Annotated in this window: 46 protein-coding genes (2 of these 46 cut by a window edge); 36 read left to right on the forward strand and 10 right to left on the reverse strand. The window is 34.5% G+C overall.

Annotated features, from left to right (window positions below; genetic code table 11):
- The 18 genes from CDIMF43_RS03440 to CDIMF43_RS03525 form a co-directional block, all read left to right on the forward strand.
- Positions 1-1,530, forward strand: the 3' portion of a protein-coding gene (locus tag CDIMF43_RS03440) for a pectate lyase-like adhesive domain-containing protein (protein WP_109841186.1). It extends 1,353 nt beyond the left edge of the window; the window shows 1,530 of its 2,883 coding nt (coding positions 1,354-2,883); its start codon lies off the left edge, out of view; the stop codon is at positions 1,528-1,530.
- A gap of 11 nt (positions 1,531-1,541) precedes the next feature.
- Positions 1,542-1,883 (forward strand): LPXTG cell wall anchor domain-containing protein, encoded by a 342-nt coding sequence (locus tag CDIMF43_RS03445; protein ID WP_074402228.1) that lies wholly within the window; start codon positions 1,542-1,544, stop codon positions 1,881-1,883.
- Between the two features lie 2 nt (positions 1,884-1,885).
- Positions 1,886-2,653 (forward strand): WxL domain-containing protein, encoded by a 768-nt coding sequence (locus tag CDIMF43_RS03450; protein ID WP_074402229.1) that lies wholly within the window; start codon positions 1,886-1,888, stop codon positions 2,651-2,653.
- A gap of 51 nt (positions 2,654-2,704) precedes the next feature.
- Entirely contained in the window at positions 2,705-3,445 is a 741-nt protein-coding gene (locus CDIMF43_RS03455; protein ID WP_109841187.1) for a WxL domain-containing protein, read from the forward strand.
- Between the two features lie 78 nt (positions 3,446-3,523).
- Positions 3,524-4,636 (forward strand): DUF916 and DUF3324 domain-containing protein, encoded by a 1,113-nt coding sequence (locus CDIMF43_RS03460; protein ID WP_109842327.1) that lies wholly within the window; start codon positions 3,524-3,526, stop codon positions 4,634-4,636.
- A gap of 85 nt (positions 4,637-4,721) precedes the next feature.
- Positions 4,722-6,191: a helix-turn-helix domain-containing protein gene (locus CDIMF43_RS03465; RefSeq protein ID WP_074402231.1), complete on the forward strand. Its 1,470-nt coding sequence runs from the start codon at positions 4,722-4,724 to the stop codon at positions 6,189-6,191.
- Positions 6,178-6,687 (forward strand): hypothetical protein, encoded by a 510-nt coding sequence (locus tag CDIMF43_RS03470; RefSeq protein WP_074402232.1) that lies wholly within the window; start codon positions 6,178-6,180, stop codon positions 6,685-6,687. The genes CDIMF43_RS03465 and CDIMF43_RS03470 overlap by 14 nt, the downstream gene beginning before the upstream one ends.
- Entirely contained in the window at positions 6,684-6,917 is a 234-nt protein-coding gene (locus CDIMF43_RS03475) for a hypothetical protein (protein ID WP_034571952.1), read from the forward strand. The genes CDIMF43_RS03470 and CDIMF43_RS03475 overlap by 4 nt, the downstream gene beginning before the upstream one ends.
- Positions 6,918-7,215: 298 nt before the next feature.
- Positions 7,216-7,971: an acyl-[acyl-carrier-protein] thioesterase gene (locus tag CDIMF43_RS03480; RefSeq protein ID WP_074402234.1), complete on the forward strand. Its 756-nt coding sequence runs from the start codon at positions 7,216-7,218 to the stop codon at positions 7,969-7,971.
- Positions 7,972-7,992: 21 nt separating this feature from the next.
- Positions 7,993-8,922: an ROK family protein gene (locus tag CDIMF43_RS03485; RefSeq protein WP_109841188.1), complete on the forward strand. Its 930-nt coding sequence runs from the start codon at positions 7,993-7,995 to the stop codon at positions 8,920-8,922.
- A 223-nt stretch (positions 8,923-9,145) separates the two neighbouring features.
- A complete protein-coding gene (locus CDIMF43_RS03490) occupies positions 9,146-11,170 on the forward strand; it encodes a hypothetical protein (RefSeq protein WP_109841189.1) in 2,025 nt (674 codons plus the stop codon).
- Between the two features lies 1 nt (position 11,171).
- Entirely contained in the window at positions 11,172-11,816 is a 645-nt protein-coding gene (locus tag CDIMF43_RS03495) for an ATP-binding cassette domain-containing protein (protein ID WP_109841190.1), read from the forward strand.
- Positions 11,817-11,880: 64 nt separating this feature from the next.
- Positions 11,881-12,309 (forward strand): hypothetical protein, encoded by a 429-nt coding sequence (locus CDIMF43_RS03500; protein WP_109841191.1) that lies wholly within the window; start codon positions 11,881-11,883, stop codon positions 12,307-12,309.
- Between the two features lie 329 nt (positions 12,310-12,638).
- Complete coding sequence (locus CDIMF43_RS03505; RefSeq protein ID WP_109841192.1) at positions 12,639-12,944, forward strand: PTS sugar transporter subunit IIB; 306 nt, start codon at positions 12,639-12,641, stop codon at positions 12,942-12,944.
- 12 nt (positions 12,945-12,956) lie between these two features.
- Positions 12,957-14,198, forward strand: coding sequence for a PTS sugar transporter subunit IIC (locus tag CDIMF43_RS03510; protein ID WP_109841193.1), 1,242 nt, complete (start codon positions 12,957-12,959; stop codon positions 14,196-14,198).
- 28 nt (positions 14,199-14,226) lie between these two features.
- Complete coding sequence (locus tag CDIMF43_RS03515) at positions 14,227-14,544, forward strand: PTS lactose/cellobiose transporter subunit IIA (RefSeq protein WP_109841194.1); 318 nt, start codon at positions 14,227-14,229, stop codon at positions 14,542-14,544.
- A gap of 13 nt (positions 14,545-14,557) precedes the next feature.
- Complete coding sequence (locus tag CDIMF43_RS03520) at positions 14,558-16,000, forward strand: glycoside hydrolase family 1 protein (protein WP_109841195.1); 1,443 nt, start codon at positions 14,558-14,560, stop codon at positions 15,998-16,000.
- A gap of 160 nt (positions 16,001-16,160) precedes the next feature.
- The gene (locus tag CDIMF43_RS03525) at positions 16,161-18,014 is read left to right on the forward strand and encodes a BglG family transcription antiterminator (RefSeq protein WP_233218287.1); all 1,854 of its coding nucleotides are present in this window, start codon (positions 16,161-16,163) and stop codon (positions 18,012-18,014) included.
- Positions 18,015-18,067: 53 nt separating this feature from the next.
- Here CDIMF43_RS03525 and CDIMF43_RS03530 read toward each other — a convergent pair whose 3' ends face one another.
- On the reverse strand, positions 18,068-18,523 hold the full coding sequence (locus CDIMF43_RS03530) for a MarR family winged helix-turn-helix transcriptional regulator (RefSeq protein ID WP_074402236.1): 456 nt from the start codon (positions 18,521-18,523) through the stop codon (positions 18,068-18,070).
- 181 nt (positions 18,524-18,704) lie between these two features.
- On the opposite strand from CDIMF43_RS03530, the gene CDIMF43_RS03535 reads away from it, so the two are divergent.
- Together CDIMF43_RS03535 and CDIMF43_RS03540 are read left to right on the forward strand one after the other, a co-directional pair.
- Entirely contained in the window at positions 18,705-20,351 is a 1,647-nt protein-coding gene (locus CDIMF43_RS03535) for an alpha-keto acid decarboxylase family protein (RefSeq protein ID WP_109841197.1), read from the forward strand.
- A gap of 91 nt (positions 20,352-20,442) precedes the next feature.
- A complete protein-coding gene (locus tag CDIMF43_RS03540; RefSeq protein ID WP_109841198.1) occupies positions 20,443-20,829 on the forward strand; it encodes an MmcQ/YjbR family DNA-binding protein in 387 nt (128 codons plus the stop codon).
- 93 nt (positions 20,830-20,922) lie between these two features.
- On the opposite strand, the gene CDIMF43_RS03545 is transcribed toward CDIMF43_RS03540, so the two are convergent.
- Together CDIMF43_RS03545 and CDIMF43_RS03550 are read right to left on the reverse strand one after the other, a co-directional pair.
- Entirely contained in the window at positions 20,923-21,888 is a 966-nt protein-coding gene (locus tag CDIMF43_RS03545) for an asparaginase (protein ID WP_074402238.1), read from the reverse strand.
- A gap of 144 nt (positions 21,889-22,032) precedes the next feature.
- The gene (locus tag CDIMF43_RS03550) at positions 22,033-23,709 is read right to left on the reverse strand and encodes a glycosyltransferase family protein (protein ID WP_109841199.1); all 1,677 of its coding nucleotides are present in this window, start codon (positions 23,707-23,709) and stop codon (positions 22,033-22,035) included.
- A 331-nt stretch (positions 23,710-24,040) separates the two neighbouring features.
- Here CDIMF43_RS03550 and CDIMF43_RS03555 point away from each other — a divergent pair, with 331 nt between their 5' ends.
- From CDIMF43_RS03555 to CDIMF43_RS03575, 5 genes are all read left to right on the forward strand, one after another.
- Complete coding sequence (locus CDIMF43_RS03555; protein ID WP_109841200.1) at positions 24,041-24,961, forward strand: TDT family transporter; 921 nt, start codon at positions 24,041-24,043, stop codon at positions 24,959-24,961.
- Positions 24,962-24,985: 24 nt separating this feature from the next.
- Complete coding sequence (locus CDIMF43_RS03560; protein WP_109841201.1) at positions 24,986-25,870, forward strand: LysR family transcriptional regulator; 885 nt, start codon at positions 24,986-24,988, stop codon at positions 25,868-25,870.
- Positions 25,871-25,939: 69 nt separating this feature from the next.
- Positions 25,940-27,391 (forward strand): DEAD/DEAH box helicase, encoded by a 1,452-nt coding sequence (locus tag CDIMF43_RS03565; RefSeq protein WP_074402242.1) that lies wholly within the window; start codon positions 25,940-25,942, stop codon positions 27,389-27,391.
- 144 nt (positions 27,392-27,535) lie between these two features.
- Entirely contained in the window at positions 27,536-29,350 is a 1,815-nt protein-coding gene (locus tag CDIMF43_RS03570; RefSeq protein WP_109841202.1) for a glycerophosphoryl diester phosphodiesterase membrane domain-containing protein, read from the forward strand.
- Positions 29,351-29,691: 341 nt separating this feature from the next.
- Positions 29,692-34,218 (forward strand): Cna B-type domain-containing protein, encoded by a 4,527-nt coding sequence (locus CDIMF43_RS03575; protein ID WP_109841203.1) that lies wholly within the window; start codon positions 29,692-29,694, stop codon positions 34,216-34,218.
- 194 nt (positions 34,219-34,412) lie between these two features.
- Here CDIMF43_RS03575 and CDIMF43_RS03580 read toward each other — a convergent pair whose 3' ends face one another.
- Positions 34,413-36,041, reverse strand: a complete 1,629-nt coding sequence (locus CDIMF43_RS03580; protein ID WP_034571860.1) for an ABC-F family ATP-binding cassette domain-containing protein — start codon at positions 36,039-36,041, stop codon at positions 34,413-34,415.
- Between the two features lie 223 nt (positions 36,042-36,264).
- Between CDIMF43_RS03580 and CDIMF43_RS03585 the strand changes: the two genes are divergently transcribed.
- The 3 genes from CDIMF43_RS03585 to arsC are packed head-to-tail and all read left to right on the forward strand — an operon-like array spanning position 36,265 to position 38,096.
- Positions 36,265-36,579, forward strand: a complete 315-nt coding sequence (locus CDIMF43_RS03585) for an ArsR/SmtB family transcription factor (RefSeq protein WP_034571857.1) — start codon at positions 36,265-36,267, stop codon at positions 36,577-36,579.
- Positions 36,580-36,627: 48 nt separating this feature from the next.
- Positions 36,628-37,686 (forward strand): ACR3 family arsenite efflux transporter, encoded by a 1,059-nt coding sequence (gene arsB / locus CDIMF43_RS03590; protein ID WP_109841204.1) that lies wholly within the window; start codon positions 36,628-36,630, stop codon positions 37,684-37,686.
- Positions 37,683-38,096 (forward strand): arsenate reductase (thioredoxin), encoded by a 414-nt coding sequence (gene arsC, locus CDIMF43_RS03595; protein WP_109841205.1) that lies wholly within the window; start codon positions 37,683-37,685, stop codon positions 38,094-38,096. Before arsB ends, arsC begins: the two co-directional genes overlap by 4 nt.
- A gap of 61 nt (positions 38,097-38,157) precedes the next feature.
- Here the strand turns inward: arsC and CDIMF43_RS03600 are convergent, their stop codons facing one another.
- From CDIMF43_RS03600 to CDIMF43_RS03615, 4 genes are all read right to left on the reverse strand, one after another.
- On the reverse strand, positions 38,158-39,579 hold the full coding sequence (locus tag CDIMF43_RS03600; protein ID WP_109841206.1) for a family 1 glycosylhydrolase: 1,422 nt from the start codon (positions 39,577-39,579) through the stop codon (positions 38,158-38,160).
- Between the two features lie 67 nt (positions 39,580-39,646).
- Positions 39,647-41,512 carry a beta-glucoside-specific PTS transporter subunit IIABC gene (locus CDIMF43_RS03605; RefSeq protein WP_109841207.1) on the reverse strand — a complete coding sequence of 622 codons (1,866 nt, stop codon included), beginning with the start codon at positions 41,510-41,512 and terminating at the stop codon, positions 39,647-39,649.
- Positions 41,513-41,514: 2 nt separating this feature from the next.
- On the reverse strand, positions 41,515-42,360 hold the full coding sequence (locus CDIMF43_RS03610) for a PRD domain-containing protein (protein WP_074402250.1): 846 nt from the start codon (positions 42,358-42,360) through the stop codon (positions 41,515-41,517).
- Positions 42,361-42,583: 223 nt separating this feature from the next.
- Positions 42,584-43,627, reverse strand: a complete 1,044-nt coding sequence (locus tag CDIMF43_RS03615; protein ID WP_109841208.1) for a hypothetical protein — start codon at positions 43,625-43,627, stop codon at positions 42,584-42,586.
- 216 nt (positions 43,628-43,843) lie between these two features.
- Here CDIMF43_RS03615 and CDIMF43_RS03620 point away from each other — a divergent pair, with 216 nt between their 5' ends.
- The 6 genes from CDIMF43_RS03620 (at position 43,844) to CDIMF43_RS03645 (ending at position 51,089) form a co-directional block, all read left to right on the forward strand.
- Positions 43,844-44,779: an ABC transporter permease gene (locus CDIMF43_RS03620; protein ID WP_034571837.1), complete on the forward strand. Its 936-nt coding sequence runs from the start codon at positions 43,844-43,846 to the stop codon at positions 44,777-44,779.
- A gap of 18 nt (positions 44,780-44,797) precedes the next feature.
- On the forward strand, positions 44,798-45,727 hold the full coding sequence (locus CDIMF43_RS03625; protein WP_034571834.1) for a carbohydrate ABC transporter permease: 930 nt from the start codon (positions 44,798-44,800) through the stop codon (positions 45,725-45,727).
- A gap of 20 nt (positions 45,728-45,747) precedes the next feature.
- A complete protein-coding gene (locus tag CDIMF43_RS03630) occupies positions 45,748-47,220 on the forward strand; it encodes an ABC transporter substrate-binding protein (RefSeq protein WP_074402252.1) in 1,473 nt (490 codons plus the stop codon).
- Between the two features lie 70 nt (positions 47,221-47,290).
- Positions 47,291-47,896, forward strand: a complete 606-nt coding sequence (locus CDIMF43_RS03635; protein WP_074402253.1) for a DUF624 domain-containing protein — start codon at positions 47,291-47,293, stop codon at positions 47,894-47,896.
- Positions 47,897-47,915: 19 nt separating this feature from the next.
- Positions 47,916-49,625 (forward strand): sensor histidine kinase, encoded by a 1,710-nt coding sequence (locus CDIMF43_RS03640; RefSeq protein ID WP_109841209.1) that lies wholly within the window; start codon positions 47,916-47,918, stop codon positions 49,623-49,625.
- A 12-nt stretch (positions 49,626-49,637) separates the two neighbouring features.
- Positions 49,638-51,089, forward strand: a complete 1,452-nt coding sequence (locus CDIMF43_RS03645; protein WP_109841210.1) for a response regulator transcription factor — start codon at positions 49,638-49,640, stop codon at positions 51,087-51,089.
- A 96-nt stretch (positions 51,090-51,185) separates the two neighbouring features.
- On the opposite strand, the gene CDIMF43_RS03650 is transcribed toward CDIMF43_RS03645, so the two are convergent.
- A complete protein-coding gene (locus CDIMF43_RS03650; RefSeq protein WP_074402256.1) occupies positions 51,186-52,691 on the reverse strand; it encodes a glucosyltransferase domain-containing protein in 1,506 nt (501 codons plus the stop codon).
- Positions 52,692-52,869: 178 nt separating this feature from the next.
- On the reverse strand, positions 52,870-53,958 hold the full coding sequence (locus tag CDIMF43_RS03655; protein WP_074402257.1) for a GntR family transcriptional regulator: 1,089 nt from the start codon (positions 53,956-53,958) through the stop codon (positions 52,870-52,872).
- 191 nt (positions 53,959-54,149) lie between these two features.
- Between CDIMF43_RS03655 and CDIMF43_RS03660 the strand changes: the two genes are divergently transcribed.
- Positions 54,150-55,436 carry a glycoside hydrolase family 125 protein gene (locus tag CDIMF43_RS03660; protein WP_109841211.1) on the forward strand — a complete coding sequence of 429 codons (1,287 nt, stop codon included), beginning with the start codon at positions 54,150-54,152 and terminating at the stop codon, positions 55,434-55,436.
- A gap of 15 nt (positions 55,437-55,451) precedes the next feature.
- Positions 55,452-57,671: the 5' portion of an alpha-mannosidase gene (locus tag CDIMF43_RS03665; RefSeq protein WP_109842328.1), read on the forward strand. Its footprint extends 468 nt past the window's final position; only the first 2,220 of its 2,688 coding nucleotides appear in the window; it begins with the start codon at positions 55,452-55,454; the stop codon falls past the right edge of the window.

The raw sequence follows: 57,671 nt of genomic DNA on the forward strand, positions 1-57,671 counted from the left end.
TTATCTGGCAGTACCTTTACTGCTAAAAAAGGGTCTATTACGAACTTAACTAGTAAATTAGCATCTGGTGCAGTAGTAAACTTTAATGCAAGTAATAGTGTATTTAAAGTTGAAGAAGGAGCCTATTTCTACACAATTGGTGTAAGTTCGGTACCACTAGTGAATATTGCTTCGGGTAGTAATAATGTATTTGATTTAAGTAAACCTGCCCAATACGATATTCGAAATTTAGGTACATCTTCAGCGGTTGGAATAACAGGAGCGGCTAATAAATTATCGATTTCAGATTCCGATATTGACTTATGGAATATGGGAGTAGATGTCTTAGGCCCGTCTTCCTTAACGTATGCGTTAGTTGGCAATTTAACAGCAACAGGTCCAGCAAACACACAAGTCGTTACCTCAACAGAGCCTGCTTTACAAACGAACTTTAGAACCAATAAGTTCCGCCGTATTTCAGGGATGAATCAAAATCCAATTGTAGAGCTTTCACCGGTAACAGATGCCAACCTAACTGTAAAAGGTCGTGTACAAATTGGAACGGTTCCCGATAATAATGGTTCAGATGAGGATGGAAACATCACTTATATTCCTGTATATGCCTCAGCAGGTCAAGCTAAAGTTACAGTTACAGCGGATGATGGATCGCTTGTCCAAAAAGACTTAGTAACTGATAAAGATGGGTACATTAGTTACAAAGTTTCTAGTTTTTATAAGGCAGGAACGACATTATCTGCGACTGCAGTAAGAGGTCCTTACCTTAGCGAAGAACCTGGAACAACGGTTGTATCTGATGTAACGCCACCAAAGCCAGCAGAATTGACTGGGAAATTTACGATTGCAAGTAAAAAAATTAAGGGAATCAACGGAGAACCAGGTGCAACTGTAACCTATACCATTAATGGTGTAGATGCCAAAATTGATGGAACAATCATTTCAGCGATTGTTCAACCCGATGGGACGTGGGAAATTCCAACACCTGGACCTCGGTTAACAATAGGGGACAAGGTTCAGATTTTCTTAACGGATACGATTGGAAATAAAAATCCAGTTACTCAAAAAACGCTCTATGATGCGATCTTCCCACCAGCAACAACAGTGACAGTGGCAGACGGAGAACTTTCGTTTATTAGTGCACCAAAGGATATTTCATTTGGAGAGGAACTGCCGCTAGGAGCTAAGACAACGCAATATCCTATAGCAGGTATGGATGGTGACTTAGTTGTTGAGGATACAAGAGCCGACAAGTTAAGTTGGACACTGACAGCTAAAATGGATCGCGTGTTAACCAGCGCGACGAATAAAACATTGCCACAGGCGGTAAGGTATTCAAAAGCCGGAAATCAGCAAATATTGGGAACCTCTGCGATTACAATTTATGAAAATACAAATGTGGATGATGATCCTGTTTCAATCACCAATGGTTGGATCCCTAATGGAGATGGCCTATCCTTATCAATAGATGCAGGTGAAGCTTATCCAGAAGAGTACACAGGCTCCATCACTTGGACGTTACAAGATACCCCATAAGGAGGAAGAATATGAGCACTTTAAGAAAAAGTTTCATCTTTTCAGTTGTGATTCTGTTCAGTATTCTTCCCTTTAAAGAGGTACTTGCAGAATCAAATCAAGGTTATCAATCTACTGGTGAAATCAGTTTTTACGGGACCTATGAGTACCCAAGTGATAAACCAGATAGTAAGCCAATACCAGTAACACCTGTACCTAATGGCACTTTGCCAACAACTAGCGGTACAACAACACCTCACTTAAACCGATTGCCACAAACAGGGGAGTCTTCAAGTCAACAGAGTTTGTTAGTGGGTTTTATCTTTTTAGTAGGTAGCATATTCATTTATAAAAAAACAATTTGGGGGAAATAAAAATGAAATTAACTAAACTAATCGCAACATCTGCAATCGTATTAACCGCATTAAGCACCACGTCAGTAGCTTTAGCAGCTGATGGAGGAGTATACAAATCAACAGGTTCAGTAGAATTTGTACCAAATGACGGCATTACACCACCAGTTGATCCAACAGATCCAGGAAAAGAAGTAACGCCAACTGATCCAGACGGTGAAAAACCAAATCCAGGAACAGCGGGACCATTAAGTATTGATTATGCATCAAGCCTAAGCTTTGGTCAAAATAAAATCACCAACAAAGATGTGACTTACTTTGCTGAGCCACAAAAATTAGATGATGGAACAACAAGAGAAAACTTTGTTCAAGTGACAGATACTCGTGGAACAAATGGTGGTTGGACGTTAACTGTGAAACAAGAAGGTCAATTAAAAAATGCAACAACAACGAATAAAGAATTAGTCGGAGCTGTTCTTTCATTTACAAGTGGACGAGCAGTTAGTGCAGCAACAACTATCACTGCGCCAATCGTTAAAGATGTTGTCTTAAACCCAACGGGAGAAGCTTCAACTGTAATGAGCGCAGCACCAGGCGCAGGATCATTAACATGGTTAGATGTTTTTGGAACACTTGAGGATACAGAAGTGAATGGCGAAACCGTTCAAAAAAATAAAGCCATCACCTTATCTATTCCAGGAACAACTCCAAAAGATGCTGTTAAATATTCAACAGACTTAACTTGGACATTAAGTGATGTTCCAGCAAACACACCAGAAGAAAATGCCTAATATTTTTATCAATTAAGCACTAAAAAAAATGAAACTAAAGGGGAAATAAAAATGAAAAAACAACCAATCTTAACTGCTGGGGCAGTAGCATTAGTAGCACTAACAATCGGAGGAACAGCATCAGCAGCAACTGCTGGTACCTATAAATCAAACGCCAAAGTAAAATTTGTGCAAGATACGTCAATTACACCACCCGTTGATCCAACGGACCCAGGAAGCGAAGTAACACCAGTTGACCCAGATGGCACAAACCCTGATCCAGGAACAGCAGGACCCTTAAGTATTGACTTTGCGTCATCATTTGGATTTGATGAACAAAAAATTACAACTAAAGATGAAGTGTACAATGCAAAAGCGCAAATCTTGTCTGATGGAACATTCCGTCCAAATTATTTGCAAGTAACAGATAAACGTGGGGGCGCGAATGGTTGGACTGTTCAAGTAAAACAAGATACACAATTTGCTTCAGCAAGTGGTACCTTAGACGGCGCACTAATTTCTGTTAAAAATGGACAAGTTGATTCAATTTCAACTTCAACAGTTCCTTCATTAGTAAATAAAAGCTTTGATTTAACAATTGATGAAGACGGAGCAGGTGTTTCTCAAAATATCGTTGGAGCTAAAACAGGAGAAGGTGCTGGAACATGGGTTTATCGTTTTGGTGATGATACAAATAAAGAGACAAGCGTAACATTAGCTGTACCAGGAAGCACAACTAAATACGCAGAAGAATACACAACAGAATTAACATGGACATTAGCAGATGTTCCACATGTAGAAACACAACCATAAAAACTAAACTATCGTTGAATCGCATCGGCAAAAATGTCGATGCTTTTCAACTAATGATTGAAAAGAGGTTTACTAATGATGAAAAAAAAATTAATGACACTATTCATGCTGATTCCTATCCTAGCAACAAGTGTATTCCAGTTGCCAACAATCACCCACGCATCAGAGCTAAATTTTGCAGTGGAAGCCGTAATACCAGAGAACCAAAGAGATAAAACAAAAACCTATTTTGATTTAAGAGTGGAACCAAGTACAGAACAAACAATTGAAGTAAACTTAAGAAATGACACCAATGCCGACGTAACAGTAGAACCCAGTGTAAATACAGCTACTACTAATTTAAATGGTGTGGTAGAGTATGGTGCCACAAAAGCAAAAAAAGACAGTACCTTACCTGTCAATTTAACCGATATCGTTACGGTACAAAAAGAAGTGACGATTCCTGCCAATAATTCAGTCAAAGTTCCTTTAACGATTAAAATGCCTGCTACAAAATTTGATGGTGTTTTAGCTGGAGGAATTACAATCAAAGAAAAAGATGTCGCAACAGATAAAAAAGAATCTGATAGCCAAGGGTTAGCGATTAATAATAAATATGCGTACGTGGTGGCTTTAATTTTAAATCAAACGGATAAAGAAGTTGCACCTAAATTAGTTTTAAATGAGGTAAAGCCAGCACAAGTTAATGCTCGAAATGTCATCAATGCAAATTTACAAAATACACAAGCAGCTTATGTAAATGCACTAGATGTAGTTGCTAAAGTCACAAAAAAAGGCAGCAGTGAAGTATTGTACGAAAGCTCTAAAAAGAATATGCAAATGGCACCCAATTCGAACTTTAATTACCCAATTTCATTAAACGGAAAAAAACTAGAAGCAGGGGACTATACGCTTTCAATAAAAGCTGATGCCAAAGAAGGCAATTGGTCATTTACTAAAAATTTTACTATCAAAGCAGAGGATGCCAAAAAATACAATCAAGCTGATGTATCGATTAAAAAAGACAATACTTGGATGTATCTTGTCATTGGACTTTTATTGTTAGTGATTGTGGCTTTGATTATTTTCTTTTTGATTCGTAATAAAAAGAAGAAAAAAGAAGAAGAAAGACGTAAAAAAGCAGCACGTTTAAGAAAAAGAAAAGCTCAAAGAAAAAAACAAGCGAATGAAATCAAAAAAGCTAAAGAATAGTTGATGAAATCCCCCACAAGAAAACGAATGATGTATTCAATAATAAGAGAGACAACTATCAACTAAGAAGGGAGTGGAAAAGGGGATGTCGATATTTTTATCAAAAGCAGATACCCGAAAACTACTCTTACTTCATATTATTGAAGAAAGTTTTCAACAACAAATTACAATTTCGGAACTAAAAAAAAGAATGGAAGTTTCTGAATTTATTGTAATTAGCGCATATGAAGAGTTAAAAGAAGACATTAAGAATTATCGTTTAAGCGATCAAATTGCCATTCAAAAATTCAATAAAATTCTTAAGATAAAAAGAACAATGAATTTTTCAAGTAAATCACTTAGAAGTATTTACATTCAACGTTCCTTGAATTTTCAAATTATTGAAGATATTTTTGAAGAAAAATTTAGCAATCCAAGCGATTACGCAGAGCGCTTTTACATTAGTCGAACAAAAGTATATACACAAATTACAGGGATAAAAAAACAGTTAAAAAAATATGAGCTAACACTCTCTAGTCAGTTTAAAATTTTAGGAGATGAACGAGGGATACGCATGTATTTTTATAATTTGTACCAATCTTGCTATGGGGGGCAAAAAATTCCTTTTCCTAAAAAAATAAGAGGTCAAATTGATTTATTTCTTAAAGAAATTCAAAAGAGAAGTGCTATTCAATTGTCTCAAACGAGTAAAGAGAAACTACGCTTCTTTATTGGAATTAGTTTACAACGAATACAACGTAAAAAAGGGATTAAGAATCGAATGACGTTGACGACGATTATAGATTTTAAAGAAATGAATCAAGTCGTTTTAGAAGCAGCAGAAAATGCGTTTAACCAGAAAATAGAAACAAAAGAAATTGAAGTGTTGACTTATTTTATTTTAAATTTAGATGAATTCAACCAGTTTTTAGCATTAGAAGATGGAAAGCCAGATGACTTGACGGATTATTTTTTAACAGAATTTGAAGCACATTTTGAAAACCGAGTGGATCAACACTTAAAAGAAAAAATCACCACTTATTTAAGAAGAATCCATTATATGATTTTAAATTTTAATTATTTGCAAAATGAATTAGATCAACCGATTCAAGCGCGATTTGTTGAAGAAAATTATCCAGAAGTGCTTGTATTTTGTTCTTCTTTAATTCGGAATACACCGAAGACCAAAAAATATCAACTAATTAAAGCAAATAATATTTTCTTGTTTAACCATTATATTTTCTTATTGATTGATCTTTTACCCCCTTCTTTTTTTGCTACCCCGATTAAGGTTTGTGTCGATTTTTCATTGGGTGAGAATTACAATAAATTTATTACAAGGAACATTCAATCTTTTGACTTTATCAATATTGAAGTGACTAATCGTTTGACGTCGGATACCGATATTTTATTATGTGACTACACAATCAATGACTCTAGAAATGAAGAAATGCAAGTGATTGTTTGGAACGCACCACCTACTACTAGTGATTGGGCGAATTTTGGAGATTGTATTTCAACTCTAAGAAGTGAAAAGAAACAAGAAGGGAAGTTTGAAGCATATGAAGTATCCTAAACAAAATAACTATTTGCGCTCATGCTTGCTCTTTGGCTCGTTGTTTTCTTTTAATATTTTTTTAGATTTGAATGTAGACCCAGAAGTTCATGCAGAAACAGGCGTTTATTTGTATCAAGTTGATGGAATTAGCCAAACAGTAGAACAAACGCTACCGGTAGATCCAATGAATCCTAATAATACGGTAGAGCCTTTGCCACCAGAATATTCGCCTAGAACAGACCAAAAGGAAGAAATAGAATACTTCTCTGTTTCGCCACCGAATGGGAAAAAAGCCATTCTCATTGATTCATTAAAGGTACAAAAGGTTAAACAAAAAACGCCATTAACAGAATTAAACCCATTAATATTAAACGTAGTAAGCGAAGTGAATAACGGGGGAGGTTTTGGAGCCGATGACTCCAAGCGTTCCTATTTATCCGAAATGTACCTATCATTAACAGGCTCACTGCTCTACGGGGAAGCAGTTGACTTTAAAAAGGAGTATTTATTATGAAAAAGATTGAAGATTATTGGAATGATGTGCTGATTTATTCCGTTGTATTTACTACCATAGAAGAAAGAATGATTAGTAAAATCTTAATTTTTCCAATGGATTACACCATGGAGGATATTCATACATCAATCATGACAAATTTTGAAAATATCAAGTGTGTCGATAGTGTTGATGAATATATGTTTGGAATGGCGTTGAAAAATAAAACCATAGGGAAATCTGCATGTTAAGAGTTAATAAAAAAGTACCTATTTTTTTAGTATACGATAATCAAAAAAAATAAACCCATTCAAGGTATGTTGTACTTTGAATGGGTTTATTTTGAAGTTATTAAAAGGATTTATTATTTGCTTCGTTTTGTTTCCAAAAGGGAACTAAAAAGTAGAATCAGGGAGACTTACTTAAACAAGATTGAAAAAATTAAATTTATCGAAAATCAATGACTAATTTAGCGAAATAGTCCCTATTTTTTGCAATATGTGATAGGCTAAAAGAAGAAATCAAATGGAAGCAAAGTGAGGATACAAAATGAGTGGACTAATTTATCAAAAAGAGCATCGAGTGAAATACTATGAGTGTGATGCAACCAAACAAATCAGCATTCCAATGTTGTTAAATATTATGCTCTATGTTTCAGGTGAGCAGAGTTACAAATTAGGCGTAGGAGATGCGGTTCTCTTAGAAAAGGGATTATCATGGATTATTTTACAAAATGATATTCACATTCAGCGACTGCCTGAAGCAGGGGAAACCATCACGATTACAACACAAGCATTAAGTTACAACAAATTGTTTACCTATCGGGAATTCAAAGCATTTGATGAGACGGGTGAGCTATGTGTTCAAGTTCATTGTACGTTTGCTTTAATGGATTTTGCTGCTAGAAAAATGGCACGAATTGCAGAAGATGTTGTGGCACCTTATCAAGTAGAAGCATCTAAAAAATTAATCCGAACGCCAAAACCTGAAAAAGTTGATTTAGAAAAAGCTGCAACAATTGATTATCGTGTGCGTTATTTAGATATTGATGCCAATCAACATGTAAATAATTCCAAGTATTTAGATTGGTTTTTAGATTCATTAGGGTTGGATTTTATCAAAACGCATCGTATCAAATCATTAAATGTCAAATATGAAAAAGAAGTAGCCTATGGTAATATGGTGCAAAGCAAGGTTAGCCTTAGCACCCAAGAAGATGGCAGCATTATATCCGCACATCAAATCGTAAACCATGACGTTCTTTCATGCGAAGCAAGTATGGTATGGGAACCTCTAAACGAATAAATAAAGAAAGAAGGAAATAGCATGGCTCTTTTAGTAGTAGATATTGGCGGTTCAGCCGTAAAATACGCCGTTTGGGATCAAAATGAATTAAAAGAAAAAGATGAATTTCCCACACCGTTAACGCGAGGTAGTTTTTTTGATTTATTAAATGAAGCAAAAGATAAGCTAGCCGATACCTATTCTTTTGATGGTGTGGCTATCAGCACACCAGGTGATGTAGATGAAGAGGCTGGATTGATACGTGGAACGAGTGCAGTTCCTTTTCTACATCTAATTCCAATAAAAGAGTCACTTTCAGAGGCACTCGGTTTACCTGTGAGTATGGAAAATGACGCCAATTGTGCGGCAATTGCTGAAATGAAAGAAGGAATTGGCAAAGGCTATACACATCCACTTTTTGTTATTATTGGAACTGGCGTAGGAATTGCAATTGTTGAAAATGGCGAAGTTCTTCGTAAGCAAGAGCTTAAATTAGATGAGCTAGATAAAACCATCGCCCAACAGCTAGCAGCTCTTAAAACACCAAAAGCATCACCAGTTAGCTTAGGAAAAAGGGTCGCATTAAAGAAATTCCAAATGCCTTCTTCAATTGAAGGAAAGGAAGTTTTTGATTTAGCCAAAGAAGGCGATGAGGTAGCTGTCAATGAACTTCAAGCAATGTATGATAGTTTGGCTCAAATTATGGTGACTTTAAATAGTGCCTTTGAACCGGAATTTATTGGAATCGGTGGCGGAGTCAGTAACAATGATGAATTTGTGCCAGGAATTGAAAAAGCGATGGAAAAATTGGTTTCAGAAGACACGGAATTACTAGGATGGTTTCAAAAACTATTCAAAAAAGAGTCTTCGCAAGTAAGGGCAGCTATTCCAACTCTTAAAGTATGTGAATTTAAGAATGATGCGAACTTACTAGGAGCTGTGATTCACTATAAAGAAATGAATCAAGTCTAGTTAATTATTAAAAATATAAAAATTACTTAATGAATTCAAAAAACTAAATGAAATAGAACTAGATAACTCATAGTTACCAGTATTGAACTGGGCGGTGTTGTCTAGTTTTTTTTGTTTTTATTCATAAATAAAAAATAGATAAGTTGTTTCATTATATGCTTAGATGTGTTTTAATAATATATATAATTGTTTGATAGTTTCAAATAACTAGGGAGGCGAATGAATGAACAAAAACATACTAAAATTTTTAATCATAGGCCTATACATATTTTTACTTATTTGTATTGTGTTAGGAAGGAATAAAAAAAATACTGATGAAATTACTATGAATAATTTTAACTATACTAACAACTATTCAGCATTGTCAATCCCAGATAAAATAAACAATGAAGAAGATTATTTAAAAGTTATTGCTATTTTAGATGAAATTAGTCTTAAATATGATACGTCATATTTAAAAAAAATAACGGATTATAGCTACAATAAAGTAAATGATAAAATTGATTATTCCTCAGATCAAACCAATATTTATTTTTATTTCTCAAACAGTAGCAAAATAGAAAAACAATCAAATGCTTATAATAATGCAACATTTTACATCTCTACTATAAAAAAATCAGTTGAAAATAAAGAATATGAGGGAACTTTCTTTATTGATTTAAATGATGAACCACTTTATTTAGAGGCGATGGAGTTGTTTAAAAATAAGTACAATATGATTTTTGATAAGCAATATAAAATTGATCAGTTTGTTAATTTTGATAATAATAAAGTAGATGAGTTAATCCTATCGCCACTTACTAATTTAAGTAATTACTTAGTGATTGGAGCCGTAACTTTAATAATAATTTTGTTTTTATGGTTGATGGTAGCAAGTCCTGAAATTGCGGTCTATAAAATGAATGGATATTCAATACATCGAATTGCTCACACCATGATCTTAGATCAGCTAGTCATAGTTACTATTTCAACGATTGTAATTACTTTTTTTGCAAAACTTTTAAGTTATGAAATTGTCTCTTGTTTAGTTTATATGATAGTCTTATTTTTAATTATTACGTTGGTAACCTATATTAGTATTTATTATTCAATTAAAGTAAGTGCGGTTACAAGTCTTAATAAAAAATCATTTATTACAGAAAAATCATTTGTTGGCGTATTTGTTGTAAAAGCATTGTTACTTACATTTATAATTAGTTCTGTAATTCCACTTGCTGAGGTGTTATATTATTCAACAAAAGCACAAAATACTGAAAATGATAGTGCTGATTATTCTATTTTATATCCTATTTATTTAGGGAAAAATTATAGTGATTTTGTTTATAGTTCTGAATTTACAATAGATATTGACGATGCAATTTATCACTATTTAAATGAACAGGGAGCACTATTGGTTAATGATGTTCAATATCAAACTAAAGAGAATGAATATTTTTATAGAAGCATTTTTGTTAATCCTAATTATCTAACTAAGTTTCCAATATTGGATACTCAAAATAAAATTATTGATATTCAAGAATCAGAAAAAAATAGGATGATACTAGTGCCTGAAAAATATAAAAATCAAGAATCAAAAATTAGAGAAATGTATTCTTTAAAGGAGTATTCATATTTAAATTCAGAATTTTCAATTGTGTGGATTAAAAATAACCAAAAAATAAAAACATTCAACCCTGACCAACCATCCATTTCTGATGTAATTGTTTTAGATGTTCTAACTGAAAATAATAGTCATGCACTTGAAAGGCAATTGTCTAAAGGTGATGATTCATCACCTTTAAAGATTCCAAATAATGAACATATAAAACAATACATGCTAGCCTTATTAAAAGAAAATAACTTAAGTGACAATTTACCTTCATTAGTTCCAATAAGTGATATAAGTTTAGTTAAAATTCAATTAAGTCTTGGAAGTGTTAAGAGTAAAAGCTTAGAAGTTTTTATATCTACAATTGTTATGGTTGTCATTATTAGTTATTTAACAATATTCTATTTTAAAATCAACAAAAAAATAATTGTTTTAAAAAGAGTAAATGGTTTTTCCGTGCTAGCAACTTATAGAAACTATTTTTTATTATTAATTGCGCAATATGTAGTTTTGGAGTTTTTTAAAGTAGCAAAAATCATTAATTATGAAATGTTCAATGTTGTTATAATTATTTATTTATTAATTGAATTTTTAATTACAATGACAATGTTGCTGTATTTAGAACGAAAAAATAAAGTGAGTATTTTAGAGGGAGAATAAAATGAATAAGAATGTAATTGAACTTAGAAATATGGGGAAACGCATCAAAAATAAAACCATTTTTGAAGGTATTAACTTTTCTATCCCCTCACAAACAATCACGACGATTTTTGGAGAAAGTGGTTCTGGTAAATCAACACTGTTGAATATAATGGGATTGATAGACAATTATAATGAAGGAGACTATCTTTTGTTTGGAGAAAAATCACCTGCAATAAATTCAAGAAAAGCTTTACTTGATAAGCGTTTTAGACTATCTTATCTATTTCAGAACTTTGGTTTATTGGAAAATCAAACAATTGATTACAATTTGAATATTGGATTACAGTATACTAAACTAACGAAAAAAGAATCAATGGATAAAAAGAAAGAGGCTATGGAGAAAGTACATCTAAATACGAAGTTGTCCACCAAAATATATCAATTATCTGGGGGTGAAAAACAACGTGTAGCTCTAGCGCGAACGATTATAAAGCCCAGTCAATTAATCTTTGCTGATGAGCCTACGGGATCTTTAGATTCAGTAAATAGAGATTTAATTTTTGAATTATTGACAGAACAAAAGAAAGAGGGCAAAACAATTATTTTGGTTTCTCATGATAAAGATATTTTAAAAAAAAGTGATATTCAAATTTTTTTAAAATAAAATAACACATTTACTTTTATTTTAACGAATGTTATAATATGTTTAATTAAGAAGGGGGAAAATTATGAATAAAAAAATTTTATTATTATTATCTATCATGGTAGTTACATTATCAATGCCAGCTGTACAAACAAATGCAGCTGAATTATTAACGTCGATAGCAGATAAAAAAGAAGGTTTTATTAGTTTTGATAAAGATGGTACTATTATCAATTCCAGTCTTCCAGTGAAAAAAGAAAGTATTAATACGAGAGTAGCTCAAAATCTTAGTGGTGGACGTTGGGTATATTATTCTAACCTGGCTAATTGGGGAACTCAAAAAATAGGTAATTCTAATTATATTAATTATACTAGATATCATGGATCTAAAGCTAAAGTCGGATCAAAGGTTGGAATTGCATCTGCTGGAGCTAATTCATACTCATATGCTAGTGCAAAAGGAAATTCAAGAGATACATTTAGTTGTTGGTACAATCCAAATGGTGGTTATTAGTTATAAACAGTATAAATAAAAATAACCTCTAAAAAGTTAGATATATTTGAAACGATTTTTTAGGCTGTATTGCTAATCGTTATGGCTTGTTCGATAAAATTTTATTTTTTTTAACAGTAATGAGAATTACCAAAACACATATCTATATAACTGAGCAACGAATGTATTATTTTTAATTGAATAAATTAGATTTTAACATAAATATTAGAGCGCTAGTTTAACTTGCTCTAGTATTTTTTTGTTTTCCGCACACTAGGAAAGAAATTGATTCGTTTCTAAAAAAATAATAGAGTATGCTGTAACTATCAAATAAAAGGAGTTGGTTGTAAATGAAAACGGTTTTATTAATATGTGGTGGTGGTGCATCAAGTGGCTTTATGGCAGCTAATATGCGAAAAGCAGCTAAAAAAAGAGGTGCAGAAGTTGCCATTTTAGCAAGAAGTGAATCAGAATTGGATGACTATATTGAAAAAATTGATGTGTTATTGATTGGCCCGCATTTAGCTTATATTGAAAATGAGGTTAAAGAAAGAATTGTTCAATCTGGTCGAGATATTTTAGTGAAGGTAATTCCACAAAAAGTTTATGGCATGATGAATGGCAATGAAGCACTGGATTTATTAAATCAAGAATAAAAGGAGAAAAAGATGGAAAAAATAATGAATTTTATGACCAATAGTTTTGCACCTAAAGTAAATAAGGTGACCAAAAATGTTTGGGTTTCAGCAGTTCAAGATTCTGTAATGGCAATTTTACCCTTTATTTTAGTCAGTTCGATGATTACCTTGATATCTCTAGTAAATGAAATTGCCCCTATTTTACCTGATCTATCATTAATCAGTACCTTCACCTTTGGTTTGTCAGGGATTTTTGTAGCTTTTTTACTACCGTATTTTATTTTAGAAAAGAAAAAAATTGGCGATAAAAAAGTATTAGCTGGTTTAACTGGAATTGCCTTGTATTTATTATTGATTTTTCCAGTAATTGGAAATGAAGGCTCAAGTATTACGTTTTCGTTAGAGCGTTTTGGTGCAGTGGGGATGTTTGTTTCAATCGTAATGGGATTATTTGTAGGAGGAATGATGACGCTTTTTTCTAAATGGTCATTTTTTAATAAGGAAGAAACAAGCTTGCCAGATTTCATCGTTGTTTGGTTTGATTCCTTAATTCCAATTGCGTTGATTGTGACAGTCGGTTGGGTTTTTTATCATATTTTACAAATCGATGTTTTTGATTATATTGTTTTGCTATTTGAACCTTTGCAATCACTGGGTCAAAGCTTTTGGGGATTTGTTTTAATGGGTTTTTGTTTAAGTTTTTTATATTCATTTGGAATTAGTACGTGGGTGTTGACGCCTATTTTTACTCCAATTGCATTGAAAGGAATTGCAGATAATGCGGCATTAGTTTCCAAAGGTTCAGAGGCTATTTATATCAATACGCAGGAGACTTTTTATTCAGGATTTTGTGCGTTTGGTGGTGTCGGCTATACGATGATTTTAGCTATTTTGTTGCTAACGGCAAAGTCAGGACGGCTAAAAGCGATTGGTCGAGCAACTTTTTTACCTTCGTTATTCAATATCAATGAGCCACTTGTTTATGGTGCGCCGATTGTTTTTAATCCCATGTTAATGATTCCTTTTTGGTTGAATGGAGTTGTGATACCAGCTATTACGTATCTTGTGTTAAGTATGGGCTGGGTGATGATTCCAGCAAAAGCGTTTCAATTATGGTATTTACCGTACCCAATTTCAACGTATCTAGTAAATGGAGATTTAAAAGGAATTTTATTATTTCTGTTTTTAGCAGGTATTTCTTTGTGTATTTGGTATCCTTTTTTCAAAGTATATGACAATACTGAATTAAAAAATGAACAGCTTGAAAATTAAAAAGAAGATTGTGAAAGGAGTTAAGAGAATGAATGAGCAGATGAATCAAATTTCAATGGAAATTATTTTACATGCTGGAGATGCGCGGAAATTAGTGATGGATGCTTTTGAAAAGATGGGGAATAAAGAGTTTGATGAGGTAAGAGAGTTATTGAAATTAGCTAAAATTGAGATACTAGCAGCTCATAAAGCTCAAACGGAAACGATTCAAGCAGAAGCGAGTGGAACGCAGCATGAGTTTTCTTTATTATTTGCCCATGCGCAAGATACCTTGATGACAATCAGTTCTGAATGGAATATTGCCAATCAGCTAGTTTCGGTAGTTGAAAAATTAACTGAAAAATAGGAGGAAGAACAAGATGATAGAACGAACAGGTTTTCCCAAAAATTTTTTATGGGGTGGCGCAGTTGCTGCTAATCAAATTGAAGGTGGTTTTGAACTTGATGGAAAAGGTTTGAGTGTGGCAGATGTTCATTTATACAATCCAAAAATGGATATTAAAGCGGCAAGCCATGAATCAGACATGACATTAGAAGAGGTTAAACAGCATATGTTAGACCAGAATGGTTACTATCCAAAAAGACATGGGATTGATTTTTATCATACCTATAAGGAGGATCTAAAACTACTTGCAGAAATGGGATTTCAAACTTTTCGTACCTCGATTGATTGGTCACGTATTTTTCCAAATGGAAACGAGATCGAACCTAATCAAAAAGGGTTACAATTTTATGATGAATTAATTGATGAGTGCATTAAATTAGGCATGGAACCGATTATTACGATGCTTCATTATGAAACGCCGCTGAATATTACCTTAGAATATGGAGGATGGCACAATCGTAAAGTGATTGATTTATTTGCCAATTATGGAAAAGTTTTATTAGAGCGCTATCAAAAAAAGGTGAAGTATTGGATTGTAATTAACCAAATTAATTTAGTTCATTTTGAATCTTTTAATTCAATTGCTGTTTGTGAAGATCAGGTTGAGAATATGGAAGAAGCGAAGTATCAAGCGATTCATAATCAATTTGTAGCAACTGCAAAGATTGTAGAAAAAGCAAGAGCCATTAATCCTGCGATGCAAATGGGAACGATGCTAGCTGATTGTACGGCATCCCCCTTTTCATGCAAACCAGAAGATGTTGTACTGGCAATGAAGCGTAATCGGATGCAATATTTTTTCTCAGATGTTCAATTTAGAGGAAGCTATCCAAGCTATATGAGACGATATTTTTCTGAAAATGCAATTAACCTTCATGAAGAATCAGATGATGCTAAATTACTAGCTGAAAACACAATGGATTATTTAGCGATTTCCTATTATTATTCTTCAACAGTTTCAGCTGAGAAAAATACAATGGACCCAGCAGATGTCCTTGTAAACCCATACCTTAAAGAAAATCCGTGGGGTTGGGCAATTGATGCCAAAGGTTTCTACAATTGTCTTTGCCAATACTATGATCGCTATCAAGTCCCATTACTAATTGCTGAAAATGGTTTTGGAATGTATGACAAGGTAGAAACGAATGATGAAATCAATGATGATTATCGGATTGCCTATTTGCGAGCGCATTTGATTGAATTAAAAGAAGCGATTAAAGATGGTGTTGAAATCATTGCATATTGCGCATGGGGACCGATTGACATTGTAAGTTGTTCATCAGCTGAGATGGAGAAGCGTTATGGATTTATCTATGTGGATATTGATAATTTAGGAAAAGGAACAGGCAAGCGTTTGAAAAAGAAAAGTTTTAATTGGTATCAACAAGTAATTGCGACAAATGGCAATTCCCTTTAAGAAAAGTTAGATAGGAAGCTGTCGGACGTGATAACTTCCTATCGATTTATGTAAGGAGGAGATTCTACTGAATAAGAAGATTTCTGAAGAAAACTTAACTTACTATTTATTAAGTCGAAATAGCTGGACGAAGGCATCTGTTATTGCAAATTATTTTCAAGTGACAGAACGAACTGTTCGAAATAAGGTGATGTTAGTCAACAAAGCAGTTGAAAAACCAATAATTGTCTCAAGTAAAGACGGTTATTTGATCGATACGACTCGCTATTATCGGTCTACTAAAGAAACAAAAGCGAAAGAACATTTTCCAGAAACGGTTAAAGAGCGTCAGTCTTTTTTGATGCGAGCCTTATTAACATCGGCAAAAGCACCACTCAATCTTTATGATTTAGCTGAAGAATTGAGTGTTTCAGAAGTAACAATTAAAAGAGATTTGAAGAATATTAAGACGTATTTTTATAATTTTGAGATTGAACTTTATTCAAGAGAAGATAACTATCGGCTGAAAGGAAATGAACTTCAAAAACGAAAGGCAATGACGTACTTACTTTATGAAGAGTCTAAAAAGACCGTCAATCAAGAACAGTTGATTCAAGAGATTTTAGGAGATATTGATTTTAATGATGTGAAAAAAATCGTTGTGGGTACGCTAGAGAGTTATGATTATGTGGTGAATCATTATTCTTTAGCGACTATTTATTTACATTTTGCAGTTGCATTGCAGAGGATTAAAGAAAATAAAAAAATTGAGCCGATCAAAGTTGATAAAGAAATTAAAACCTTAATTGAATATACACTAACTAAAGAAATAACCAGGAAAATTCAAGCAACATTTCAAATTGATTTTTCTGATGCTGAAATTTATCATTTGTCGTTACTGTTTGTTGGCAACACGACATTGGCTAATTATCAGACAATGAGCGTAGAGTTGTTGCAAGAATATATTGGTGTTCAAACAGTTGCAGTTGTTAAAGAGGTACTAGCTGATATTGGGGAAATGTATTATATTCACCTAAGTGATGCCGAATTTACAACAAAGTTTATGATTCATGTTCGAAATCTAATTGATCGATCGACCTTAAGCAAATTATCAAAGAATCCATTGCGAGATGATTTGAAACGCAGCTACCCATTGATTTATGACATCTCAGTATCAATTGCAAGTGAGCTGGAGAAGCGATTGGAAATCCAAGTGAATGAAGATGAAATTGCGTATATTGCGCTACACTTAGGTTCTTATTTAGAATCAATTCCAGATGAGAGGGCTGATATTACGTGTATTGTCGTATGCCCAAAGTATTATGATATTCATCAAGGAATCTTGGAGAAAATCAAAGAACATTTTTCAAAAGAGTTGTTAATCCAAGAAATAGTAACAGATATGAGTTCGAATTGGCAAGTGTTACAGCCTGATTTGGTCATATCGACAATATTAATTTCTGATGAAGGAGAGGGGCATGTCGTGTATGTACATCCCTTTCTAACGAAAAAAGATTTAAGTCATATTACTGAAAAAATTCAGGAAATACACCAAGAGCGTGAGCGTAAAGCGATGGAAGGATATATCCAAAAATTTTTTCAGGCGGAATTATTTTCAACTAAAAAGGATTTTAAAACAAAGGAGGAGGTAATTCGATTTATGACGCAACAATTGTATCATTTTAACTATGTATCACAAGATTTTACAGAAAAGGTATTGGCTAGAGAAGCCCTATCATCGACAGCTTTTAGTGAAGGCGTTGCGGTTCCTCACGCGTTAAAAATGAATGCGTTTAAAACAGGAGTTGCGGTAACGGTGCTAGCGCATCCCATTGATTGGAATGGTACAAAGGTTTCAATAGTGGCTATTTTCGCTGTAAATAAAGACAATCGACCTATTTTTAGTCCGTTATTTGAAAAATTTATTCAAGTGCTTTCAGAAGATGATAACATTCAACAGCTAAAAGAGGTTAAACTTTATTCTGAATTCACCAAAAAGTTGTTGCAATTAATGGATTCTAAAAAGATAGTCTAAATTAAAAGATCAACAGTATCTACAGAAATTTTCTTTAGGTACTGTTGATCTTTTTAAGTAATTCGTTCAATAAAATCTGTACCTGTTTCCTTAGCATACTCAGTCATTACGTTCGTCCAAGCCTCACCTGTTGGATCGCCTGTTTGTTGGAAGATGGTTTTCATTTTTTCTTTTTGAGCCTCACTTATTTGAGCGTCGATGTTCTTTCCTTGCGCGGTTAAATAAATGCGCTTACTCCGTTTATCGGCTTCATTAGGCTTCGTTACAAGCCACTCTTTTTGTAAAAGTTCTTGCATAGGCTTGTTTAATGCCTGTTTTGAAATATCTAATACAGTCAACAATTCATTGACTGTTAAACCAGGCATCCGAGCTACAAAAAATAGAATGCGACGGTGAACTTTACTAATGCCATAGTTTTCTACTAGATCATCTGCCGTTTTGCTAAAAGCGCGATACGCAAAATAAAACAAAGCAAGATTTTTATCAAAGTTAATTGATTCTTGGTCCATCAAAAGCCTCCTTTACTTTATTCATTGTGGTTAGTATACCATAAGTTGCTCAGTTCATTTCAAAAACAATACATAAAAAATAACAGGTATTGGATTATAGGTCAATATAGTTGACTTATAATCTGTTGGAGAATATACTACAAGAGTAGAAATAAGAAGAGGATTTTTAGGAGGCAATAAGATGTACACAGTTGGAGATTATTTGTTAGAACGATTAAGCGAGTTAGGAATCAAAGAAATATTTGGTGTTCCTGGAGATTATAATTTAAAATTTTTAGATCATATTGTAGAGCATCCTAACTTAAAATGGATTGGAAATGCAAATGAATTAAATGCAGCCTATGCAGCAGATGGCTATGCACGAACTAAGGGCGTATCCGCACTGGTGACCACTTTTGGTGTGGGAGAATTAAGCGCGATTAATGGGATTGCAGGTAGCTATGCTGAAAAAGTTCCAGTGATTCAAATCGTTGGATCGCCAACAATGGCTGTTCAAAATGCGCACAAATTAGTCCATCATACATTAGGCGATGGAAAATTTGATCATTTTGAAAATATGCACGAGTCGGTAACAGAAGCAATTGGGAGCTTAACAAAAGAAAATGCTGCTACTGAAATTGATCGTGTATTGAGAGCGGCAGTTTTAAAACGACGTCCTGTTTACTTGAACTTACCTATTGATGTTGCCGAAATGGTGGTTGAAAAACCTAGTGAACCGCTATTACCAAAACAAGCAAGCCTCTCAGCAAGAGAAGTTGAGTTAGTACATGAATTAGAAAAAGTCTTACAACAAGCTAAAAGTCCAGTAGTATTAGCAGGGAATGAACTTGCAAGTTTCCATTTAGAAACCTATTTAGCTGATTTTATTCATAAGTTCCATTTGCCAATCACAACCTTGCCTTTTGGAAAAGGGGTTTTTAATGAAGAAGATGAGCATTATTTAGGTGTTTATGCAGGAAGCCCGACAGAAGAAGGATTGAGAAAACGAGTGGATACGGCTGATTTAGTAGTAGCGTTAGGGGCTAAGTTAACTGATTCCGCCACTTCAGGCTTTAGCTATGATTTTTCTGAAAAGCAATTGTTTTCTTTAGCGAGTGATGAAGTAATTGTTAAAGAAGAACATTTAGAAGGCATCCATTTACCAGCTATAATGAAAGCTTTAAGGTCTATTGATTATCAAGGATATCAAGGTGACATTCAACCAATGGCTCGTTTGAAATCCATTAAACCGACGAATCAATTGTTAACACAACGCCATTTTTGGGAAGCCATTGAAGGCTTTTTAGAAAAAGGAGATACAGCAGTAGCAGAACAAGGAACCTCATTTTTTGGTCTATCAACGGTGCCACTAAAATCAGAAATGAGCTTTATTGGACAACCCTTATGGGGCTCAATTGGCTACACCTTTCCAGCGATGCTAGGAAGTCAGCTAGCAAATCCAAGTAGTCGTCATTTGCTATTTATTGGGGATGGTTCCTTGCAATTAACAATCCAAGAGTTAGGAATGGCACTAAGAGAAAAATTAACACCTATCGTTTTTGTGATTAATAATAATGGCTACACTGTGGAACGTGAAATTCACGGACCAAATGAACTTTACAACGATATTCCCATGTGGGACTATCAAAAATTACCGCTGGTCTTTGGTGGCAGTCAGCAAACGGTCACAACCTATAAAGTAACAACAGAAGTTGAGTTAGCTAATGCACTAAAAGCAGCACGATTAGACAATAATCGATTGCAGTGGATTGAAGTAGTGATGGATCAAACCGATGCTCCAGAGTTGCTTATGAAATTAGGGAAAATCTTTGCAAAACAAAATTCTTAATGAATAAAAGAAAAAGGACAGAAGCTCATTCTGTTCTTTTTTACTGTATGTATAGTAAAATAAATGAAGAAGATAAAAAGGGGGAATAAAGGTGAGTATTGCCAGCAGACAAGCGCTTTTAATTGCGGAGGGAAAAAAATTAGCAGGAGCAAAGGTTGCCTTAAAGGAAGAATGGGGTTCAATGGCCTTTACCGTTGGAGATAAATTATTTGCATTGATGGGTGAAAATAAAGATGGAAAAGAAATTATTACGATTAAAGGCTTGCCAGAAGATAATGAAAGAATTCGCGAGGATTATCAATCGGTTACATATGGGTACTATATGAATAAAACCCATTGGATTTCGATTGATTTAGCAACAACTGAGTTGGAAGATGGACATCTTTTAGAGCTTTTAAAAAAGTCTTATCGTCTGATAGTAGAAAAGTTACCAAAAAAAATTCAGCAAGAACTTCAAGACACTACGAACGTCAATTAACTAAAATGTCATCCGTTCTTAGTAGTTCCCAAAAAATAAAAACGCCACCCAAGAGTCTCTTTTTCTTGAGTGGCGTTTTACTGTGTGTAACTGTTAAAAGTATTTTTTGATAGAATCAATGTCTTTGTATTTTGTTAAAGCGACCATTAACTTAATTCGAGCTTTAGGTCCGTTCAAGCCATTTGTGAAAATGACCCCCATTTCTTTCAATCGTTTTCCACCACCAGCATAATCATACACGTCTTGAGCGACACCGTTAAAGCAACGGGAAACTAAAACGACTGGAATGCCACGATTTAATAGGGTTTCTAACGCAGGTAGAGTATGAGGAGGAAGATTTCCTGCCCCTAACGCTTCAATCACTAAGCCATCTGTTGAGGGATTATCAAGAGCTTGTAACAAACTACCATCCATTCCAGCATAGGCTTTTAATAAATAGACGTTTTGACTGATTGCATTTACTTCAAATTTTTCCTCTGCAATCAATTCTTGGAAGAATAAAACTTTGTTCTTGGCAATCAAGCCGATTGGGCCAAATGTAGGCGTTCTAAAGGTTGCTACATTGGTTGTATGAGTCTTAGTAACGTAGCGAGCCGTATGAATTTCATCATTCATTACGACTAAAACACCCTTGTCTTTGGCTTCTTCACATGTTGCAACCCATACGGCACTTTGAAAATTATACAAACCATCTGAACCGATTTCATTACTAGAACGCATGGCACCAGTTACAACAATTGGAATGTTGTGATCCAATGTAATGTCTAAAAAATAAGCTGTTTCTTCTAGTGTATCCGTTCCATGAGTCACGATTACCCCATCAATGCCTTCATGGGTGATTGCTTTTTCAATGCGGTTTTTTAAAATCAGCATTTCAACAGGCGTCATATGAGGAGAAGGTAGTTGGAAGAGATCTTCTACAACTAAATGTGCCAAATTTTCAAATAAATGCCCTTGATTTAATAAAGGGTTTTCTGAACTAGGAGCTACTTTTCCAGTAGTTTGATCTTCACTCATGGCAATGGTCCCACCAGTGTGTAATACTAAAATATTTTTCACAGCAATTTCCTCCTTGAACAAATTCATATCAGCTTATTTTAGCATAATTTATTTGAAAATACGTCGAAATAAGAAAAAAGTAAGAGGATTCAATTGAATTTTAATAAAAAATAACCCTAAACAAAAGAGTTATTTTGTTTAGGGCTATTTCCCGGGAAATTTTTTTGTTTTTACATAAAAAAGTGAGATGCCAACTAGTGTAGTAAACGTAATACCATACGCTATCTTAGTGAGTAGAGTCGGAACGTAATCGATAGAAATGGTCCCGCTGTCAGTAGATTTAGTATTGACTTGTACGGTATGGTCGTTACTTTCACTGACAGGATAACTTTTACTTTCTGTCCCGTCTTCTTGAATAATTTTATAACGATAGCCATAGTAATAAACTAAAGGAACGTCAATTTTTTGTTCTTTCATATTAAGAAAATAATCAAATGACAAGTTATTTTTTTTCTTTGTAACACGATCCACTAATAAAATATTTTCATCATGTTTAAAAATAGCACCACGGTTTAAAAACATTCTTTTAGAGGTTCCTTTTGGTAAATATTCTCCTGCACCAATGGCACTATGGAGATTTGGTTTCTCAAAATAGTGTTCATCAAATGTAATCACTTCTCTTTGGTAAGGAAACTGGAATGTATAAAAGCCAACATAACCAAACACGCCGAGGATAATAGCTGTTAAGGCAAAGTGTTTGGTTTGTACGGTACGCTCTTGAAAGAAAAGCTGGTACAAAATAGCGGCGCCTCCTAAGGCAAGAAGTTGCGTTGCCAACATATTAAAGCGCCAAGGAAACTGAATTTGATTAAAAAAAGGTAGAATGGGTAAAACCAGTGACCAAAAGAAAGACTTTAATGTTAGAAAGAAGAAACAATAGCCTAAAATTAAACTCGTTTTCATAAAGGCAGATAATTTGATACGATAAATCCAGGCAAATAAACCAATGCTAAGTAACACAAATCCAACAGAGTAAGGTGTATCAATAGTTTGATTAACCATTTTTGTATCAAATAAACTAGCAAGTTCAAACCCTCTGGAATTGATATTAGCAATACTTGTATTCAAAGAAAAACGTGAATGGAACATTTGCTCAAACATTGGGATCCAGTAAAAGGCAGACAATAACAGAGTGATACCAATCGCCTTCAAGGAATTGAGGATACGGTATTTTTCATGCCATAGAAATTTGATTCGAATCAGATAACTGATAATTAAGTAGATGGCTAAAAGTAAACTGGCCAACACATGAGACAAGAAAATTCCTGACATGCCAATCGCTAAATAGGACCATTTTTTCCCATCACCATAAAGCATTTCATGAACGCCAAGGATGGCAAAGGGTAAGAAGATAAAGACTAAGGTTTCGCCAATCGCACCGCGATAAATGGTGTCGATAATTTTGTAGTGACTTGTTGTATAAAGAATGGTTGCGATTAGAGCAAAATATTTTTTAGTAGTTATTTTGTAAGCTGCAAAATACATAGAGGCGGTTGCAGCAAAACCACAACCAACTAAAAATAATTTAAAAGAAGTAATGGTGGAAAAGCCAATTACTTTTAAAAAGGCAGCTGGATAGATAAATAAAGGACAATAAAAAAATCCGATTCCGTAGCCATAATTATTTAGATAATGGGGCGCAATTTTTAACGGGAAAATCCCTTGAATTAGCGCATCTTTAGTAGATTCAATACGGAGCATGTCAAAATAGATATCATCCATTCTGTAAAGGGTTGAATTGAATAAAGGTAAAAAAGAAAAAAGTGTAACAATAGCTAATAAAATAACTATATTTAAATTTTTATTGTTTCTGAAAGACACGAAAAATCACCACCTGTTGCTATTTGTTTTGTTGAATAGATTTAGTTTGATTGGAAAAATAACGAAGTACATGTTTTTTTATAATTAAAATTAGTGTATCGATTTTTAAACTATCCGTCAAACAATCCCACTTAAAGTCAGATTGATTTAATAGGATTCTAATCAATACTCATTTGGGTATTCATTGTTTTTTAAGAGAGTACGTTTGCATTTGTTTTTTTAATAGTTAATATTATTAATCATTATTTTAATTAATAGAATAAATAAGCTATACTACAGGAGAAGGCACTTCTTGAGAACAAAATAAAAATAAAATAAAAGGATGAGAGCAATGAAAAACTTTTTGAAGAAAATACCGATTCCAATGTGTGGCTTGATTTTAGCAATAGTCTCACTAGGGAATTTAATGAAACTCTATCAATATAATTTCGCAGGGAATCTAATTGGAGCTGTTGGGATTGGCCTAGTGATTGTGGTCCTGATAAAAATAGTCCTGACATTTGAGCATACAAAACTAGATTTAAAAAATCCAATTATTGCATCAGTAGCCCCCACCTTTACAATGGCAACGATGGTTGTTGCTACTTATTTAAATGAATTTGTGAAACTTCACCTCTTTGCAACTATTATTTGGTTGATCGCACTCAGTTGTCATATTCTATTAATGCTGTATTTCACACATTATTTTGCTAAAAAATCGACAATTCATTCAGTCTATCCAAGCTGGTTTATTGTATATGTAGGAATTGGCGTAGGTTCTGTAACTAGCTCTGCTTTTTCTCCATTGATTGGTCAGATTGCATTTTGGTCAGCATTATTTATGTACGTGGTGCTACTACCAATTATTATAAAAAAAGTCTACTTTATTAAAAATATGCATGAATCAACCATGCCGTTGATTACGATTATTGCGGCACCTGGCTCATTGTGTTTAGCGGGTTATTTAAATGCGTTTTCGAATCCCAGTGTAGTGGGAGTTACGGTGTTATTAATTTTTTCACAGCTAGTGTATTGCTTTGTATTGTGTCAATTGCCAAAACTATTGACGATTCAATTTTATCCAAGCTATGCAGCCTTTACGTTTCCTTTAGTGATTACCGCAATGGCAGCAACTTTAAGCGATCAATTTTATACAAAAAATAACTATATTGTGCCTATGATTCATGATTTAGCGATATATGAAACTATTTTTGCAGCGATAATTGTTACCTTTGTTTTTATCAAATATATGCACCACTTAGCAACCAAATAAGAGAAACGACAAGGAGGGAAAAAGATGTTCAAACAATTGAAAACTTTTAAATGTGTTTACGAATCGCAAAGCTTTTCAAAAGCGTCGAAAAAAATGTACATTTCACAACCCGCTGTTAGTTCACAAATTAGTTATTTAGAAGAAAAATTAGGCGGAGTCAGACTTTTTAACCGCAATGGTCGAAAGGAAATTACAATCACACCAAGTGGAGACTTACTCTATCAAAAGACCTTAGATTTATTAGACTTATGGCAGGATACAAAAGAACAAGTTTCGGCTCTTAACCAAGAAAATCAAGCCCATTGTCTTTGTAAAATTGGAGCTTCGCAAACGGTTGCCAGTACTATATTTCCTCAAATTTTACCGTGGTTACAAGAAGAGTTTCCTGCAGTAGAATTTGAAGTGATGGTAGCTAACTCGGAAGTAATTTTAGAAAAAGTTGAAAATCGATTTCTACATTTTGGTTTTATTGAAAAAGCGATGTCTACGACGACGTTGTCACGAAGAGAAGTGATGACAGACGAATTGGTTTTAGCTGGAGATCCTTCAAGCTCATTATGGCTATTAAGAGAAGAACATTCAGGCAGTTTTTATTACGCAAATCAGTATTTAGAAAATCAGAATATTACACCAGATAAAAAAGTTGTTCTAGCTAGCAACGAGCTGATTGTGGATTATTTAAAAAAAGGAATGGGGCAAGCGATTATCTCGAAACGTTACATGACAGAGAAGATTCCTTATACTACGTTAGATCAGAACTATGTACGAAATTTTTATTTAGTGAATCGGAAACTTTTTTCAAATGACAGTTATCTAAGTATTCATAATTATTTCCTCAAAATTTTAGAAGGCTTAGAAAAAGGATCACTTGAAAAAGACACCGTTCTGGAAAATAGTTCAACTAAATAAAGGATAATTGAACTATCCCTCGCTTAAAAATGCTATAATAAACCAATCAACGAATTGAAAGAGGTTATTATGGAAAAAGCGACATTTTCAGATTATGAAATAAGTACAGATATCGTCAAGGCATTGAGTGGCTTAGGCTACGCAGTTCCAACGAAAGTCCAAAAAGAAGTTATCCCACTAGCATTAGCAGGAATGGATGTTATTGTAACGTCCCAAACAGGAAGTGGAAAAACAGCAAGTTTTGGCATTCCATTGTGTGAGAAAGTATTATGGGAAGAAAATAAACCTCAAGCATTAGTGCTAGTACCAACAAGAGAACTAGCCTTGCAAGTGAAAGAAGATATTACAAATATTGGTCGTTTCAAACGAATTAAAGCAACGGCTGTTTTCGGGAAAGCTTCTTTTGTTACCCAAAAATCAGAATTAAAACAAAAAAGTCATATTGTAGTCGGTACGCCAGGGCGTGTGTTGGATCATTTAGAAAAAGGCACATTAGCTGTGGATAAGTTACAATATTTAGTTTTAGATGAAGCAGATGAAATGTTAAATATGGGCTTTATCGATCAAGTAGAAGCGATTATTGACTTTCTACCAAAAGCAAATCGCCAAACGCTATTGTTTTCAGCAACAATGCCTAATGATATTCAACGTCTAGCAAGCTCGTATATGTCTGCGGATGCTACATCCGTGACGATTGAAACGACGGCAGCGTCCCAACCGAAAATTTTACAGTCTTATATTGTAGTGGAAGAAGATAAAAAACCGCAACAATTATTAGACTTATTAACTGTGGAAAACCCAGATACGTGCATGATTTTCTGTAACACACAAGAACATGTGAATAACTTATACCAATATTTAAATAAAGAAGGCTTACCTGTGGATAAAATCCATGGTGGCATGGTACAAGAAGATCGCTTTGAAGTAATGGATGACTTTAGACGCGGCAAATTCCGGTATTTAGTAGCAACAGACGTTGCAGCAAGAGGAATTGATGTGGATAGCGTTACTCACGTCATCAACTATGATGTACCTGTTGAAAAGGAAAGCTTTGTCCACAGAACAGGCAGAACTGGCCGCGCTGGGAAGACCGGAATCGCATTGACGTTAGTATTGCCAAAAGAGAAAAACTGGTGGCGCGAGATTCGTGACTATGTAACGGGTGAAATTTTAGAAATTACGCCTCCTAGTCCAAGATTTGTGCTGCGTCATAAAGCGGCATTTGATAAAAAAATCAGCGAACGCCCTCGTTTGAAAAAAGATAAAGGGTTAGCCTTAAGCGAAGATATTTTAAAACTTTATTTTAACGGTGGGAAAAAGAAAAAAATTCGTGCAGTTGATTTTGTCGGAACCTTAACAAGTATTCCTGGAATCACTTCTGAAGACATCGGGATTATTACCATCCAAGAAAATGTGAGTTATGTTGATATTTTAAATGGTAAAGGCATGATTGTTTTAGAAGCGATGAGAAATAAAACCGTTAAAGGTAAGCAATTAAAAGTACACGAAGCTAGAAAATAAATCATTATTAAAAGAGTAAAGGGCCTCTATGTTGATGGCTTCTTTACTCTTTTTCTATGTAGCAATAGTCATCATTAAAGCACGACTAGTTAGAAATATGGTACACTAATGAGTAGAAAACAGAGAAGATGAAAGGAACTACTTATGAATCGTTTAAAATTAAATTGGCGTACAATTGCGACTTTTTTTCAAAGTGCAAAAGAGTCTTCTAAAAATGTGTTGATTGTCCATGGATTTATCTTAATTGTGATGATTCCATTAGTTACAGGCCTAACAAAAATGATTTTAAAAGGAGGGAATATTGCGTACTTATCTTTCGACAATATTTTTCCAATTATCAAAAGTCATCCCTTTGTTTTATTGGGTTTGCTACTGATGATGTGTTTAATGGCATTAATGATATTTTTCGAATTTACTTTTTTATTGTTGAGTATTTATTTTATTCGTAAAAAAGAACCGCTTCATTTAAGGACACTTTTGAGATTGACCTTTCAACAATTTAAGCATGTTTTTGGGAGCGAAATCTTATTTTTACTCTTTTATTTCTTTTTGATTTTACCTTTTGCGGGAATTGGATTTAAAACCGCTTTATTAGCAAAAATAAAAATTCCAGTCTTTATTATGGATTACCTTTTTGAATACCGCTTAATTTTTGTTCCATTATTGGGGTTAGGCTATTTAATTTGTGTCTATATAGGCATTCGTTTGTTGTTGGTCTTGCCGATGATGATCCTGTATCATTTGCCACTAAAAGAAGCCATTAGACGTAGTTGGAAGTTGACAAAGGATCAGTTTTGGACGTTGATTCGAAAATTGATTTTATTAACGGTGGCGCTGTCAATAATGGTAGGGGGAAGTTATCTTGTGATTTTCTTTTTACAAGATTTGATTGAAACCCACTACGCGTCTGCTTCATTAGTAAGTGGGGTTGTTTCATTAACGCTTCTTCAAGTGCTGATTGCAGTAAGAAATATTTTAGCGATGATTATCCTATTTTACTTGATTGTGGATTTGTTAGCCAAAACGACGACAAGTAGCCTTGAGACAGTTAACATCCAGCCAAAATTAACGCCGGTTAAAGGCAATCGCTTTTTAATTTTATTTGGAAATTTAGTTATCGGTAGTTCTGTACTGATTATGATTATGGGGATGAGCCTGTATAACTACGATTACTTATCAAATCGGTCAATTTCAGAACCCCTTCTTATTTCTCATCGAGGCGTTACTAATAAAAATGGGGCACAAAATACAATTGAGGCATTAGAAAAAACGGCTAAAGAAAAGCCCGACTATGTAGAAATGGATATTTTGGAAACAAAGGATCATCAGTTTGTTGTAATGCATGATGTAAAGTTAAAGAATTTAACAGGAAAAAATAAAAAAGTGTATGAGTTAACACTTGCTGAATTACAAAAACTAACTGTTTCAGAGAATGGTCATGAAGCTAAAATTCCTAGTTTTGATGAGTATTTGAAAAAAGCCAATGAATTGAATCAAAAATTATTGATTGAAGTAAAAGTAACCAAAAAAGATTCAAAAGAAATGGTTGAAAATTTTATCCAACGTTATCAAGAGTCTATTTTAAAAAACAATCATATTATCCACAGTATCAGCTATGATGTTGTGGAAGAATTAAAAGAAAAAGCACCACAACTTTATGTAGGATACGTGATGCCGTTTAATTTAATTGGACCACCGGAAACAAAAGCAGATTTTTATTCCGCTGAATATTCCACTCTCACTAGTGATTTTGTCGATGAAGTTCACGAACAGGACAAACAACTTTTTGCATGGGATATCAATGAAGAAAGTAGCGCGAAAAGAATGCTATTTTTTGGAGCGGATGGGTTAATAACGGATCATTTAGTGACCATTAAGGAAATCGTTCAGCATGATTTAACCAATGAGTTGTCATATTCTGATATGTTATTTAATTATTTGTTAGGATTGGATTCATAAAAATAAAAATTTAATAACTAAGTAAAACCACTTGATATAAGTGGTTTTTTTGTTATTTTCAGTCTCTTTTTTATTTAATAAATTGGATATGTAAATAATTATCTATTGATTTTTTGTTATTTATTTGAGAAGATATTCAAGTTGTACAAATAACTAACTGAAGTATCTGTTGGTTTCAACTAAATGTTTTTGTTATTTAAAAGCATGTAATAGATATCGAAATAATTAACCTAGGGTTGTGAGAAACCCCCGTTAATTATCTTTTTTTGCTGGAATTTAATGAAAACAACAATAGAAATTATGAAAATGTACCACAAAAAATAAAAAAGGATGTGTCATGGATGATAAAACGAACAAATAAAGGATTCTCGCTATTTTTGATTTTCGCATTAGTATTTCCGACGATTATTGGAGGGCTAACAGCTGTAACAACGGTTGCCAATGCAACTGAATTAGGCAGAAGTAAGCTAGTGGATAGCGTTAAGTTAGAAAAGACGGAATTATACAATGGCGAACGTATTGGCATTTCGGTTACTTTTTCCGAAAAACCAGGAGTGAAAATTAAAAATGGCGATACGATTACAATGAGTTTGCCACCTGAATTAGTTGGAATTGTTTCATCCGCAGAATTGAAAGATCCAGCAACAGGTAGGGTCTTTGGTGAAGCGAAAATTGTAAAAGATCAAGTTATTTGTACGTTTAATCAAACCGCAGAAGAGCTAATCAATGTTAAAGGCTATTTCTTTTTTAACATTCGTGTCGATAGCCAAACAGAAGGAACGATTTCCAAAACCAACGATTTTGGCGTAGCTGTTGAGCCTATTGATTACACGGTAACAAATGAAAAAGGCGATCCTGGAGTAGTGGAAGATGATCGCTATCCATTTTTTAATAAGTACGGTTACATGTCAGAAGATGGCAGCAATGTAATTACTTGGCAAGTATTCGTTAATCAACCTAAAAAAGAATTAGCGCAAAACGATGGAATGGATAAAATGGTTATAATTGAAGATACATCAGCAAATGACCAAACCTTACTAGCAGACAGTTTTAGATATTTTGTCGAAGATCGAGCTAAAAATTTCCACTGGTTAACGAAAGAAGAATTTCAGCAATATGGAACATTGGAAATTGATTCAACTAACCAGAATCATTTTTCAGTAAAATTACATGCTAAAGAACTGTCAACGAAAAAATTCGGAATTGTTTATGATACGAAAGTGAATGATTTAGGAAAAATAGAGTACAAAAATGATTATAAAGTAAACTATCAAATAACAGGAGAAGAGCAAACCGTTGAAGAAGGAACTTCTGCTACAGAAAATATTAATGCAGGAGCTGGCGGGTCAGGCGACTTACCAGAAAAGGGAAGTGCGCGCCTTGTTAAGTCACTAGAAAATAATGATAGCACCTTCTTATCAGGAATTACATTTGAACTATTTAATAGCCAAAATCAATCCCTAGGTGAATATCAAACAGATGAAAATGGTCAAATCAATGTTAAAGAAATGGCGCTAGGCTCTTATTACTTTAAAGAAACGAAAGCACCAGATCAATTTCAATTTGATGAAAGCAAACAATATCCATTTGAAATTAAAGAGAGTAGCACAACTGGCGAGCTAGTAAAGGTAAGCAATGGAATTAAGAAAACAAGTCTCAACTTAAAAAAAGTCTGGATTGGTCCTGCAAGGGATCAAATTGAAGTGAACATTTATGCAGATGGACGCGATATCAATCAACAAGTAACACTCACGAAAGCATACAATTGGGAATTGCTAGTCACTAATTTGGATCAGTATAATTTAGATGGTACGCCTATTGAATATACGGTTAAAGAAGTAAATGTCCCAGCTGGTTTTGAATCTAGCGTAACAGGAGATGCCACGCAAGGGTTCACCATTACCAATAAAAATATAGAAACCGTTTCAATACCGGTTGCTAAGAAATGGGTTGGACAGCCTTTAGATTCAGTAGAAGTTTATTTGAAAAGAAACAATAAAGTCACAACACAAGTCTTAAAACTTTCAGCTGAAAATAACTGGCAAGCGTCTTTTGATCAATTACCAAAGTATGACAAAGCAGGCAATGAAATTGTTTATTCAATTGTTGAAGCAGATCTAGCAGGTTTTTCGGCATTTTACGAAGGAGATCCAGCAACAGGCTATACCATTACCAACGTAAGAACAGCGTCAATCAGTATCCCTGTTTTGAAAAAATGGGTTGGTCCAGTCGGCAAACCAGTAACACTTGAATTACTTGCAAACGACAAAGAAACAGGCCGTTTTGTTAGAGTCGGACATTCCAATAATTGGCAAAGTCATTTTACTAATTTACCCCAATACGACGAAACAGGCAAAGAAATCTATTATACAGTGTTAGAAAAAGATAAACCAGAAAATTATACTAGCGTTGTAACAGGAGACTCAAGCAATGGGTTTATTGTTACCAATACAAATAGCGAAAAAATTACGATTCCCGTTACCAAGAAATGGTTGGGGCCAATTGGAGAAAAAGCAACCCTTCTGCTGATTCAAGATGGGAAAGCGACTCAACAGACGCTAACGTTAACCAGTCAGGAAAATTGGCAAGGAACATTTTCGGAATTGCCTAAATATGCAGCAGACGGGCATGAAATCAACTATACAATCAAGGAAGAAGCCATTCCAAACTACTCAGCTAGTATTAAAGGGGATGCAAAACAAGGATTTACCGTTACGAATATGAATATGGAAGAAGTTGAAATACCTGTAACTAAAAAGTGGAACGGAGAAAAGCAACCATCTGTTAAAATTTATGCAAAAGCTAACGGGGCATTGTTAAAAGATAGCTTTATTGAGCTATCTGAAAGCAACCACTGGAAAGGTTCGATTAAAGAGTTACCTAAATATAGCCCAGATGGAAAAGAAATCAACTATACAGTCGTTGAAAGCCAATTAGATGGTTATGCTACAACTTATGAAGGAGATGCGTTAAAAGGCTATACAGTGACAAACACAAGAACAGAATCAATAAGCATACCAATTTCAAAAAAATGGGTCGGTCCAATCGGTGGAAATGTGACAATCAATTTACTCACAAATGGCAAAGAAACAGGGAGACAAGCTGTATTAAAGGCAGATCAAAATTGGAAAGCTCGATTCACTAATTTGCCAAAATACGATAGCGAAGGGCAACTTATCCGTTATACGATTAGCGAAGTAAATCCTGAACAGTATGATGTATCAATTACGGGCGATGCAACAGAAGGTTTTGTTGTAACCAATACCAATAATGAAAAAGTCACGATTCCAGTCTCTAAAAAATGGCATGGACCTGTGGGAGACGCTGTCACGATACTTTTATACGACAACCAAAATATCAAATTAAAAGAGTTAACGCTTAATGAAGAAAATAATTGGCAAGGAAAATTTGAGCAATTGCCCAAATATCAAAAAGATGGTTCGCTAATTAATTATTTTGTACGTGAAGAAGCAGTTGAAAATTATCGACCAAGTATTACAGGAAACGTAGAAGAAGGGTATTTAGTGACCAATACCAACACAGAAAAAACAGCAGTAAAAGTTACTAAAAAATGGGTGGGACCTATTGCAGGGCGTATTCAAATTAATTTAGTGAAAGATGGTCAAATGGTCAATCGTTTTGTTAATTTAGATAAAAGCAATCAATGGGAAGCCACATTTGATAGTTTAGATAAATACAACCAAGATGGGACTGAAATTGAGTACACAATTGTTGAAACAGTAGGCTATAAAAATTACGATGAAAAAATAGAAAAACAAGGGAAAAATAACTTTGTTGTAACTAATACAAACAACGAAACGGTTACAATTCCAGTTCAGAAAAAATGGGTTGGGCCAGTAGGAACTGCGGTCACCATTCAACTAGAACAAAATGGTGCAGAGTACCAACAGATTGAATTAAACGCAGCGAATGAATGGAAGAGTTCATTTTCAGAGTTGCCTAAATACGATTCAACAGGAAAAGAATACCGTTATACGATTAAAGAAACAGCGATGGAAAACTATCTAGCTACAATTAGCGGCGATAGCCAACAAGGCTATACGGTTACCAACCAAAACACTGAAACAATCGAAATTCCTGTTACTAAAAATTGGATTGGTCCTGCAAGTGAAGCCGTAACCGTTCACCTTGAGCAAAATAGCGTAGAGTTGAAAAATACCTTAACCTTAACAGCATTAACTGAATGGAAAGGTTCGTTTAAAAATCTTCCGAAATATGACTCTAAAGGGCAAGAATATCGCTACACAATAACCGAAGAAAAAAATGATGCTTATCAAGAAGAAATTACAGGAAATCAGGAAAAAGGATTCAGTGTTACCAATCGCAATATTGAAACACTAGCGATTCCCGTTATCAAAAGATGGCAAGGACCAAAAGCTGATCAAGTTGTTATTTATTTAGAACAAAATGGTACGAAGCAGATGAAGTCATTGATTCTAAACGACAGTACTAACTGGCAAGGAGTCTTTGGAAATTTACCTAAATATGATGAAAATGGACAACTTTATCATTATACGATTGTTGAAGAAGCATTGCCTGGCTATCAAGTAAAAATAACAGGAGACAGTCAGAGTGGTTTTATCGTTACGAATACCTTTATTCCGAGTAAAGAGATTGAAAAGAATCCTAAACAACCAATTATTGAAGATTCGATTCAAAACGAAGAGATTCCATTTCTATTGCCGAATGAAAAACAAATTTTAAAAGAAGACTTTCAGACTAAAAAAGAAGTGAGTTTACCACAGACTGGCGAAATTCAATCAAATCCGATAGGCATGATAATTGGCGGATTTCTATTCGTTATATCACTAGGAGGCTACTGGATAAGCTTTAAGGGTCGATCGTAAAAGGATGTTTCATTCAAACGTTTAAGAGAAATTTAAATAAAAAAATAGACTAGTTGATTTATATGCTGCAAGAGGTGCATAAGACAACTAGTCTATTTTTGTTTAAATGTTTGTTATTGGTATTGTCTTTTTTTTAAATAAAATAAAGCCCCTGAAATTAGACGATTAATCTAATTTTTAGGGGCTTTATATTCTTACTTCGCGTAAAGCGCAGCAACTTGTTCTTGAACATTTTTATCTTCTAAGAAATTATCATAAGTGGTTTCTGAACGATCCACAACACCATTTGGTGAAATTTCAATAATTCGATTTGCAATTGTTTGAATAAATTGGTGATCGTGAGAACCGAATAGAAGTGAACCTTTAAACGCAATTAAACCATCGTTTAATGCCGTAATGGATTCTAAGTCTAAATGGTTGGTAGGGTCATCTAAAACAAGGACGTTTGATTTGCTTAACATCATTTTAGATAACATACAACGAACTTTTTCGCCTCCGGAAAGAACGGAAACTTTTTTCAATACATCTTCACCAGAGAACAACATACGACCTAAGAAGCTACGTAAGAAAGTATTGTCGCTTTCTTCTTTAGAAGCAAATTGACGCAACCAATCAACGATGGTTAAATCGCCATTTTCAAAGTCTGCACTGTTGTCTTTTGGTAAATAAGATTGAGAAGTCGTAACGCCCCATTTAACAGAACCTGTATCAGGTTCCATTTCTCCCATTAAAATTTTAAAGAGAACGGTTATGGCGATATCATTTTGACTGATAAAGGCCGCTTTGTCATCTTTGTTTAATGAGAAGCTGATATTGTCTAAGATTTTAATACCATCAATGGTTTTTGAAACATTTTCAACACGGATTAAATCATTTCCGATTTCACGATCGGGTGTAAATCCAACGAATGGATAACGACGTGAAGAAGGTTGAATATCATCTAATGTGATTTTTTCAAGCATTTTTTTACGTGACGTTGCTTGTTTTGATTTAGAAGCATTCGCACTAAATCGAGCAATAAAGTCTTGTAATTCTTTAATTTGTTCTTCTTTTTTAGAATTTGAATCGGCCATTAAACGTGAAGCCAATTGACTAGATTCTAACCAGAAGTCATAGTTCCCAACATAAAGTTTGATTTTACCAAAGTCAACGTCAGCCATGTGTGTACATACTTTGTTTAAGAAATGACGGTCATGGGAAACAACGATAACGGTATTAGGGAAATTGATTAAGAATTCTTCTAGCCATTCGATTGATTTTTTGTCTAAACCATTGGTAGGCTCATCAAGTAAAAGAACATCAGGCTTGCCAAATAGTGCTTGTGCCAATAACACTTTCACTTTTTGTCCACCAGTTAATTCGCTCATTGTTTTATTTTGCAGAGTCTCATCAATGCCAAGACCTTGTAATAAAACAGCAGCTTCTGGTTCTGCTTCCCAACCGTCTAACTCAGCGAATTCGCCTTCTAGTTCAGCGGCACGAATTCCGTCTTCATCAGAAAAATCTTCTTTCATATAGATGGAATCTTTTTCTTTCATAATGTCATAAAGACGTTTGTGCCCCATAATAACTGTTTCTAACACATTGAATTCTTCGAAATCATAATGATTTTGTTTTAAGACAGTTAAACGTTCACCACTTGACATCGAAACGTCCCCTGTTGAAGGTTGGATTTCACCTGAAAGAATTTTAAGGAAGGTTGATTTACCAGCACCATTTGCACCAATAAGACCATAGCAATTGCCGGGAATGAATTTAATATTAACATCTTCAAATAATTTACGATCTGAAAATAACAGACTAACGTTACTTACTGTAATCATTTATTTTTTTACCTCTTTTCAAATTTGTATCTTATCTATTTTAGCATACTGAGGGGGTAAAAGCGATAAGTTAAGTTGTTTTGTTAAGAAAACGTTCATTTTTATCTGAGTTGAATTCTATAGGAAGAGAAATTTTGATGGCAGATAGTCAACTTTCGCTTGACTGAATATAGAAGTTCGTCTATATTGTAGATAGATACATATCTATGTTAAGGAGGATATTATGGATTACGAAGAATTATCAAAGGTTTTAAAAGCCATTTCAGATCCCAAAAGAATGAAAATCATCGATTTGCTGTCATGTGGTAGTCTGTGTGCATGTGATGTTTTAGATCATTTTGACTTTACCCAACCAACGCTTTCCCATCATATGAAAGTACTGGAAAAGGCTGGGATTGTATCTGTCGAAAAAAAAAGCCAGTGGCATTATTATACGTTAAAAGAGGATAGAGTAGACTCCTTTAGGGCATCCCTGACGGAGTTGTTTGCTAGCACTGAAACCTGTATTTGTATGAAAGAAGAAAGTAGTAGTGATTAAAAAAAATTACGATTTTGTAATTAAAAACGATAGTTGGAGTTGAATGAAATGAATAGTGTAACTAAAAAATTATCCTTATTAGACCGGTATTTAACTTTTTGGATTTTTTTGGCAATGGCAGTCGGAATTGGATTAGGCTTCTTATTTCCAAGTGTCCCTAAGATCATTGACCATTTATCTATCGGAACAACATCCATTCCGATAGCAGTTGGACTAATCTTGATGATGTACCCTCCGCTTGCCAAGGTGAAGTATGAAGAAATGTGGCGTGTCTTTAAGGACTGGAAAGTGTTAGTCTTATCTCTTGTTCAAAATTGGGTGATTGGTCCAATTTTAATGTTTGGTTTAGCAGTTATTTTTTTACGTGATTACCCGGAGTATATGGTAGGGCTGATTATGATTGGTCTTGCTAGATGTATTGCAATGGTGCTGGTTTGGAGTGAGCTTGCACAAGGGGATAATGAATATACGGCAGGCTTAGTGGCTTTTAACTCTGTTTTTCAAATTGTATTTTATTCTGTATTCGCTTATATATTTGTGACGGTCTTACCTAACTGGTTGGGACTTGAAACTCATACCGTTGCAATTACGATGGGTGAAATTGCTAAAAGTGTTTTTATCTATTTAGGGATTCCGTTTATAGCAGGATTTTTATCCCGCGTTCTTTTAATAAGATATAAAGGGAAAAAGTGGTTTGAAGACATTTATTTACCAAAAATTAGTAGCATTACGTTAATAGCGTTATTGTTTACTATTGTGGTAATGTTCTCAGTTAAAGGAGAAAAAGTAATCGAACTCCCTTTGGATGTGGTTAGAATTGCAATCCCATTGTTGTTTTATTTTGTTATTATGTTTTTTATTTCATTTTTTATTTCCAAAAAAATGGGGACCAGTTATCCAATTGCAGCCTCACTTTCTTTCACAGCAGCCAGCAATAATTTCGAGCTAGCGATAGCCGTTGCAGTAGGTGTTTTTGGAATTAACTCTGGGGAAGCTTTTGCGGCTGTAATCGGTCCGTTAGTCGAAGTTCCCGTTTTAATTGGTTTAGTCAATGTTGCATTAAGATTCAAACAAAAATATTTTGATACTAAAGGAGCAAAAGGATGAAGAAAATTTATTTTTTATGTACAGGGAACTCTTGTCGGAGTCAAATAGCTGAAGGATTTGCAAAAAAATATTTCCCTTCTCATTGGGAAGTAAGAAGTGCTGGAATCGAGACCCATGGCTTAAATCCTAAAGCTGTTAAAACAATGAAAGAAGCAGGAATCGACATTACGATGCAAACGTCAGATTTGATTGATCCAGACTTTTTTCAACAAGCAGATTTCATCGTAACCTTATGTGGAGATGCAGCGGATAACTGTCCAATCATTCCAACGACAACCCACTATGAACACTGGGATTTAAGTGATCCAGGTAAGGCAACAGGGACAGATCAAGAAATAGCGGCAGCTTTTTCTAACACAAGAGAGGATATAAAAGAACGAATGATGCAATTAGTTAAACGATTAGCTTAAAATAAAAAGAATCCCCTCTAACTATCTGTTTTCTGGATAGCTAGAAGGGGATTTTTACTTACTAGTCAAAGGTGGTAGTGCGGATAACGTTTTGGTACCAGTTAAAGGACTTTTTCTTTATACGGGTGAAGGTCCCTGTTCCGTCATCGTTTTTATCAACATAGATGAAACCATATCGTTTTTTCATTTCGCCAGTAGTCGCGCTAACTAAGTCGATAGGCCCCCATGTTAAATAACCAAAACACTCTACATAATCTTCAACAATGGCTTTTTTTACTTGTTCAATATGTTGTTCGATATACTCGATGCGATAGTCGTCTTGAATCGTTCCGTCAGTTTCAAGATGATCGATAGCACCTAACCCATTTTCAGTAATGATAATGGGCAAGCTATAGCGACGATAAAGGTAATTTAAAAGATAGCGCAAACCTGTTGGATCAATTGCCCATCCCCATTTACTTTGTTGTAAATAAGGATTTTGAACCCCTCCAAATAAAGTTTCTTCGTTTTCATGGTCTCCTTCATAATGAGCAACACTAGAAGAATAATAATTCAAGCCGATAAAATCAATTTTACCTTGGGCAAAAGCGAGTTCATCTTCTTGGGAAATCGTTAAATCGATTCCAGCTTTTGCATACTCTTTTAATTTATAAGCAGGGAATTTACCCGTACACATGGCGTCGATTTGGTAAAATTCACGATCCGTTTCTTTAAAGGAATTCATCACATTTTTTGGATCGCAATTTAGTGGATAGGCAGGAGTTAAGCCAAAAACACATCCAATTTCAAAGTTTGAATCAATGTCATGGGCTAACTTAACCGCTTTGACGCTGGCTAAGGTCATATGGTAACTGATGGTAGCTAAGGTTTGTTTTTTATTTTTAAGATCAGAGTATTTTAAACCTGAAATAATGTACGTAAAGATATCAGAAGCCTCTGTTTGAGGGTCAATATGATTCATTTCATTGAAAGTCGCCCAGTAACGAACTTTTCCTTTCAATGCATTAAACATGGTTTCGCAATAATTTAAATAGAAATCAATTACTTTTCGATTGGTCCAAGAGCCATAGTTGTTCACTAAATGAACAGGCATTTCGAAGTGATAGAGTGTAACGATCGGTTCAATACCATATTTTAAGAGCTCGTCTACGACATTTTGATAAAATTGGACACCTAGTAAATTAGGCGTTTGCTCGTCTCCTAACGGATAGATGCGAGACCAATCAATTGAGATACGCAAAGCTTTAAATCCCATTTCAGCAAATAAAGCAATATCTTCCTTGTAGTGATGATAAAAATCAATTCCCTCATGAGAAGGATATTTTTTTCCTGCTTCAATTTTAGTACAAATTTCCCGCGGTTGTTCATAAGTTCCCTGTGTGACTAAGTCCATAATGGCAATCCCTTTGCCATCTTGATCCCAAGCCCCTTCGCATTGGTGAGCAGCGATACTGCCCCCCCATAAAAAATCCGTTTTTTTCATTGGAAAGACCTCCTTAAAATAGTATTAAATAGAAAAAATTTTATAAACCGTTTTTCTTTCCAAAAAGCTAGAACACGATTGTAACCATCTCATCATTAAGCACTAATTTCTCATGAATAGCAGGGATGACATCCAAATAATCTGTTGTATTTGTAATAACGACAATAATTGTTGTATCATAGCCTTCTTTTTTTAACCCGTCAAAATCAACTGTAGCTAATAGTTGGCCTGATTTAACTTTGTCTCCAGGTTGAACGATTGTATCAAAATAGGTTCCATCAAGTTCAACAGTATCAACCCCGATGTGAATTAAAATTTCAACCCCTTCTTTTGTTTGAATCCCAATAGCATGTTTAGTAGGAAAGACTACTGTAACTTCACCGTCAACTGGAGAAACGACTTCCGACGTAGAAGGAATAATTCCAATCCCTTTGCCTAGTGCCCCAGTTGAAAAGGCTTGATCTTTTATGTCAGCTAACTGAACAAGTTCCCCTTTAGCAACTGATTGTAGCGTTAATTTTTTTGCAAAGTTGCCTTCTTTTTCTAGAGCAGTTTCTTCCGAGAAGGTTTCTTCTTCGTTTTTAGCAGTGTTCGTTTCTGGAATTCCAAGAATATAAGCCGAAACAGCAGCACCGATAAAAGCAATTAGAACCGCAATCACCATAAATATCAAATTAGAAAAATCTTGATTTTGAGCGTACGAAGGCAGTCCCATTAAGCCCCAAACAATCGAGTAAGTTTTTACGTTCATTAAACCAGCAAACAATCCACCAAGACCGCCACCAATCATTACGGCAATAAAGGGTCTGCGGTATTTAATGAAGGCACCGTAAATTGCAGGTTCTGTTACGCCCATCAAGGCGCTAAAGCTTACCGTTCCAAATAATTGTTTTTGTTTTGATTCTTTTGCTCTTAAAAAATACCCTAGCATTGCTCCAGCAACGGCCAAATCAGAAATGGTTGCAGCTGCTAAGAAAATCGGATCATAACCCATTTCATTCACAAAATTCAGTGCAAGTGGCATCATGAAATTGCCAGCACCCAGCATAATTAAGAAAGGTTGGAAAGCAGCGTAAAGCATTACGACAATCCAACTACCGAAAGTGTCCATTAGTAGTTTAAATAATAAGCCGATGCCGTCTCCAATCCAAATACCGATTGGTCCAAATAAAAGCAGCGTTACTGGTAAACAAATCACCATAATTAGAACAGGATTCAAAAAATAATGTAAAAATTTTGGAATGTATTTGTTTAAAAAGGTGGTTAAATGTCCCATAAACCAAACTGCTAAAATAATTGGGATAAAAGAATTAGCATACGTTGTTTGAGGCAAAGAGATACCGAAAATACTCAATCCTGCAACGCCGTTAATTGACGTTGAAACGAGAGTAGCAGCTAAAGCAACCGCTAAATAAGGGCTTGCTTTTAAACGTTTTGCGCAAGACATCGCAATTAAGATTGGCAAGAAAAAGAAAACTGCTTCGCGAATTGAATTTAACAAAATGTACGTTGGACTTTCTTCTGAAAGAACCCCAGTAATTGTAAACAACGACAAAAATCCAGCAAGTAGGCCTGATGCAATAATGGGTTCAATGACAGGAGTCATTGTTTCAGAGACTAAATCGAGCATTGCTTTTAAGGGGTGCTTTTTTTCTTTAGCAGCTTGGCTGGAATCGGTAGTAGGGTTGATTCCTAACATGCTTACTAATTCAGCATGCACCTCGTTTACGTGGGTTCCAATAATAACTTGATAAGCAACATTGTTTGATACAACATCAATGACGCCATCTATGTTTTTTAACTCTTCTGTTTTTGCTTTTGAACGATCCTTTAAAGTGAATCTCAAGCGCGTCATGCAGTGAACAACCGCTTGAATATTTTCTTTTCCACCTACTAGTTGAATAATAGTTTCATTAAGATTTTGATAAATCATTTTTAGGACTCCTTTTTACTTCGATTGGTTACGCGATGGATATGAAGCATAAGGTACGTCTCTTCATCAATTGAAATCACACACTCATATTTTTCTTGGATATAAACTTTGATTTTTTGGATGCAATCATAGGCATCTGTATAAAGCATTTTGATTTGAGTGTTCAATACTAAGTCACTTTCATCATAGATTTTATCGGTTTGAACACGTTGGATAAAATATTGTAAATGAGTCATTAAGCGCATATAGTTCATCGATTTTTCATCTAGCTTAATTTTAAAGTGGTACTGAATAATTGATAAAATATCCCTCAGACTTTCCATTGAGCGTATAGTTGAATCTAAATTGTTTTTATCCTCTTGCAAATTAACAAAATGCAACGCAATTGAAACGGCTTCATCTTCTGGAAAATGAAGATTGAACTGCTGATTGATCAGGTTCAATGCATAAAGGCCGATATCGAAATGCTGTGGATAGAATTTTTTGACTTCCCATGTTAAGGGACTGCGAATAAATTGTCCTTTGGCAGCACGTTTTAGTGCAAATTCAATATGATCCAGTAAGGTCAAACTTAAATAATCATTTGATTTTTCAGTTAGCTGTTTTTCACCAAATTCAATAATTTGATTGACGAGTGTAATATGGTTAGGGTCCGAATTAGCTAGCAGATAACTGAAGTGCTCCAACATATCATTTGAATCTAATACATAGGTCTTTTCAATTTCAGTTTCTTTAATGGTTTGTCCAACTTTTTTTCTAAAAGCTAACCCTTTCGCATAAACAATTACTTCATTTTTCCCCCTGCTAACGATAGCTACATTGTTGTTTAAAATTTGACTTACTTTCATTTTCTTACTCCTTTCCAGAAAAAAAACTCAAATTACCTAGAAAAGGACTGCTTCTAGGTAATTTGAGTTCTGCCTGCATTAATCAGTAACATACTCTATAAAATGGCTACGTCGCCATAATTGTTTTTTTTCTTAATTCCAGTATAGTTCATGAAACAAGGATAGTCAACGCTTACATTTACATTTCCATATGATTTAAATTTTTAGTCATTTTTTTTTAAGGTTACGACGTTTCTAATAATGTAAAAATATAAAGAGTTAATTCGTCATCTTGCAATAAATGCAGTTGATTTTTATAGTAAATACTCCGATCATAAACACGCCATTTCATCACTTTAGGCAATTGTAAGAAAGGGCTCATTTTCCAGCGAATAAGCAAATGACTTTCTGTTTCAGATTCAGAGACGCTTAAATCTTGGGGGGATTGGTTGAAGGATTTATTTAAGCGAGAAGGCATTTTTTTAATAAAAATTTCCTTTGAACGGTATTGAAAGTCTTGGTTTAATTCGCGATTTTTTGTTTCATAAGAAAATAACTGTCCTTCATTTTGTTTTTGTTTTTCTAAAGAGAGAGGCAAAGGAAACTCTTTAATAAATCGACCCACTTGTTGAAGTTTTGGTTCGGCAGGTTGAATCGAAACTAAATGAAGCTGTTTTTTTATTTTACCAAAGGTTAGAAAAAAACTTTCTTTTAAAGGATTTTCACCATATTGAATCAAATCATTTCCAGACCATTCGCTAGAACTTGCAAAGCTGGCGTTAAGGAGATAAATACCAGTATGAGGTATTTTTGAAGTGTTTTGCAGTGTCCATTTTTTAGTAGCATCATATTCAAATAACCCATTTTCACCAGCAGATAAAGCGATTCTGCCATTTTTTGAAACTGAAATATGTTGAACGGGTTCATCCCATAAGGTAAGTTTAGTTGCATGAGGATCCAGCAACGAATAGGCATAAAATCCAGTGATGTCTGAATAATAAAGAGTATGTTTGAAAATAGCGCTATCTAGTATCGGAAAATTAAACTGCAGTGTTTTTTCTAAGAAAGGTTCTAAATCTGCTAGTGAACTATGGAGATACTCTGTTGAACGAGGTTCATAATAAACGACACGTTCAACTTTATTTAGTGATTTCATCCATTTATTCCAGTCATAAATGGCTAAATTATTTTGGTTATTCCATAAATAAAGATGTCCACTATATAATTGGCAGTCTTGAAATTGACCGTCTATCGTGATTTTGGTTGTGAGAATTTGTTCCATTTCCATTTAGTTCAGCATCCTTTCTTCTCGTGAGGCTTTCTGTAATTCTATTTTAACATTTATATAGAAGAAAATGGGAAAGGAAACAACTTAAAGTGATTCTCCAACTATAATATGTTACCCTTTCGCTATAATTTGTTCCTTTTTTATGAAAAGAGCAGAGGCTATAATGAAAGAGTAATGAAAACGTTTACTAAATCAAGTTTTAAGAAAGGAGAACAGATGAAAAAGAAAGGTTTTTGGTATCATTTCAATAAAAATAAAATGCTTTTATTAATGGCTCTTCCAGGTGCATTATGGCTTATTTTCTTCTTTTACATTCCGGTTTTAGGGAATGTCGTGGCGTTTAAAAACTTTACTTATTCTGATGGTGGATTTTTTAAGAGTTTGCAAGAAAGTCCGTGGGTAGGATTTGATAACTTTAAATTCCTATTTAGCTCGTCGAATGCGTATATTATTACGAGAAATACCGTTCTTTATAATGTGGTCTTTATTATTAGCGGGCTGGTCGTAGCCGTTATGTTTGCCATTATTTTAAGTGAGATTCGTTCGAAGAAGATGGTGAAGGTGTATCAAACATCCATGCTGTTGCCGTATTTCTTATCATGGGTTATCATCAGTTATTTCGTTTATTCCTTCTTAAGCCCAGACAAAGGCTTAGTGAATTCGATCTTAGCAGGTCAAGCAGGGGACGGGATCAATTGGTACAATGAACCGAAATATTGGCCATTTATTTTAGTCTTTATGGGGATTTGGAAAGGTGTCGGTTATAGTAGTATTATCTACTTTGCTTCAATTATGGGGATTGACCCGACATATTATGAAGCAGCAATGATTGATGGTGCAACAAAATGGCAACAAATCAAAAATGTAACCTTGCCTCAATTAGCACCGTTAATGACTATTTTAACGATTTTAGCCGTAGGGAATATTTTTAGAGCTGACTTTGGTCTGTTTTATCAAGTTCCACGAAACTCAGGAGCCTTATACGAGGTAACTTCTGTTTTAGATACGTATATCTATAATGGGTTAACAAGTAGTGGAGATATCGGAATGGCTTCAGCAGCCGGCTTGTATCAATCGGTTGTGGGTTGTATTTTAGTTATTGGCACGAACTTATTGGTTCGCAAATATGACGAGGAATCAGCGCTATTCTAGGAGAGGAGAATCGAAAACATGGAAGAAAAACGTAAAAAGAAAAAAATAAATACAGTAAAGGTGCAAACCTTCGGAAAAAAAGCGGATATTTTCTTTAACATTATTATCGCGCTCTTCGCTTTCTCCTGTATCTTCCCATTTATTTTTGTTATTATTATTTCATTTACAAGTGAAACGTCACTAATAACAGAAGGGTATCGAATCATACCTTCTTCATGGAGTTTTGATGGGTATCGATACCTTTACGAGATGAAAGATCAAATTTTACAAGCGCTATTTATTACGGTTTTTGTAACGGTTGTAGGGACGTTAGTGAACGTGACGTTTACCTCTACGTATGCCTATGCTATTTCAAGAAATTCGTTTCGTTACCGTAAATTTTTCACCGTGTTTGCCTTAGTCACAATGTTATTTAGTGCAGGAATGGTACCAAACTATATCGTAATGACAACGTTATTAAACTTAAAAGATACTGTTTGGGCATTGATTTTGCCAATGGCGTTAAGTCCCTTTAATATCATCGTGATGCGCACCTTCTTTAAACGCTCTGTACCAGATGCGATTATTGAATCAGCAAAAATCGATGGAGCAGGTGAATTACGCGTCTTTATGCAAATCGTATTGCCACTAGCAGTCCCTGGAATTGCAACAATCAGCTTGTTTGCGGCTTTAGGTTATTGGAATGATTGGTTTAATGCATTGCTTTACATTCAAAGTGATAACTTAGTTCCTTTACAATATTTATTAATGAAAATTCAAAGCAATATTGAATATATGTCCCAAAACGCCAACATGAGTTCAGCATTAAGCGGTGGGGCAGCAGCAATTCCAAAAGAAGCAACAAGAATGGCGATGGTTGTTATTTCAACAGTTCCAATCGCATGTAGTTATCCATTTTTCCAAAAATATTTTATCAGTGGTTTGACAATTGGCGGAGTTAAAGAATAATCATAAATGGAGGGTTTAAAATGAACAAAACGTTCAAAAAAATGTTGGTCTCAGGTGCAGCATTTGCACTTCTTGGAGGCGTGTTGGCAGGTTGTGGTGGCTTAAAAGGGGATGCTGGAAAAGCCACAAAAGATGATGATGGCAAAACTTTATTGATGTATCAAATTGGAGACAAGCCAGAAAATTACGATCAATTGATGGAAGTTGCGAATAAGCGTATCAAAGATAAGATTGGCTATAAAGTGAATTTACAATACATTGGTTGGGGCGATTATGAAAAGAAAATGTCAGTGATTACCTCATCAGGTGAAAACTATGATATTGCATTAGCGAAAAACTATGTAGCAAACGCTCAAAAAGGGGCCTATGCTGATTTAACAGATATGCTCCCTAAGTATGCGAAAGAAAGCTACGACATGTTAGATGAAGCTTATATTCAAGGAAATACTGTGAATGGAAAGCTTTACGCAATGCCAGTTAATGGCAACGTGTATGCACAACAAGTTTTATCATTTAACTCAACGTTCCTAGATAAATACAACTTAGATGTTTCAAATGTAAAAACATTGGCAGATATGGAACCAATGTTAAAAGTAATCAAAGAGAAAGAACCGAATGTCGTTCCTGTAGCGGCCGGATCTGGCTGGAGAGTCATCCGTGATATTGAATACGTAATGGACGATAAAGTTCCGTTGGCAGTAGATATTCATGGGGATACAACAAAAATCATTAACCCATATGAAACTGGGGATGGCGTGATTCCAGACCTAAAAACAATGCACAAATTCTATGAGTTAGGTTATGTGGCAAAAGATGCCGCAACAAGCAACACAGACTATAATTTAGAATCAGACACATGGTTTGCTCGTATTGAAACACAAGGCCCATACGATTACGGCGATACTTTATTAACAAGAGCGGCTCAAAAACCAATCGTATCTAGACCGATTACAAGTCCAATCAAAAATACTGCCAATGCACGTATGGCAAACTTCGTAGTATCAAATAATTCTAAAAACAAAGAAAAATCAGTTGAACTTTTAAACCTATTAAACTCTGATCCTGAATTATTAAATGGCTTAGTTTACGGAATTGAAGACGAAACTTGGAAAAAATTAGACAATGATCGCGTTGAGTTATTAAAAGCATATGGACCAAAAAATCATATGTCTGCATGGAATACAGGAAACAATGAAATTGTTTACCTTGAAAAATCAATTACAGATGAACAAATCGAGAAAAGAAAAGACAGCATTGAAAATGCTGAAAAATCTCCATTACTTGGCTTTAATTTTGTAACGGATAATGTGAAAACAGAATTAACCAATATCAATAATGTCATGAGTCAATATTTAGATGGATTGCACACCGGAACATTGGATCCTGATAAAGCTCTACCAGAAATGAATCAAAAATTAAACGGTGCTGGGCTTGAAAAAGTAAAAGCAGAAATGCAAAAACAATTTGATGAATTTAACAAATCAAAAAAATAAGAACATGCAAAAGAGCACCTGTCAGTTATTGACGGGTCTCTTTGCATTTTATTAGAGGGAGTATACAAATATGATAGCAAAAGGACTAGAAACAGGTTTTAACAGAGTGTACTATTTAATTAAATTGAGCTTGTACTTCTGGGGGTTAAGCTTAAGCGGCTTAATGGTAGTTGGTTTTGTGCCAGCTCTCTTGACCTTAACGGAGATTCATCAAGAAGCAGCTTGGAATTATAAAGAATTAACCTGGAAAAAAAGTTGGGCGCTATTTAAAGCGTATATTATTAGAGGGAACCAAATGATGTTGATTTTTGGAAGTACTATTTTATTTTTGTTATTAAATTTATATCTATCAGTTCAAACACAGGGATTTATCTTTGTGGTAATTGACTTTTTGATTATAGCTGTCTTATTTTTAATGATAAATGTCTTTATTTTAAGTATACTGATAACGGTTACGTATGAAATCAATCTATCTAATACTTTAAAATTAGCATTTATCACATTTTTTACAAGTTTAAAAGAATGCCTAGTTGCAGGAATTTGTTTAGTTGTGATTTGGACGATTACTTATCGTTATCCTGGACTTATTTTATTTATCAGTGTCGGCTTAAGCGTTGCGGTTGTCAATCAAGTAACAACTAAAATTTTTAATCGTTTAAAGATTGAATCCATTTAATGGCGAAAGGAGAAGTGTGATGAAAAGCAAACAGAATCAAATTTACTCCCTATTAAAAATATACTCAATGATTTTGATTGTTGGCGTCACTGTTTTCTCTTTAGTCGTTAGTTATACCATTTCTAAGAAGAACAACGAAGAAGCCAAACAGGTTACAGTAGATATTTCCAATCGAATCGATGCCATTTTAGTTGAAGATGAAAAAAAGGCCGCACGTATGGCGACAGAGTTGACATCCAATCCTTTACGCATCGAGAATTTATATCGCTATTTCCAACTGGACTATCAACAGTATCTTAGTTATACCTTAGACATCAGTCAAGACTATAACATGTATATTTACCTACCCAAAGAAATTGAACACATGTATTACTTAGACGAATCCATTCAATCTGTTGCTATTTCGTTAAATGAATTTAAGGAAGTGTATTCATCAACTTTGACTAACAAGCAAGGCATCAAACTGGAGGAATTTCCAAAAGACACCGGAGTAATGATTCCAAAATTATTAAACAATCCAGATACATCAAAATATATCGGTACGTTTTATTTATCATTGAGTGTAGAGGAATTTAACAAAGCTGTTACAAATAATAGCCAACAAACAGAATCGGAAACCTTTATTTTTTCAAACACGAATCGCTTGATCTACTCAAGAAAAACAAAAGAAAAGGATTCTCCACTAGAATCAGAACTAATTCAACAAATGAACGATCATTCAAAAATTCAACCATCGAAACTAAAAGAATCGTATTTTATGACACAATTAAAAACAAAAGAAGGGTATCAAATTTATACTTTTGTCCCTAAAAAATCAGTATTTTTAAAGTCAGCTAAAAGCTTTCTGTGGTTGTTTTTATTTAGTTTGATCATTGATAGTATCTTACTGCTAACACTTTTTAAATTATTTGGAAAGTATGTTCGACAAGTAGAAGATATTTTACTATCAATCAATGAAATTACCAAAGGTAAAATCGAGAATCGGATTGAAGTCAATCACAAGCAAGCTGAAATGAAACAAATCTCGATTGGAATCAACCAGATGTTAGATAGCATTCAAACCTATTTAAAGGATATCTATGAGCTGGAAATCAAACAAAAAGATGCGGACATGCGAGCGTTACAATCGCAAATCAATCCTCATTTTTTGTATAATACACTAGAGTACATTCGGATGTCTGCTGTCAGTGAAGGTGCAGATGAACTGGCAGAGGTTGTATACAATTTTGCAGCCTTGTTACGCAATAATATTTCACAAGAAAAAACAGTCACATTAGAAAATGAATTGAAATTTTGTGAAAAATACGTTTACCTTTACCAAATGCGTTACCCAGAAAGCATCGCCTATTCTTTTTCAATCGAAGAATCTATAAAAAGCTTACCTATTCCAAAATTTGCGATTCAACCTCTAATTGAAAACTATTTCCAACATGGCATCGATTATTTAAAAATGGAAAATGCAATAGGAGTGAAGGCCTATCGTGAAAACGAGGAGATTGTAATTAAAATCAGTGACAATGGTTTAGGAATGTCTGAAATCCAGTATGGAGCAATCAATGAAGCCTTGGCTTTTAATCATGAGGTAAAAGTCAATTCAGTAGGCATTCACAATGTGAACACACGGCTAAGACTGTATTACGGCTCATCCTACCATATGAAGTATTTCCCAACCAAAAATGGTGGAACAACGATTGTCATACGTTTTAAAGACAAAGGAGAACAAACTTAAAGGAGCTTGCTTATGTATAAAGTGTTAATTGTAGACGATGAGTATATGATTTTGATGGGATTAAAAAAACTAATTGACTGGGAAAGCTTAAATTTGACCATCGTAGGTACTGCTAAAAATGGTCAAGAGGCACTTGATTTTGTAGTTGCCAATCCAGTGGATATCGTCCTAACGGATGTGACCATGCCACTTTTATCAGGGATAGAATTTATTAAAGAAGCCCAACGCTTAAATCAACAATTTAAAACAATTATTCTTTCAGGCTACCAAGAATTTGACTATATTAAGGAGGGCATGCAACTGGGAGCTGCCAATTATTTAGTGAAACCAGTGGATAAAATCGAACTAAAAGAGACCTTATTAAAACTAATTAATGAACTGGATTCTCAAAAAGAAAATTTTCAAAATGAAGACTTGCTGTATCGGAGCATGCTAAATGATTGGTTACTAAATACCGTTGATTATGACGCCTTAAATAGGTGGGCTACTTCAAGCGGAAGAACAATCGTTAGCGAGAATTATCAAGTAGTACTTTTTAAAATTAAACCAAAAGAACAAGAGAGCTTAAAAAAAGAATTGCTTTCAAACAGTCACTATTTATTTTTCATGGTTTCTGAAACTGAACTGGCAGTGATTGTAATGGATTCTCGAAAAGACGAATTGATGTTTGACTTAACTACTAAAATGCAAGACAACGTATTGGTTTTTGAAGGAACCGTTGTTGCAACGATGGAGGAAGTAGGAGGAAGTTATCAAACAGCTAAAGGGAAATTAGAGACCTTCACCTTCTATGATAAGGATATTTTAATCGTAGAAAAGGAGAAATCAAGCCAATTCCTACCGGAGTCCTTTAAACAGTTTACAGAGGTATTAGCATTGCAAGACTTGACCAAAATTAAAGCAGCCATGCAAGAAATTTTAACCCATTTTGAGCAAAATGTGGAACAACCAAAAATGGTGAAACAGCATGCTAATTTACTCTTAATGCACCTTCATTTACAATTTACCTTCATTGAAAACACCCTTTTTCAAGAAAAAATAAATGAGGTGAATCAGGCTAAAAAACTAAAAGATGTAGAAAACATCTTATTAGAAATGCTTCAAATAATCGAATTAGATGAGCATTTAGTTATCTACAGTCCCATTACGCAACAAGTGATTGAACTAGTCCAAACGAGCTACCGTGAAGATTTGAATTTAAAAATGATTGCAAAAAAATTACATGTCAACGTGATGTACTTAGGACAGCTATTTAAAAAAGAAACGAAAAAAAGCTTTTCAACTTACTTAAACGACTACCGGATTAAGTTAGCTCAAAATCTCTTACTGCATTCAACGGATCCAATTAATGATATTGCCTTAAACGTGGGCTACCAAAGCTCCGGTTATTTTTATAAGAACTTTAAGAAAAAGTGTGGCGTTTCACCGAAGGAATTTAGAGAACATTATTTGAATCGGAAATGATATTTTTTTACGAATGATCAACTAAAAAGCACTAGATATTTAAGGATTCCTTAAATATCTAGTGCTTTTAGTTGTATTAATTTAAATGAATGATATTTATTTCATAAAGACAAATATTTTATTTCCTTTTGTATAAATATCATAGTAGGCATTTGTTATTTCTAATTTTTTATCTGTTTTTTTAAAATCAGAAAAATCAAAGGGCTCAATATTTACATTTAAATTTGAATAGGTATTAAATAAAACAAAATTTGGCCAATAAGGTGCTGAATTACTAGGAACTAAACTACCTAAAATCGGATAATTACTTTGACTATTAAGAACAACTGGAGAATCTTTAAATAATGCATTTACTAATACGTTCTTCCGATCATCGTTCACAATATTTTTTAAGTCTGTTGTTAAAATAGTACTTTGTCTTTCAAAGGAATCTTTTTGGTAGCTTAACATTGATGCATAAGTGAACGGGAATGAAAGCATATAGTACATAAACAAAAGGGCCATAAGTTTTGTAATAAAATTAATTGGTTTATTTTTCGATTTAGCTGTCATCAATATTAGTGATATACCAAGAAAAGCGCCAAATCCATGCATGTAGCGAGGTCTTGCAGTTGCTAGAGGTTCTGTAAATATAAGGAAAACACCGTAGCTAAAAATAAAGGCAATTCCGAGATAAAGTAATGCAAACGTAAAGCTTTTCAAAATGGAAGTTTCAGAACGTACAATACTTGATACTGTAAATAGAATAATAAAAATCAAATAAAACAATATCCAAATACTGGCACTTTGATGATAAATAGTAGAGCCATAAATATAGATATTTTTAACAAAAGTTACAGGTAGATCAATTATATTTGAAGTGGAAAATATACCACCTCGTTCTGCTAAGGCGGGGTTGAATTTCATTTCAATAGCGTAAGCACCCATTGCAATTACAAATGCAACACCTGCAAGAAAAAGTTTTTTGAATAATTGACCGAAAGGAACATTCGTTAAAGTATCTCTATAAAATAACGCTAATGCCATAACAATGTAGACACCAGAAGAAGCTTGATAAGTATTACACATCAAAAATACTCCTATTACTGATAAGAAAAAGAAATATTTCTTATTTCCTTTCCACCACAGAAAAGGAAAAATAGAAAAAAGAATACTTAGTGCCATGTAAGGACTATCAAAGCGAAAACTAATGCATTCTAAGAACCATGGATTAAGACCAATCAAAGATGAAGAAATTAAAGGAACCCAATCCATTTTTTTGTTATTTAATATATATACCGCAAGGATACTAGAAGTAGCTAGAATTAACCCAGTTAAAATGTGGGTTGTTAGACCCATATCTGTGAGATGTCGACTACCTTGAACGGCCCACGATGCTAGTTCACTCCCCCATCGAGAATACGACCAAGCAAAGCTAGTATCTCCATGTATTTGTCGAGACACATCGTCAATATATGGGAAATTTACAATTCCAATAGAAAGAATAGCCATTTGATAAATAAATATAATAGAAATAAGTTTCCAATTATTCTCAATAAGCCAATTTTTAAATGTTTGTGTTTGATGAACTATTTTGTGCTCAGTAACAGATTGTGTAGTCATGTGTAATTCTCCTTTTATTGAATATATGCTTATTAATTTAAGACTCTTTATGATAGCATACTGCATTTTTGGTTGCACCGATTTTATTTATTGAATCCTATTAAAAAAAACGATAATTTGTCTAAAAACCGCTTTAATTTGTTACTAGTTTCAAGTAAACAAACCCGTTAAACTTAATCTAAAGAGTCTGTTTTTGAACAGATTCTCTTTCCACCAACGCAACAGGAACAATTTTTGAAAATTTTTGATTAGTATTGTCGCGCTCAGTTAATTGTTGAACCAAAGACTCGGCTGCTAAAAAGCCAATTTGATAAAAATTTTGTTCGACAGTTGTGAGCTGTGGGGAAACTAAATCAGTCATTTGGATGTTATCAAAGCCAATCAACGAAAGATCATTTGGAATATCTAGTTTGAGTTTTTTAGCTTCTGCTAATAAACGCATGGCAATAATGTCGTTTTCAGCAATAATGCAAGTGAAGCCAGTCCGTTTAATTTCTAAAAGGTATTCTTGTAAGGAAGCAGCATCCAATTGTTTGATGAATTTTTTATTTGTTAACCCATCTGAATAGTCTTGAATTTTAGCGTCGTGGAGAGCTTTTAAATAGCCTAAGTAACGATCACGAACGGAAGTGTTTTCTAGCAAATCGATCGTGGACAAATAGGCGATTTTTGTGTGGCCCATTTTGAGGGCGTAGTTAGCAGCTAGCGCACCTCCATTAAAGTTATCTGAAGTTATGGAAGGAATATCCGTCCCTTCTAGCTTTTTATCCAGCATGACGATTGGGAAGCCATTTAGATGCTGACGGTAAAGTAAGTCGATGGAATTGATTGGGTTTTCTGGATAAATAATCAGTCCGTCGTATTTATCTTCTTTTAAATTCTGCAGCAATTCACGTTGCCGCGTAGGGCTTCCTTCAGTTGCGTGGATGGTTAATTGATAGGGTGTTTTTTCTAAGTAATCTGTTGCCCCTTGTACGTAATATTCTAAACCTGCGGCTTGAGAAAAAGGCAACATAAAAGCAAGTTCATACGTTTGAGGAAGGGATTGACTTTGGTAGATTACAAAGCTTCCTTTTCCGGCAGTTCGTTCAATTAATCCATCGCTTTCAAGCTCCATTAAAGCACGTTTAGCTGTAATCCTGCTTACTTGATAAGTTTCAGTTAACTCCATTTCAGTAGGAACCTGCGTCCCATAGGAATAGTGTTGATTTAAAATAGCGTTTTTTAAGTCGAGATAAATGACTTTGTAAAGAGGTTCTTTTTTCATCTTAAAAGCTCCTTAGTTGTTTTAAATGGTATAGTTCTTGCTTTATTAATATATCATTTATTCCAGTTAAAAGAAAGCGAAAGAAATAAAATAAGAGATTTTAGTTAAATTCAGTAGAAAGTGTAGACAATATAAATGATATATCATATAATTGTTATATAACTAAAAATGATATAAGAGGAGCGAATAAAATGGTTTATCAAGAAATCCCTACATCAGTTAAAAATTTTATGAATACGATTACAGAAAAGTGCCAAGAGCATCCACGTTGGGCAGAGAATTTTAACGCTTGTTTTGCAAATACATTGCTAACAACCGTTAAACGCCAAGAAGATGGAATGACCTTTGTTTTAACAGGAGATATTCCAGCGATGTGGTTACGTGATTCAACAGCGCAAGTTCGTCCTTATTTAGCCATCGCAAAAGAAGATTCAGATATTGGAGATATGATTGAAGGGTTAGTAGAAAAACAATTTCACTATATTCAGTTAGACCCTTACGCAAACGCTTTCAACGAAACAGCCAATCACGCCGGTCATCAAACGGATCATACGAAGATGAATCCATGGATTTGGGAACGCAAATATGAAATTGATTCCTTATGCTACCCACTTCAACTAAGCTACTTATTATGGAAAGCAACTGGCCGAACCACTCAATTCAATCAAACGTTTAAAGCAGCAGTGAATGAAGTTTTAACAGTCTGGGAAATTGAACAAGATCATAATCGATCTGCGTATCAATTTGAACGCGACACTACAAGAGAAGAAGACACGTTAGTAAATAGAGGTCGAGGAACAGAAGTTGCGCCAACAGGTATGACGTGGTCTGGTTTTAGACCAAGTGATGATCGCTGTATTTATCATTACCTAGTTCCGTCTAATATGTTTGCTGTGGTTGTTTTGGACTATTTAAAAGAAATTTTTGAGACGATTTTAAAAGAAGAAGAACTGATTCCTCGAATCACAGCTTTACGAGAAGCCATTCAAGAAGGTATTGAAAAATATGGGAAAACAACGAATAAAGCAGGTGAAACAGTTTTTGCATATGAAGTAGATGGTCTAGGAAATGCTAGCTTAATGGATGATTCCAATGTGCCTAATTTATTAGCCGCTCCTTATTTGGGCTATTGTTCGCCAGAAGATGAAGTCTATTTAACAACCAGAAAAACCCTGTTGAGCAGTGAGAATCCTTTCTTTTATGAAGGTGAATTTGCGAAAGGAATCGGAAGCTCCCACACACCAGAAAACTACATTTGGCCAATTGCGATGGCAATGGAAGGGTTGACGACTTCTGATAAGTCAGAAAAAGAACGAATTTTAAATACGCTAGTTGCAACAGACGGCGGGACGAATTTAATGCATGAAGGCTTTGATGTTAATGACCCAAATCAGTACACTAGAGAGTGGTTTTCATGGGCAAACATGATGTTTTGCGAGTTAGTAATGGATTACTTTGATATTCAAATCGAGAAGTAGAAAGGAATGGAAAGCATGAAAAAAGTATCAATTATTGCCCATAGTCACTGGGATCGAGAATGGTATTTACCCTACGAACAGCACCATATGCGATTAGTAGAATTAATGGATGATTTGCTTGAGTTATTTGAAACGGATCCTGATTTTGACAGTTTCCATTTAGATGGACAAACGATTATTTTAGACGACTATTTACAAGTCCGACCAGAAAAAAAAGCATTAGTCCAAAAATACATTACAGAAGGAAAATTAAAAATTGGTCCCTTCTACATTTTGCAAGACGATTTCTTAACGAGCAGTGAATCCAACACCCGCAATATGCTGATTGGTATGGATGAAAGTAAAAAATGGGGAGTACCCGTTCAACTTGGTTATTTTCCAGATACTTTTGGAAATATGGGGCAAACTCCGCAGATGATGAAGCAAGCTGGGCTAGATGTTGCGGCATTTGGTCGAGGAGTGAAGCCAACAGGTTTTGATAATGTAGTGATTAATGATGAAAAATATGCTTCTCAATACTCAGAAATGTGGTGGGAAGGTCCAGATGGTTCTAAGATTTTAGGTCTATTGTTTGCCAATTGGTACAGCAATGGAAATGAAATTCCAGTTGAAAAAGAAGCCGCAAAAGCCTTTTGGGCGAAAAAATTAGCAGATGCAGAAACCTATGCATCGACGGATCACCTATTAATGATGAATGGTTGCGATCATCAACCCGTTCAAAAAGATTTATCAAAAGCCATCGCAGTAGCCAATGAATTGTATCCAGAGATTGAATTTGTGCATACTGATTTTGATACGTATTTAACGGGACTCAAAGAAGCCTTACCTGCTGATTTAAGTACCGTCACTGGAGAATTGACTTCACAAGAGACTGACGGCTGGTATACGTTGGCGAACACTGCTTCTGCACGGATCTATTTAAAACAATGGAATACTCGTGTTTCAAGACAATTAGAAAATATTGCAGAGCCTTTAGCAACAATGGCTTATGAAGTGACAAAAGAGTATCCACACGATTCATTGCGTTACGCATGGAAAACATTGATGCAAAACCATCCACACGATAGTATCTGTGGTTGTAGTGTGGATGAGGTTCATCGGGAAATGATGCCACGTTTTGAAAAAGCCAATGAAGTTGGAAAATTTGTTGCCGATGAAGCAGCACGCCAATTAATAGCTGCTATTGATACAGCGAGTTTACCGGAAAATGGAATTCCATTTGTTGTATTTAACACGAATGGTTCAGAAAAAACAGGTCTAGCAACGATTCGTTTGGAAATTAAACGCTTGCCATTTGCTAGTGGTTTGCCAGAAACCCTCTATCAAACGTTAAAAGCAGAAGATTTCCCTACGTTTAGTGTAAAAAACAGCAAAGGAGAAGTTGTTTTAGCTGAAATTAAAGATGATGGAGTTGAGTTCGGATACGATTTACCAAAAGATCGCTTTAGACAGCCCTTTATGGCACGATATGCACGAGTTGAAATTCCAATGGAAGCCATGACAGGTTTGAGCTGGGAAACATTTATGTTAGTAGAAACAGAAAAAAATCTGCAAGAAGCGTCAGACGAACTTATTAACGAGCTCGAAGGCACAATGGAAAATGAGTACCTTAAAGTTACGATTGCTTCTAATGGCATCTTGACGGTTCTTGATAAGGAAACGAATCACACCTATCACGACTTATTGAATTTTGAAGATGTCGGAGATTTAGGAAATGAATACATTTTTAAACAACCTGCTAATGATCAACCGATTTATTCTAAAAATAGTCAAGCGACAGTCAAGACTCTTAATAATACAGCCAGCTATGGAGAAATTGAAGTTACCCAACAATTGGACATTCCAATTTCAATGGATGAGCGCTTAGAAGAAGAACAAAAAGCGGTTGTTGAATTCCGTTATCGTAAAGCAGAACGCAGTAAAAAACTTGCTCCGTTTACTCTAACCACTAAAATTTTATTAGAAAAAGGTAGCAGACAACTAAAATTCACCACTCACTTTGATAACCAAATGAAAGATCATCGACTTCGTGTTCTTTTCCCAACAGGAATTGAGACAACGGTTCATTATGCTGATAGTATTTATGAAGTTGTTGAAAGACCTAATACCACCGATAGTGCGTGGGAAAATCCAACGAATGCACAACATCAGCATGCTTTTGTGAACGTAAAAGATCAGCGTCAAGGTGTAACCGTAGCTAATTTTGGTTTAAATGAGTACGAAATTTTACCTGAA

The sequence above is a fragment of the Carnobacterium divergens genome (genome assembly GCF_900258435.1).
Lineage (GTDB): Bacteria > Bacillota > Bacilli > Lactobacillales > Carnobacteriaceae > Carnobacterium > Carnobacterium divergens_A.

Excerpts from the sequence above, each read along its gene's own strand:
- CDIMF43_RS03445 (WP_074402228.1), top strand. The coding sequence starts at position 1,542 with ATGAGCACTTTAAGAAAAAGTTTCATCTTTTCAGTTGTGATTCTGTTC.
- CDIMF43_RS03450 (WP_074402229.1), top strand. The coding sequence starts at position 1,886 with ATGAAATTAACTAAACTAATCGCAACATCTGCAATCGTATTAACCGCA.
- CDIMF43_RS03455 (WP_109841187.1), top strand. The coding sequence starts at position 2,705 with ATGAAAAAACAACCAATCTTAACTGCTGGGGCAGTAGCATTAGTAGCA.
- CDIMF43_RS03460 (WP_109842327.1), top strand. The coding sequence starts at position 3,524 with ATGAAAAAAAAATTAATGACACTATTCATGCTGATTCCTATCCTAGCA.
- CDIMF43_RS03465 (WP_074402231.1), top strand. The coding sequence starts at position 4,722 with ATGTCGATATTTTTATCAAAAGCAGATACCCGAAAACTACTCTTACTT.
- CDIMF43_RS03470 (WP_074402232.1), top strand. The coding sequence starts at position 6,178 with ATGAAGTATCCTAAACAAAATAACTATTTGCGCTCATGCTTGCTCTTT.
- CDIMF43_RS03475 (WP_034571952.1), top strand. The coding sequence starts at position 6,684 with ATGAAAAAGATTGAAGATTATTGGAATGATGTGCTGATTTATTCCGTT.
- CDIMF43_RS03480 (WP_074402234.1), top strand. The coding sequence starts at position 7,216 with ATGAGTGGACTAATTTATCAAAAAGAGCATCGAGTGAAATACTATGAG.
- CDIMF43_RS03485 (WP_109841188.1), top strand. The coding sequence starts at position 7,993 with ATGGCTCTTTTAGTAGTAGATATTGGCGGTTCAGCCGTAAAATACGCC.
- CDIMF43_RS03490 (WP_109841189.1), top strand. The coding sequence starts at position 9,146 with ATGAACAAAAACATACTAAAATTTTTAATCATAGGCCTATACATATTT.
- CDIMF43_RS03495 (WP_109841190.1), top strand. The coding sequence starts at position 11,172 with ATGAATAAGAATGTAATTGAACTTAGAAATATGGGGAAACGCATCAAA.
- CDIMF43_RS03500 (WP_109841191.1), top strand. The coding sequence starts at position 11,881 with ATGAATAAAAAAATTTTATTATTATTATCTATCATGGTAGTTACATTA.
- CDIMF43_RS03505 (WP_109841192.1), top strand. The coding sequence starts at position 12,639 with ATGAAAACGGTTTTATTAATATGTGGTGGTGGTGCATCAAGTGGCTTT.
- CDIMF43_RS03510 (WP_109841193.1), top strand. The coding sequence starts at position 12,957 with ATGGAAAAAATAATGAATTTTATGACCAATAGTTTTGCACCTAAAGTA.
- CDIMF43_RS03515 (WP_109841194.1), top strand. The coding sequence starts at position 14,227 with ATGAATGAGCAGATGAATCAAATTTCAATGGAAATTATTTTACATGCT.
- CDIMF43_RS03520 (WP_109841195.1), top strand. The coding sequence starts at position 14,558 with ATGATAGAACGAACAGGTTTTCCCAAAAATTTTTTATGGGGTGGCGCA.
- CDIMF43_RS03530 (WP_074402236.1), bottom strand. The coding sequence starts at position 18,523 with ATGGACCAAGAATCAATTAACTTTGATAAAAATCTTGCTTTGTTTTAT.
- CDIMF43_RS03535 (WP_109841197.1), top strand. The coding sequence starts at position 18,705 with ATGTACACAGTTGGAGATTATTTGTTAGAACGATTAAGCGAGTTAGGA.
- CDIMF43_RS03555 (WP_109841200.1), top strand. The coding sequence starts at position 24,041 with ATGAAAAACTTTTTGAAGAAAATACCGATTCCAATGTGTGGCTTGATT.
- CDIMF43_RS03560 (WP_109841201.1), top strand. The coding sequence starts at position 24,986 with ATGTTCAAACAATTGAAAACTTTTAAATGTGTTTACGAATCGCAAAGC.
- CDIMF43_RS03565 (WP_074402242.1), top strand. The coding sequence starts at position 25,940 with ATGGAAAAAGCGACATTTTCAGATTATGAAATAAGTACAGATATCGTC.
- CDIMF43_RS03570 (WP_109841202.1), top strand. The coding sequence starts at position 27,536 with ATGAATCGTTTAAAATTAAATTGGCGTACAATTGCGACTTTTTTTCAA.
- CDIMF43_RS03575 (WP_109841203.1), top strand. The coding sequence starts at position 29,692 with ATGATAAAACGAACAAATAAAGGATTCTCGCTATTTTTGATTTTCGCA.
- CDIMF43_RS03580 (WP_034571860.1), bottom strand. The coding sequence starts at position 36,041 with ATGATTACAGTAAGTAACGTTAGTCTGTTATTTTCAGATCGTAAATTA.
- CDIMF43_RS03585 (WP_034571857.1), top strand. The coding sequence starts at position 36,265 with ATGGATTACGAAGAATTATCAAAGGTTTTAAAAGCCATTTCAGATCCC.
- arsB (WP_109841204.1), top strand. The coding sequence starts at position 36,628 with ATGAATAGTGTAACTAAAAAATTATCCTTATTAGACCGGTATTTAACT.
- arsC (WP_109841205.1), top strand. The coding sequence starts at position 37,683 with ATGAAGAAAATTTATTTTTTATGTACAGGGAACTCTTGTCGGAGTCAA.
- CDIMF43_RS03600 (WP_109841206.1), bottom strand. The coding sequence starts at position 39,579 with ATGAAAAAAACGGATTTTTTATGGGGGGGCAGTATCGCTGCTCACCAA.
- CDIMF43_RS03605 (WP_109841207.1), bottom strand. The coding sequence starts at position 41,512 with ATGATTTATCAAAATCTTAATGAAACTATTATTCAACTAGTAGGTGGA.
- CDIMF43_RS03610 (WP_074402250.1), bottom strand. The coding sequence starts at position 42,360 with ATGAAAGTAAGTCAAATTTTAAACAACAATGTAGCTATCGTTAGCAGG.
- CDIMF43_RS03615 (WP_109841208.1), bottom strand. The coding sequence starts at position 43,627 with ATGGAAATGGAACAAATTCTCACAACCAAAATCACGATAGACGGTCAA.
- CDIMF43_RS03620 (WP_034571837.1), top strand. The coding sequence starts at position 43,844 with ATGAAAAAGAAAGGTTTTTGGTATCATTTCAATAAAAATAAAATGCTT.
- CDIMF43_RS03625 (WP_034571834.1), top strand. The coding sequence starts at position 44,798 with ATGGAAGAAAAACGTAAAAAGAAAAAAATAAATACAGTAAAGGTGCAA.
- CDIMF43_RS03630 (WP_074402252.1), top strand. The coding sequence starts at position 45,748 with ATGAACAAAACGTTCAAAAAAATGTTGGTCTCAGGTGCAGCATTTGCA.
- CDIMF43_RS03635 (WP_074402253.1), top strand. The coding sequence starts at position 47,291 with ATGATAGCAAAAGGACTAGAAACAGGTTTTAACAGAGTGTACTATTTA.
- CDIMF43_RS03640 (WP_109841209.1), top strand. The coding sequence starts at position 47,916 with ATGAAAAGCAAACAGAATCAAATTTACTCCCTATTAAAAATATACTCA.
- CDIMF43_RS03645 (WP_109841210.1), top strand. The coding sequence starts at position 49,638 with ATGTATAAAGTGTTAATTGTAGACGATGAGTATATGATTTTGATGGGA.
- CDIMF43_RS03650 (WP_074402256.1), bottom strand. The coding sequence starts at position 52,691 with ATGACTACACAATCTGTTACTGAGCACAAAATAGTTCATCAAACACAA.
- CDIMF43_RS03655 (WP_074402257.1), bottom strand. The coding sequence starts at position 53,958 with ATGAAAAAAGAACCTCTTTACAAAGTCATTTATCTCGACTTAAAAAAC.
- CDIMF43_RS03660 (WP_109841211.1), top strand. The coding sequence starts at position 54,150 with ATGGTTTATCAAGAAATCCCTACATCAGTTAAAAATTTTATGAATACG.